Source organism: Amycolatopsis sp. TRM77291 (genome assembly GCF_054166285.1).
In genome coordinates, this window is the sequence record NZ_JBSZHF010000001.1 from 603,547 (window position 1) to 659,395 (window position 55,849).

56 protein-coding genes (2 of these 56 running past the window's edge) are annotated in these 55,849 nt (G+C 69.0%); 20 read left to right on the forward strand and 36 right to left on the reverse strand.

The genetic code is table 11. The features are described from left to right. Positions 1-749 carry the 3' portion of a GNAT family N-acetyltransferase gene (locus ACXIZN_RS02835; protein WP_457952402.1) on the forward strand. 205 nt of this gene lie to the left of the window's left edge, so the window shows 749 of its 954 coding nt (coding positions 206-954); its start codon lies beyond the left edge, outside the window; the stop codon is at positions 747-749. A 287-nt stretch (positions 750-1,036) separates the two neighbouring features. On the opposite strand, the gene ACXIZN_RS02840 is transcribed toward ACXIZN_RS02835, so the two are convergent. Beyond that, on the reverse strand, positions 1,037-1,540 hold the full coding sequence (locus ACXIZN_RS02840) for a carboxymuconolactone decarboxylase family protein (protein ID WP_457952403.1): 504 nt from the start codon (positions 1,538-1,540) through the stop codon (positions 1,037-1,039). A gap of 14 nt (positions 1,541-1,554) precedes the next feature. Between ACXIZN_RS02840 and ACXIZN_RS02845 the strand changes: the two genes are divergently transcribed. Next, on the forward strand, positions 1,555-2,073 hold the full coding sequence (locus tag ACXIZN_RS02845; RefSeq protein ID WP_457952405.1) for a MarR family winged helix-turn-helix transcriptional regulator: 519 nt from the start codon (positions 1,555-1,557) through the stop codon (positions 2,071-2,073). Here the strand turns inward: ACXIZN_RS02845 and ACXIZN_RS02850 are convergent. From ACXIZN_RS02850 to ACXIZN_RS02860, 3 genes are read right to left on the reverse strand one after another with little or no spacing between them, the layout of a single operon-like run. After that, positions 2,070-2,489 carry a cupin domain-containing protein gene (locus ACXIZN_RS02850; protein ID WP_457952407.1) on the reverse strand — a complete coding sequence of 140 codons (420 nt, stop codon included), beginning with the start codon at positions 2,487-2,489 and terminating at the stop codon, positions 2,070-2,072. The genes ACXIZN_RS02845 and ACXIZN_RS02850 overlap by 4 nt on opposite strands. 41 nt (positions 2,490-2,530) lie before the next feature. Further along, positions 2,531-4,027, reverse strand: a complete 1,497-nt coding sequence (locus ACXIZN_RS02855; RefSeq protein WP_457952409.1) for an AMP-binding protein — start codon at positions 4,025-4,027, stop codon at positions 2,531-2,533. Beyond that, entirely contained in the window at positions 4,024-4,632 is a 609-nt protein-coding gene (locus ACXIZN_RS02860) for a TetR family transcriptional regulator C-terminal domain-containing protein (protein ID WP_457952410.1), read from the reverse strand. The genes ACXIZN_RS02855 and ACXIZN_RS02860 overlap by 4 nt, the downstream gene beginning before the upstream one ends. Before the next feature lie 65 nt (positions 4,633-4,697). Here ACXIZN_RS02860 and ACXIZN_RS02865 point away from each other — a divergent pair, with 65 nt between their 5' ends. Further along, positions 4,698-5,189, forward strand: coding sequence for a DUF1453 domain-containing protein (locus ACXIZN_RS02865; protein ID WP_457952411.1), 492 nt, complete (start codon positions 4,698-4,700; stop codon positions 5,187-5,189). On the opposite strand, the gene ACXIZN_RS02870 is transcribed toward ACXIZN_RS02865, so the two are convergent. Then, positions 5,186-6,364, reverse strand: a complete 1,179-nt coding sequence (locus tag ACXIZN_RS02870) for an aminotransferase class V-fold PLP-dependent enzyme (protein ID WP_457952413.1) — start codon at positions 6,362-6,364, stop codon at positions 5,186-5,188. The genes ACXIZN_RS02865 and ACXIZN_RS02870 overlap by 4 nt on opposite strands. A gap of 46 nt (positions 6,365-6,410) precedes the next feature. Here ACXIZN_RS02870 and ACXIZN_RS02875 point away from each other — a divergent pair, with 46 nt between their 5' ends. Beyond that, positions 6,411-7,040: a GntR family transcriptional regulator gene (locus ACXIZN_RS02875; protein ID WP_457952415.1), complete on the forward strand. Its 630-nt coding sequence runs from the start codon at positions 6,411-6,413 to the stop codon at positions 7,038-7,040. A gap of 4 nt (positions 7,041-7,044) precedes the next feature. Then, complete coding sequence (locus tag ACXIZN_RS02880) at positions 7,045-7,806, forward strand: metallophosphoesterase (RefSeq protein ID WP_457952416.1); 762 nt, start codon at positions 7,045-7,047, stop codon at positions 7,804-7,806. A gap of 99 nt (positions 7,807-7,905) precedes the next feature. Here ACXIZN_RS02880 and ACXIZN_RS02885 read toward each other — a convergent pair whose 3' ends face one another. The 6 genes from ACXIZN_RS02885 to ACXIZN_RS02910 all read right to left on the reverse strand — a co-directional run bounded on the left by ACXIZN_RS02885 (position 7,906) and on the right by ACXIZN_RS02910 (position 14,799). Next, the gene (locus ACXIZN_RS02885; protein ID WP_457952417.1) at positions 7,906-9,528 is read right to left on the reverse strand and encodes a CocE/NonD family hydrolase; all 1,623 of its coding nucleotides are present in this window, start codon (positions 9,526-9,528) and stop codon (positions 7,906-7,908) included. Between the two features lie 146 nt (positions 9,529-9,674). Continuing rightward, a complete protein-coding gene (gene aspA, locus ACXIZN_RS02890; RefSeq protein ID WP_457952419.1) occupies positions 9,675-11,063 on the reverse strand; it encodes an aspartate ammonia-lyase in 1,389 nt (462 codons plus the stop codon). A gap of 10 nt (positions 11,064-11,073) precedes the next feature. After that, positions 11,074-12,027, reverse strand: a complete 954-nt coding sequence (locus ACXIZN_RS02895) for an asparaginase (RefSeq protein ID WP_457952421.1) — start codon at positions 12,025-12,027, stop codon at positions 11,074-11,076. Further along, positions 12,024-13,466: an amino acid permease gene (locus ACXIZN_RS02900; RefSeq protein WP_457952423.1), complete on the reverse strand. Its 1,443-nt coding sequence runs from the start codon at positions 13,464-13,466 to the stop codon at positions 12,024-12,026. Before ACXIZN_RS02900 ends, ACXIZN_RS02895 begins: the two co-directional genes overlap by 4 nt. 4 nt (positions 13,467-13,470) lie before the next feature. Further along, positions 13,471-14,142, reverse strand: coding sequence for a FadR/GntR family transcriptional regulator (locus tag ACXIZN_RS02905; protein ID WP_457960443.1), 672 nt, complete (start codon positions 14,140-14,142; stop codon positions 13,471-13,473). A 255-nt stretch (positions 14,143-14,397) separates the two neighbouring features. Next, positions 14,398-14,799: a nitroreductase/quinone reductase family protein gene (locus ACXIZN_RS02910; RefSeq protein ID WP_457952425.1), complete on the reverse strand. Its 402-nt coding sequence runs from the start codon at positions 14,797-14,799 to the stop codon at positions 14,398-14,400. 131 nt (positions 14,800-14,930) lie between these two features. Between ACXIZN_RS02910 and ACXIZN_RS02915 the strand changes: the two genes are divergently transcribed. From ACXIZN_RS02915 to ACXIZN_RS02930, 4 genes are all read left to right on the forward strand, one after another. After that, positions 14,931-16,016 (forward strand): plasmid pRiA4b ORF-3 family protein, encoded by a 1,086-nt coding sequence (locus ACXIZN_RS02915; protein ID WP_457952426.1) that lies wholly within the window; start codon positions 14,931-14,933, stop codon positions 16,014-16,016. Between the two features lie 201 nt (positions 16,017-16,217). Then, entirely contained in the window at positions 16,218-19,802 is a 3,585-nt protein-coding gene (gene dnaE / locus ACXIZN_RS02920) for a DNA polymerase III subunit alpha (RefSeq protein WP_457952428.1), read from the forward strand. Then, positions 19,802-21,274 (forward strand): MFS transporter, encoded by a 1,473-nt coding sequence (locus tag ACXIZN_RS02925; protein ID WP_457952431.1) that lies wholly within the window; start codon positions 19,802-19,804, stop codon positions 21,272-21,274. Before dnaE ends, ACXIZN_RS02925 begins: the two co-directional genes overlap by 1 nt. 455 nt (positions 21,275-21,729) lie before the next feature. Continuing rightward, positions 21,730-22,974 (forward strand): low temperature requirement protein A, encoded by a 1,245-nt coding sequence (locus ACXIZN_RS02930; protein WP_457952433.1) that lies wholly within the window; start codon positions 21,730-21,732, stop codon positions 22,972-22,974. 893 nt (positions 22,975-23,867) lie between these two features. Here ACXIZN_RS02930 and ACXIZN_RS02935 read toward each other — a convergent pair. The 7 genes from ACXIZN_RS02935 to ACXIZN_RS02965 form a co-directional block, all read right to left on the reverse strand. Then, a complete protein-coding gene (locus ACXIZN_RS02935; RefSeq protein WP_457952435.1) occupies positions 23,868-24,614 on the reverse strand; it encodes an SIR2 family NAD-dependent protein deacylase in 747 nt (248 codons plus the stop codon). Positions 24,615-24,629: 15 nt separating this feature from the next. Next, positions 24,630-25,820: a L,D-transpeptidase gene (locus ACXIZN_RS02940; RefSeq protein ID WP_126737781.1), complete on the reverse strand. Its 1,191-nt coding sequence runs from the start codon at positions 25,818-25,820 to the stop codon at positions 24,630-24,632. A gap of 90 nt (positions 25,821-25,910) precedes the next feature. Continuing rightward, a complete protein-coding gene (locus tag ACXIZN_RS02945; RefSeq protein ID WP_457952437.1) occupies positions 25,911-26,777 on the reverse strand; it encodes a patatin-like phospholipase family protein in 867 nt (288 codons plus the stop codon). A 10-nt stretch (positions 26,778-26,787) separates the two neighbouring features. Beyond that, on the reverse strand, positions 26,788-27,450 hold the full coding sequence (locus tag ACXIZN_RS02950) for a DedA family protein (RefSeq protein ID WP_457952438.1): 663 nt from the start codon (positions 27,448-27,450) through the stop codon (positions 26,788-26,790). A 61-nt stretch (positions 27,451-27,511) separates the two neighbouring features. Next, positions 27,512-28,513, reverse strand: a complete 1,002-nt coding sequence (gene lipA / locus ACXIZN_RS02955; RefSeq protein WP_126737778.1) for a lipoyl synthase — start codon at positions 28,511-28,513, stop codon at positions 27,512-27,514. A 37-nt stretch (positions 28,514-28,550) separates the two neighbouring features. Next, positions 28,551-29,507: an oxidoreductase gene (locus tag ACXIZN_RS02960; RefSeq protein ID WP_457952445.1), complete on the reverse strand. Its 957-nt coding sequence runs from the start codon at positions 29,505-29,507 to the stop codon at positions 28,551-28,553. Between the two features lie 42 nt (positions 29,508-29,549). Then, positions 29,550-30,080 carry a hypothetical protein gene (locus ACXIZN_RS02965; RefSeq protein ID WP_257485308.1) on the reverse strand — a complete coding sequence of 177 codons (531 nt, stop codon included), beginning with the start codon at positions 30,078-30,080 and terminating at the stop codon, positions 29,550-29,552. Positions 30,081-30,212: 132 nt separating this feature from the next. Here ACXIZN_RS02965 and ACXIZN_RS02970 point away from each other — a divergent pair, with 132 nt between their 5' ends. Then, positions 30,213-30,830: a TetR/AcrR family transcriptional regulator gene (locus ACXIZN_RS02970; RefSeq protein ID WP_181773782.1), complete on the forward strand. Its 618-nt coding sequence runs from the start codon at positions 30,213-30,215 to the stop codon at positions 30,828-30,830. Between the two features lie 25 nt (positions 30,831-30,855). Next, positions 30,856-31,791 (forward strand): LLM class F420-dependent oxidoreductase, encoded by a 936-nt coding sequence (locus ACXIZN_RS02975; protein WP_240594115.1) that lies wholly within the window; start codon positions 30,856-30,858, stop codon positions 31,789-31,791. Positions 31,792-31,855: 64 nt separating this feature from the next. On the opposite strand, the gene lipB is transcribed toward ACXIZN_RS02975, so the two are convergent. The 7 genes from lipB to lpdA all read right to left on the reverse strand — a co-directional run bounded on the left by lipB (position 31,856) and on the right by lpdA (position 39,155). Beyond that, positions 31,856-32,599 (reverse strand): lipoyl(octanoyl) transferase LipB, encoded by a 744-nt coding sequence (lipB, locus tag ACXIZN_RS02980; RefSeq protein ID WP_126737774.1) that lies wholly within the window; start codon positions 32,597-32,599, stop codon positions 31,856-31,858. Positions 32,600-32,609: 10 nt separating this feature from the next. Then, positions 32,610-33,224, reverse strand: coding sequence for a phosphatase PAP2 family protein (locus ACXIZN_RS02985; RefSeq protein ID WP_457952447.1), 615 nt, complete (start codon positions 33,222-33,224; stop codon positions 32,610-32,612). Continuing rightward, entirely contained in the window at positions 33,221-34,105 is an 885-nt protein-coding gene (locus tag ACXIZN_RS02990; protein ID WP_457952448.1) for a TIGR01777 family oxidoreductase, read from the reverse strand. The genes ACXIZN_RS02985 and ACXIZN_RS02990 overlap by 4 nt, the downstream gene beginning before the upstream one ends. Before the next feature lie 14 nt (positions 34,106-34,119). Further along, positions 34,120-34,617 (reverse strand): ArsR/SmtB family transcription factor, encoded by a 498-nt coding sequence (locus tag ACXIZN_RS02995; protein WP_192741074.1) that lies wholly within the window; start codon positions 34,615-34,617, stop codon positions 34,120-34,122. Between the two features lie 22 nt (positions 34,618-34,639). Next, positions 34,640-35,722 (reverse strand): serine hydrolase, encoded by a 1,083-nt coding sequence (locus ACXIZN_RS03000; RefSeq protein WP_457952450.1) that lies wholly within the window; start codon positions 35,720-35,722, stop codon positions 34,640-34,642. A gap of 245 nt (positions 35,723-35,967) precedes the next feature. Further along, positions 35,968-37,725 carry a 2-oxoglutarate dehydrogenase, E2 component, dihydrolipoamide succinyltransferase gene (sucB, locus tag ACXIZN_RS03005; RefSeq protein WP_457952452.1) on the reverse strand — a complete coding sequence of 586 codons (1,758 nt, stop codon included), beginning with the start codon at positions 37,723-37,725 and terminating at the stop codon, positions 35,968-35,970. Positions 37,726-37,781: 56 nt separating this feature from the next. Beyond that, the gene (gene lpdA, locus ACXIZN_RS03010) at positions 37,782-39,155 is read right to left on the reverse strand and encodes a dihydrolipoyl dehydrogenase (RefSeq protein WP_457952454.1); all 1,374 of its coding nucleotides are present in this window, start codon (positions 39,153-39,155) and stop codon (positions 37,782-37,784) included. A gap of 214 nt (positions 39,156-39,369) precedes the next feature. Between lpdA and ACXIZN_RS03015 the strand changes: the two genes are divergently transcribed. Then, positions 39,370-39,714 carry an oxidoreductase gene (locus tag ACXIZN_RS03015; RefSeq protein ID WP_125787941.1) on the forward strand — a complete coding sequence of 115 codons (345 nt, stop codon included), beginning with the start codon at positions 39,370-39,372 and terminating at the stop codon, positions 39,712-39,714. Positions 39,715-39,721: 7 nt separating this feature from the next. Here ACXIZN_RS03015 and ACXIZN_RS03020 read toward each other — a convergent pair whose 3' ends face one another. From ACXIZN_RS03020 to ACXIZN_RS03030, 3 genes are all read right to left on the reverse strand, one after another. Beyond that, complete coding sequence (locus ACXIZN_RS03020) at positions 39,722-40,174, reverse strand: GNAT family N-acetyltransferase (RefSeq protein WP_457952455.1); 453 nt, start codon at positions 40,172-40,174, stop codon at positions 39,722-39,724. A 33-nt stretch (positions 40,175-40,207) separates the two neighbouring features. Beyond that, entirely contained in the window at positions 40,208-41,191 is a 984-nt protein-coding gene (locus ACXIZN_RS03025) for an SMI1/KNR4 family protein (protein WP_457952456.1), read from the reverse strand. Positions 41,192-41,271: 80 nt separating this feature from the next. Beyond that, a complete protein-coding gene (locus ACXIZN_RS03030; RefSeq protein WP_457952458.1) occupies positions 41,272-42,774 on the reverse strand; it encodes a leucyl aminopeptidase in 1,503 nt (500 codons plus the stop codon). Positions 42,775-42,907: 133 nt separating this feature from the next. On the opposite strand from ACXIZN_RS03030, the gene ACXIZN_RS03035 reads away from it, so the two are divergent. Next, on the forward strand, positions 42,908-43,777 hold the full coding sequence (locus ACXIZN_RS03035) for a hypothetical protein (protein ID WP_457952459.1): 870 nt from the start codon (positions 42,908-42,910) through the stop codon (positions 43,775-43,777). Continuing rightward, positions 43,770-44,396 (forward strand): DUF402 domain-containing protein, encoded by a 627-nt coding sequence (locus ACXIZN_RS03040; RefSeq protein WP_192741082.1) that lies wholly within the window; start codon positions 43,770-43,772, stop codon positions 44,394-44,396. Before ACXIZN_RS03035 ends, ACXIZN_RS03040 begins: the two co-directional genes overlap by 8 nt. On the opposite strand, the gene ACXIZN_RS03045 is transcribed toward ACXIZN_RS03040, so the two are convergent. Together ACXIZN_RS03045 and cobT are read right to left on the reverse strand one after the other, a co-directional pair. Continuing rightward, the gene (locus ACXIZN_RS03045; RefSeq protein ID WP_457952461.1) at positions 44,393-44,713 is read right to left on the reverse strand and encodes a hypothetical protein; all 321 of its coding nucleotides are present in this window, start codon (positions 44,711-44,713) and stop codon (positions 44,393-44,395) included. The genes ACXIZN_RS03040 and ACXIZN_RS03045 overlap by 4 nt on opposite strands. Positions 44,714-45,045: 332 nt before the next feature. Next, complete coding sequence (gene cobT, locus ACXIZN_RS03050; protein ID WP_457952463.1) at positions 45,046-46,122, reverse strand: nicotinate-nucleotide--dimethylbenzimidazole phosphoribosyltransferase; 1,077 nt, start codon at positions 46,120-46,122, stop codon at positions 45,046-45,048. A gap of 93 nt (positions 46,123-46,215) precedes the next feature. Here cobT and ACXIZN_RS03055 point away from each other — a divergent pair, with 93 nt between their 5' ends. After that, positions 46,216-46,884 carry an IspD/TarI family cytidylyltransferase gene (locus ACXIZN_RS03055; RefSeq protein ID WP_457960445.1) on the forward strand — a complete coding sequence of 223 codons (669 nt, stop codon included), beginning with the start codon at positions 46,216-46,218 and terminating at the stop codon, positions 46,882-46,884. On the opposite strand, the gene ACXIZN_RS03060 is transcribed toward ACXIZN_RS03055, so the two are convergent. After that, a complete protein-coding gene (locus ACXIZN_RS03060) occupies positions 46,881-47,285 on the reverse strand; it encodes a hypothetical protein (protein WP_457952465.1) in 405 nt (134 codons plus the stop codon). The two genes, ACXIZN_RS03055 and ACXIZN_RS03060, sit on opposite strands and share 4 nt — an antisense overlap. Positions 47,286-47,455: 170 nt before the next feature. Here ACXIZN_RS03060 and ACXIZN_RS03065 point away from each other — a divergent pair, with 170 nt between their 5' ends. From ACXIZN_RS03065 to ACXIZN_RS03075, 3 genes are read left to right on the forward strand one after another with little or no spacing between them, the layout of a single operon-like run. Beyond that, positions 47,456-48,205 (forward strand): GntR family transcriptional regulator, encoded by a 750-nt coding sequence (locus ACXIZN_RS03065; RefSeq protein ID WP_457952467.1) that lies wholly within the window; start codon positions 47,456-47,458, stop codon positions 48,203-48,205. Next, positions 48,202-49,053, forward strand: a complete 852-nt coding sequence (locus ACXIZN_RS03070; RefSeq protein WP_192741088.1) for a phosphoribosylaminoimidazolesuccinocarboxamide synthase — start codon at positions 48,202-48,204, stop codon at positions 49,051-49,053. Before ACXIZN_RS03065 ends, ACXIZN_RS03070 begins: the two co-directional genes overlap by 4 nt. Beyond that, positions 49,046-49,273 (forward strand): hypothetical protein, encoded by a 228-nt coding sequence (locus ACXIZN_RS03075; RefSeq protein WP_034321469.1) that lies wholly within the window; start codon positions 49,046-49,048, stop codon positions 49,271-49,273. Before ACXIZN_RS03070 ends, ACXIZN_RS03075 begins: the two co-directional genes overlap by 8 nt. Before the next feature lie 140 nt (positions 49,274-49,413). Here the strand turns inward: ACXIZN_RS03075 and ACXIZN_RS03080 are convergent, their stop codons facing one another. Both ACXIZN_RS03080 and ACXIZN_RS03085 read right to left on the reverse strand, forming a co-directional pair. Further along, positions 49,414-50,403, reverse strand: coding sequence for an aldo/keto reductase family protein (locus ACXIZN_RS03080; protein ID WP_457952469.1), 990 nt, complete (start codon positions 50,401-50,403; stop codon positions 49,414-49,416). A 153-nt stretch (positions 50,404-50,556) separates the two neighbouring features. Then, a complete protein-coding gene (locus ACXIZN_RS03085) occupies positions 50,557-51,213 on the reverse strand; it encodes a DUF3043 domain-containing protein (protein WP_126733787.1) in 657 nt (218 codons plus the stop codon). Positions 51,214-51,356: 143 nt separating this feature from the next. Between ACXIZN_RS03085 and ACXIZN_RS03090 the strand changes: the two genes are divergently transcribed. Then, positions 51,357-51,734, forward strand: coding sequence for a HesB/IscA family protein (locus ACXIZN_RS03090; protein WP_016336060.1), 378 nt, complete (start codon positions 51,357-51,359; stop codon positions 51,732-51,734). A gap of 115 nt (positions 51,735-51,849) precedes the next feature. Here the strand turns inward: ACXIZN_RS03090 and ACXIZN_RS03095 are convergent, their stop codons facing one another. Continuing rightward, positions 51,850-52,038: a hypothetical protein gene (locus tag ACXIZN_RS03095; protein WP_125684462.1), complete on the reverse strand. Its 189-nt coding sequence runs from the start codon at positions 52,036-52,038 to the stop codon at positions 51,850-51,852. Positions 52,039-52,179: 141 nt separating this feature from the next. Between ACXIZN_RS03095 and ACXIZN_RS03100 the strand changes: the two genes are divergently transcribed. Further along, positions 52,180-53,169: a carbohydrate kinase family protein gene (locus tag ACXIZN_RS03100; protein ID WP_457952472.1), complete on the forward strand. Its 990-nt coding sequence runs from the start codon at positions 52,180-52,182 to the stop codon at positions 53,167-53,169. Between the two features lie 58 nt (positions 53,170-53,227). On the opposite strand, the gene ACXIZN_RS03105 is transcribed toward ACXIZN_RS03100, so the two are convergent. Next, positions 53,228-53,881 carry an alpha/beta fold hydrolase gene (locus ACXIZN_RS03105; RefSeq protein WP_457952474.1) on the reverse strand — a complete coding sequence of 218 codons (654 nt, stop codon included), beginning with the start codon at positions 53,879-53,881 and terminating at the stop codon, positions 53,228-53,230. A 56-nt stretch (positions 53,882-53,937) separates the two neighbouring features. Beyond that, on the reverse strand, positions 53,938-55,849 hold the 3' portion of the coding sequence (gene asnB, locus ACXIZN_RS03110) for an asparagine synthase (glutamine-hydrolyzing) (protein WP_457952476.1). 23 nt of this gene lie beyond the right edge of the window; only the last 1,912 of its 1,935 coding nucleotides appear in the window; its start codon lies off the right edge, out of view; it ends in the stop codon at positions 53,938-53,940.

Here is a 55,849-nt window from a genome sequence, read left to right on the forward strand (position 1 = left end):
TCCGGTTCAAGCCGTCCGCGGACGAGGTCCATCGGGTCTTCCTCGACGGTGGAGTCCATCCCGGGTATCGCCGTCGGGGGATCGGCGCCACGCTCGTCGACGCGGGTGTGGCGGCGGCGAAGGTGGTGCACGCGCTGCATCACCCGTCCGCGAAGCTCGTGGTCGACGTCAACCGGCCTGAGCGCATCGCGGGCCTGGCCGAGCTCGTTAGCTCCCGAGGTTTCGTGCCGGTGCGCTACTTCCAGCGCATGGAGCACTCGCTTGGCGTTGCTGCTGGTCCGGTGCTCCCTGAAGGTTTCCGAATCGAGCCGTGGTCGGAGCGGAACGACGAGGACTTCCGGGCGGTCCGAAACGAGGCGTACCGGGACTACTGGGGCGCCGTGCCGATGCCCGCCGAGCTCTGGCGGAACAAGATCACCAACCAGACCTTTCGGCCCGAGGTCAGCTTCCTGCTGCGTGCGGCGGGCTCCGCGGTGGGGATGTTGGTGACCATGTGCTGGGACGCCGACACGGAGGCCACCGGCGTCCGCGACGCGCACTTCATGGCGATCGGGACGCTTCGCGGGTACCGGCGGCGGGGGGTCGCGATCGCGCTGATGAGGCACGCGCTGCGGGCCGCCACCGAGCAGGGGTACGACCGCGCGAGTTCGAACGTGGACTCGGCGGATCCTTCGGGCGCGTTCGGGGTTTTCGAGAAAGCGGGCTTCGCGCCGGCCATGCGCTACGTGCGCTGGGCGCTCGAGGTCTGACACCTCACGCATTTAGTCGACTGAATGCGGCCGAGACACGTGAAGGCCCTCTTCCCTCGACCGAGCCGAGGGAAGAGGGCCTTCACGCACCCCCAACACCTGTGGAACGTTTTCGGTTTCGGCGGTCTGGTCTGCCCCCTCGGCAGGCCAGACCGCCGGTGTGCGCCGCGCCGCGGGTGGCGAACTTTCGGCTACACAAGAGAAGAGGCGGTCGGGACTGCCCAGATACATCAAGATCGGCGGCCATTGGAGTGATCCGTGCCGCGAGGGGCGATCACGCAGAGCGACTAGGCGCGGATGAGCCTGTTCGCCAGGGTCGACATCGTGTAGGCCCCGATGCCCATGACGACTTCGAGGGCGTTCCGTTCGGTGTATCCGTGCCCGAAGAAGATCCGCAGTGTCTCGTCGTCGACGCCGCCGGCGGTTTCGAGTACCGCGAGCGTGAACTGCCGGACGGCTTCCAGCCGCTCGTCGGGAACGGGCTGCTGCGAGCGAAGCGCCGCGATGACGTCGTCGTCCGCGTGGAGACCCTTCAGCTTGCCGGTGTGGATCTCGACGCACACCCCGCAGCCGTTGCGGGTCGCCACGGTCATCACGACGGTCTCCCGCGCGAGGGGTTCGAGCGTCGTCCGCTCGAAGCTCGCGCTCAGCTTCAGGAACCCGTCGAGCAGTTCGGGTGACGACGCCTGCCGGGCGACGGCGGCAGGGAGGTGGCCGAACTTCCGGATGGTCGCCTCCATCGCACGACGCGAGGCTTCGGGCGCGGTTTCGACGGTGTGGTCGGTGAACAAGGGCTCCCCTTAAGATGGTCAACGTGGTTGACGAAAAGGTAAACCAAGTTGTCGATACTGACAAGCGCGATTCCGATCCGCCCGGCTTCGAGCTGCCGCTCCTGCTGTTCGCGGGCTTCCGCTCGATCATCGACCGGATGCACGCCGAACTGGCCGCACAGGGGCATCCCGACGTCCGCCCGGCGTACGGCTTCGCCATGCAGGCGATCGGCCGCGAGGGCGCGACGGCGAGCGAGATCGGGCGGCGGCTCGGCGTCAGCAAGCAGGCGGCGGGCAAGACCGTCGACAAGCTGGAGCAGCTCGGCTACGTCGCGCGCGTCGACGACCCGGCCGACGCGCGGCGCAAGGTCGTGCGGCTCACCGGCCGGGGGTTCGACTCGCTCGGCCGGACGGCGGCGATCTTCGACGAGCTGCGCAAGGAGTGGGCCGCCACGCTGGGCGTCGAAAGGGTCCGCGCGCTCGAAACGGACCTCCGCACGATGGCGCCCGCGGACGGCTTCCGGCTGGACGTCGCGGGCTGGTTCGGCGCCTAGAACGGACAGCCGGGGTTCGGCGCGTCCTGCGAAAGCGGGCTCCCGTGCGGCAGCACGTAGAGCACCTCCAGCACCACCGGCGTCGTCCCGAGGTTCCGTCCGATGTGGACGGTGTCACTCGGCTCGGTGAAGACGGCGCCCTTGCGGTACAAGCCGTCGAGCCCGCAATCGGCCGAGTTGTGCGTGAGCGTGCCGGTCTTGACGTACGCGTGCAGTGTGCCGTCGTGGTAGTGCCAGCCGGTGTAGCCGCCGGGCTGGATGACGACCTCGCGCAGCACGTAATCGGTGTCCCCGACCGTCTTCTGGTGGAAGACCGTCCCGGTCACGCCGGATCCGGGCGTCGCCTCGGCCGTCGCGGGTACGGCCAGGGCGAGAGCGAGGGTGGTGAGCAGTGTGGTCACGGACCGCAGGCGCATGAGCGAACCGTACCGCGATGGGCACTGCCCGAAAGGGCCGTTCATTCCGCCCGAAGCGTCCGCCGCAGCATCTTGCCGCTCTCGGTCCGCGGCAGCCGCTCGCGGAAATCGAACCGGCGCGGCGTCTTGAACCCGGCGAGCTCGGCTCGGCAGTGCTCCTCGAGCCGCTTCGCCAGCGCGGCGTCCCCGGCGATCCCCTCGGCCGGTTGGACGACCGCGACGACCCGTTGTCCCCACTCGGGATCCGGTTCCCCGATCACCGCGACGTCGGCGACGTCGGGATGGCCCAGCAGCCGCGCCTCGATCTCGGCCGGGTAGATGTTCACGCCGCCGGAAAGGATGAGATCCGTCCGCCGGTCGCACAGGAACACCCGCCCCGCGGCGTCGAGATGGCCGACGTCCCCGACGGTGACGAATTCGCCGGAACGCGCGGCGGCGGTCTTGCCCGGATCGTCGTGATAGTCGAATTTCGTATGCGCGGAACTGAAGTAGAGCGTCCCGGTCTCGCCGGCGGCGACTTCCGCGCCGTCGTCGTCGAGCACCTTGACCCGCACGCCGTCCAGCGGCGTGCCGACGGTACCCGGCTCGGCGAGCCAATCGCGCGCGTGCACGGCCGTGATCAGGCCCTCGGACGCGCCGTAGTACTCGTGGACCACCGGTCCGAGCCAGGTGAGCATCCGCTCCTTGACCTCCTTCGGGCAGGGCGCGGCGCCGTGGACGACCGAGGTCAGGCTCGACAGGTCGTACCGCGCGCGGACGTCCTCGGGCAGCCGCAGCATGCGGTGGAACATCGTCGGTACCAGATGCGTGCTCGTCACCCGGTGCTTTTCGGTGAGCCGCAGCGTTTCCTCGGCGTCGAACCGTTCCATCAGCACGAGCGTGTGCCCGAGATGCAGGATCGCGGTCGAGAACATGCCCGGCGCCGCGTGGTAGAGCGGGCAGGCGACGAGGTGCACGCCGTGCCCCGGCCGGACGTCCAGGCGTTCGAGGACGTTCGCGTGGATCGGGTGCAGCGCGGGCGGCCGCCCGGACAGTGCGCGCCGGACGCCTTTGGGGCGCCCCGTGGTCCCGGAGGTGTAGAGCATCGTCTGGCCCGCGGTCCGGTGCTCCGGCGCTGTGGCGGGCTGATCCGCGCCCCAGGCCGAATAGTCCGCCCATCCGGGTGTCTCTCCGCGCGAAAACCTGTGCAGGCCCGCCAGTTCCGCGGTGCACGTGGTGGCGATGTCCGCGTCCGCGACGGCGACCTTGGCGCCGCTGTTGGCCGCGATGTAGGCGATCTCGCCCGGTGAGGACCGGTGGTTGACCGGGGTGAAGTACATCCCCGCCTGCAAGGTCGCCAGCAGGAGCTCGTAGTAGGCGAGTCCATTGTGGATGATCGCGACGACGCCGTCGCCTTCGCCGAGGCCGAGGGCGCGCAAGGCGTGGGTCAGCTGATTCGCGCGCGCCGACAGCTCGCCGAAGGTGGTCTCGCGCCCGTCGACGTCGATCACCGCGACGCGGCCGGGATCGTGGGCGGCGATCTCGTAGAACGTGCTCATTCCGGGCACCGCAGGCTTTCCAGATGCCGCCTGAGCACCGTACGCATCAGCTCCGGCGACGTCCGTCCCGTCGACAACGCGAGCCCGTCCAGCAGCGCGGCCAGCCGCTCGGTCTCCACGGCCAGGTCGAGACCGTCGAGGAGGCCGCCCGCTTCGTTCGCGCCGTCGAGCACCCGCCGGACGAGGGCGCGGACCCCCTCGTACATGCGGACGGCCTCCTCGGCGAGGTCCGGGCGGTTCTTCGCGGCGGCCGAGAACGCCAGCCAGACGTCGGTTTCGGCCCTGGTCTGCTCGGTGAGCGGGAGCAGTTCGCCGAGCAGTTCTTCGGTGATCTCCCGCCGCCGCGAGCGCGGGGTCGCAGGGTCGAGAAGATCGGGGAGATGCCCCAGCAGCCTCGCCTCGAGCCGGTCGCGGAGCGACCGCATGGCGAACACGATCAGCTCGTCGTGGCCGCGGAAGTAGTGCCGCACCGAACCGATCGCGAGACCGGCCTCCTCGGCCACGCTCCGGAGCGACGCCTGTGCGAGACCGTCGCGCTGGATCACCCGGAAGACGGCTTCGGCTATCTCCAGGCGCCGGGCGCCTGGATCGACGATCTTGGGCATGTTGCCTTTATAGCACGACCTTGCTATTTTATTTGGCACAGCCGTGCTACAAAGGGGGAGAATCGATGAGGACCTGGTTGCTGATCGCACTGGTCGTCGCGGTGGTGGTCGTGATCGTCGTGCGCAGGCTGCGCGGGGAGCCGCTGGTCGCCCGGGAGGTGTTCGGGGCACCCGTGGTGCTGCTCGCGATCGGGGTCTACGGCCTGTCCAAGCTGGAAAACCTCACCTTCACGGACGGCGCCTGGCTCGTGCTGGGGTCCGCCGTCGGATGTGGCCTCGGCGCGGTGCGCGCCGCCACCACGAAACTGTTCGAGCGCGACGGCGTGCTGTGGCTGCGCTACACCGGCTGGACGTTCGGGGTCTGGGTACTGTCGCTCGTGGTGAACTTCGGCATCGGCTTCCTGGCCACGATGGCCGGGGCGCATCCCGACGCGCGGCCGGTGACGTTGTCGATCGGCGTCAGCCTGCTGGGGGAGGCGTTGGTGCTCGGCAGGCGCGCGAAAACGACGGGGCTGCCGTACGCCCCGCCGTCCGAGTCGCTGCTTTCGCGCCGCTAGGCGAGTTTCCCGACTTCGCCGACGAGGAGGGCGATGTCGTCTTCGGTGTTGAAGTAGTGCACCGAAGACCGGACCAGCGGCGGCAAGCCGCGGGCGACGAAGTCGAATTGGGCGGACGTCGCTTCCGTGACGCTGACGTTGATCTTCGCCGCCGCCATGCGCCGCTTCACTTCCTGCGACGGTGTTTTCGCCACACTGAACGTGACGATCCCGCACTGCCGCGCGCCCTGGTCGTGGACGTGGACGCCGGGGATCTCGCGCAGCGCGTCGCGCAGTTTCGCCGCGAGCGCGGCGACCCGGGCTTCGATGGCGGGCATACCCCATTCGAGGGCGTAGTCGATCGCCGCGCCGAGACCGTGCAGGGCGGCGTGATCGCGCTCCCAGACCTCGAACATCTTCGCCGTCGGATCGACTTCGTAGGTTTCGGGCGCGGTCCACGCCGCCGAGTGAAGGTCGAGCATCGCGGGCTCGAGGCGCTCGCGCAGCCGCGGGTGCGCGTAGAGGAACCCGGTGCCCCGCGGCCCGCGCAGGTACTTGCGGCCGGTGACGCTGAGGGCGTCGCAATTGAGGCGCGCGACGTCGAGGTCGATCTGGCCGGCGCTCTGGCACGCGTCCAGCAGGAACGGGATCCCGGCCTCGCGCGCGACCGCGCCGATCTCTTCGGCGGGGTTCACCAGCCCGCCCTGGGTCGGCACGTGGGAGACGGCGATCAGCTTGACGTCGCCGTCGACACGGCGCTTGAGGTCCTCGACGTCCAGCTGCCCGGACTCGTCGTTCTCGACCACTTCGACGACGGCACCGGTGCGCTTCGCGATCTGCAGGAACGAGATGACGTTGCTCGCGTACTCGGATTTCGCCGTCAGGATCCGGTCTCCCGCGGCGAACGGCAGCGCGTAGAAGACCGCCTGCCAGGAGCGGGTCGCGTTGTCGGTCAGGGCGATGTCTTCGGGATCCGCGCCGACGAGGCGCGCGGCCGAGGCGTAGACGCCGTTCATCCGCTCCACCGTCGCCGCGGCCTGCTCGTATCCGCCGATCAGGGCTTCTTCCCGCAGGTAGCCGACGACGGTGTCGGTCACCCGTGCGGGCGGCAGCGACGAGCCGGCGTTGTTCAGGTGGACCACCTCCGCGCAGCCCGGTGTCTCGGCACGGGCGCGGTCCACATCGAAGTCCGTCATGCCTAACTGAATACAGTATGGCTGAATTGCATGCAATACTGCGCCGATGACGAGGAACCTGCTCCGGCGCGACCTCGCGGAGGAGATCACCGCCCGCGTGCTCGACGGCCGGATCGCCGCGGACAGCCGCATCAACGAGGTGCACCTCGCCCGCGAACTGGGCGTCAGCCGGACCCCGTTGCGCGAGGCGCTGATCGGGCTGGCCGACCGCGGCCTGCTCGTCTCGGCGCCGAACCGGGGTTTCCTCGTGCCGCCGTTCGATCCGGACGAGGCCCGGCAGCTGTACCCGCTGGTCGCGGAGCTCGAGTCGCTCGCGTTGCGCTGGAGCTCGCCGCAGGACCTCGCCGGGCTCACCGGCGGACTGGACCGGATCGCCGCCGAGATGACCGCGGAACTCGCGCGGCAGGGCGATTTGTCTACTTTGGACGACCGTTGGCACGCGCTGCTCGTCTCGCGCTGCACGAATCCGCATCTCCTGCGCCTGCTTGAGCAAACGAAGCCACTGCTGAAACGCTACGACGCGCGTTATTTCGGTGGCGTCGAACGCGCCAGGGAGAGTATCGGCGAACACCACCGGATCGCCGAGGCGATCCGCGTCTCCGATCTCGCGACGGCGGCGGAGCTGCTCGTGCGGAACTGGGTGAAAACGTTGGCATATCTGGAAGACATGGGGTGACACGATGTTCGTGACGGCACATCTGAGCGACAACCATCTCGACGGCGGGGAGCGCGCCGACGAACGCACCGCACGGGTCATGCGGTACCTGGAAAGCCTGGCGACCCCGGTCGACGCGATCCTCGTGACCGGCGACATCACCGATCATGGCACCCTGGAGGAATACGGGCGCGCGGCCGAGCTCTTCAAGACCGACGTCCCGCTCTTCGTCTGCCCCGGCAACCACGACAAGCGCGGCCCGTTCCGCGAAGGGCTGCTCGGCCAGGCGCCGGACGACGCCCCGGTCAACGCGGTGCACACCGTCGGCGACGTCACGTTCGTCATGGCCGATTCGACCATCCCCGGCAAACCCGACGGGCAGTTCGACGACGAGACCATGGCCTGGCTGGACGCCGTGCTCGGCGACGGGGACGGCCCGGCCTTCATCGCCTTCCATCATCCGCCGGTCGCGCTCGGGCTGCCGTTGGTGGACGCGATGCGCCAGTTCGGTGAGGAAAAGCTGGCCGAGGTGCTGGCGCGCCACCCGCGCGTGGTCGCCCTGCTCTGCGGGCACGTCCACGCAGCGGCGTCGACGACGTTCGCGGGGGTGCCGCTGCGGTCGGCGCCGTCGGTCGGGTCGAGCATCCTGTTCCCGTGGGAGGAGAACGGGCTGAGGTCCTGGGGCGAGGGCGGCCCGGTCGACTACGACCTGCCGCCGTCGCTGCTTTTCCACGTGCTGCACGACGACGGCAGGCTGACCACGCACCAGCGGGTCGTGCCGGCCTGACGAGGAGTCAGGTGAGGTGGCCGTGTCGCGAAAGCCACTTTCGGGACACCAGACGTCCCGAAAGTGGCTTTCGCGACACGCCGGAGCCACCGCCCCTCCTCAGCCCGCGAACACCGGCAGCGTGATCCGGGACGGCCGCGCGGGGTCGTGGAAGATCTCGAACCGCGCGCGTTTCCCGTCCACCGCGCTGTGCACCGGCTCGCCGGTGCCGTGGTTGCGGGCGAAGCGCGGGAACGCGCCGCCCGCGACCTGCACCCGCAGGCGGTGCCCGCGCCGGAACCGGTACGCCGTCGGGTCGAGCGAGACCTCGGCGGCGACCACACCGTCCACATCGGACTCCGGCGCGCCGGGCCGCAGGCGGAGGATGCCGTCGGTGACGTTGCGGGAGACACCGCGACGGTCCACATCGCACAGCCGTACGAAGACGTCGCCGTGCCCGAGGCCCGTCCGCACATGCACCAGCGCGGAGACCTCGCCGATGACGTCGAGATCGCGCTCCAGCAAGTCACCGGTGAAGAGCAGCACGTCCGGCCGCTGTTCGACGACCTTGTTGTCCTGTTGTTTCTGCACGCCCGACAGCAGCGGGCCGCCGACGGTCGGCGTCGGATTGGCCGGGTCGAAGGTGAACGTGCCCGGTTCCGACTCGACGGGTCCCGCGGTGGAAAGCCCGCCGGGACGCAGGAAGTACGGGGTGGCGGCGGACTCCGGCGGCCAGCTTTCGAAGTCCAGCCAGCGTCCGGAGCCCTGGAGGTACAGGCGCACGGGCGACTGCCTCAGCGGCGCGCGATCACCGAGGAGGTGGGCGGAGAGGAAGCCGATCTGGTCGGTGATCAGGGTCTTCATGCTCGCGGGCTCGCCGTGCGCCCACGGCCCGATGGTGATCCGCGGTGCGCGCCCGGCCGCTGCGAGCTCCTTGAAATCGCGCAGCTGGGCGGAGATGAACAGGTCGTACCAGCCGGTGACCATGGACACGGGGGTCTCCAGCGCGGCGACCCCGGCACTGTGATCCGACGGCGCCCAGAAGTCGTCGCCGGGTTCGGCGTGCGAGGAGACGTCCTGCAGGAACCGCACCTGCTTGCCGATGGCCGCGACGTCGGCGCCGGAAACCGGCAGATATGCCATGGCGCGGCGGGTCTTCTTCGTCTGCCAGGGATTCGGCAGGCCGGCGAACCGGCCCTCCTGGCGGCCGATCAGCGCCGACCACGAGACCATGTTGTCGACCGCGAGGATCCCGCCGGGATAGAACGTCGAGACGAATTCCGACGCGGTGACACCGAGGCACAGCGCTTCGAGCGGCTCGTCGAGGTACGGGGCGACGGCCCACTGCGTGTGGCCGAGGTAGCTCGCGCCCGCCATCGCGACCCGGCCGTCACACCATGGCTGCTCGCGCAGCCAGGCGACGGTGGCGAGGCCGTCCTCCTTCTCCAGGTGGAACGGCCGGAACTCACCGCCAGAGCCGAAGGTTCCGCGGGTGCTCTGGAGGACCGTCTGCAACCCGTGCCGCGCGAACGTCTCGCCGAAGATCTTGCCCATCACACCCTTGCGGCCGTACGGCGTGCGGATCAGCACCACCGGCCGCGGCTCGTCGCCCGGGACGGCGTAGCGATCCGCCAGCAGCCGGACGCCGTCGGGCATCGGCACTGGGATCGCCTTGGTCACCCTGGGGGCAGGCCCTTCGGCGGGCGGGAGGCCGAGGTACCGGTCGAGGAGTCGGTCGAGCACACTGGCCGCCTTTCGTGCGGAGGATCACCTTCCGCTTACGACGGTACCCGTACGTCACGAAAGTGGCTTTCAGGACGGGAATTGTCCGGAAAGCCACTTTCGTGACACTGGCGCGGGGCGGACCGCCCGGTACCGCCCCGCGGGTCTCAGGAAAGCCGGGCGAGTGTCTCCGGCTTCAGCAGTTTCGCCAGTTCTTCGGCGGGCAGAAGCCCCTTCTCGACGACGAGTTCCGCCACTCCGCGCCCGGTCTCGAGCGCCTCCTTGGCGATCTCGGTCGCCGCCGCGTACCCGATCCTCGGGTTCAGCGCGGTCACCAGGCCGATCGAATTCTCGACGTAGCCCCGCATCACGTCCGCGTTCGCGGTGATCCCGGAGACGCACCGCTCCGCCAGCACGAGGCAAGCCGACCGCAGATGCGTGATGCTCTCGGAAAGCGAATGCAGGATCAGCGGCTCGAACGCGTTGAGCTGCAACTGTCCGGCTTCGGCCGCCATCGTGACGGCGACGTCGTTGCCGATGACCTCGAACGCGACCTGGTTGACCACCTCGGGGATCACCGGGTTGATCTTGCCGGGCATGATCGACGACCCCGCCTGCACCGGCGGCAGGTTGATCTCGTTGAGCCCGGCCCGCGGCCCTGACGAAAGCAGCCGCAGATCGTTGCAGCTCTTGGAGAGTTTCACCGCGATCCGCTTGAGCACACCGGAAAGGTGCACGAACGCGCCGCAGTCCTGTGTCGCCTCCACCAGGTCCGCCGCCGACACGACGGGCAGCCCGGTGATCTCGCGCAGACGCGCGACGGCGGCTTCGGCGTATCCGGGCGCGGCGTTGAGCCCGGTGCCGATCGCGGTCGCGCCGAGGTTGATCTCGTGCAGCAGCGTCACCGCTTCGGTGAGCCGAAGCCGGTCTTCGCCGAGCATGACCGCGTAGGTGCCGAATTCCTGCCCCAGTGTCATCGGGACGGCGTCCTGCAACTGCGTGCGGCCCATCTTCAGCAGATCGTGGAACTCGACGGCCTTGGCCGCGAACGCCCGCTCCAGCACGACCATCGCCTCGGCCAGTTCGCGGACGGCGATGATCGTCGCGACGTTGACCGCGGTCGGGTACGCGTCGTTGGTCGACTGCCCGAGATTCACGTGCTCGTTCGGGTGCACGCGGGCGTAGTCGCCCTTCTCGTGCCCGAGCAGTTCGAGCGCGCGGTTCGCGATCACCTCGTTGGCGTTCATGTTCGTCGAGGTGCCCGCGCCGCCCTGGATGACGTCGACGACGAACTGGTCGTGCAGCGCGCCTTCGCGGATCTCGCGGCACGCCCGGCGGATCGCGTCGGCGACGTCCGGTTCCAGCAACCCCAGATCGGCGTTGGCGCCGGCCGCGGCCTCCTTGACCGAGGCGAGTGCCTCGATCAGATGCGGATACGTGGAGATCGCGGTGCCGGTGATGGGGAAGTTCTCCCTGGCGCGCGCGGTGTGCACACCCCAATAGGCGTCGGCCGGGACTTCCTTGTCCCCCAGCAGATCGTGTTCCACGCGGTGCATCGAAGGCTCCTCAGGCGGCGAGGTCGGGTTCGGCCAGCGCGCCGGTCACGCGCAGGCCGGGGGTGGGTTCCAGCACGTCCGGATCGACACCGCACAGCGCGAGCGTGGCGGCGAGCACCGGCCGCCGCGCGCGGTCGCCACCGTCGGCGATCTTGATCGCGATCGCCGTCCCGTCCGGGAGGGCGGCGACCTGGACGGCTTCGAAACCGTCCTTGGCGATCAGGCCGGGCACCGCGCGCATGAGCGCGGTGACGTCGCGACGGGTGCCGGCGACCAGTTCCGGATGCTTCCGGATCCCTTCGGCGACAAGGCCTTCCGGTGTTCCCGGCGCCGACGCGGCGATCTTGCCGACCGCGCGGGCGAGCCCGCGCAGCGAGACCGCGAACAGGGGAGCGCCACAACCGTCGACGGCCACCTTCGGGATCCGCTGCCCGGTCAGGTCTTCGACGCATTCCGCGATCGCGAGCTGCAGCGGATGGCCGGGATCCAGATAGTCCTTTGTGGACCATCCGTGCAGACGGCAGGTCGCGAGCATGGCGGCGTGCTTGCCGGAACAGTTGTGCGCCAGCCGCGAAGCCGTCCGTCCCGAAGCGACCCACGCGTCGCGTTCGACCGGGTCGAACGGCAGGTCCTCCGGCGTCCGAAGGTCTTCCGTGGTGAGCCCGGCACCGTCGAGCGTCCTGCGCACCTCGGCGAGATGGATCTCCTCGCCGGAATGGCTGGCCGCGCCGACGGCGAACCCGGCGGGGCTCAGGTCGACGCCGAGCCGTGCCATCGCCGTGGCCTGCAAGGGTTTCGCCGCCGAACGCGGGTAGAACGCCGCCTCGACGTCGCCCGCGGCGAACAGCACGCGGCCGTCGGGGGCGAGCACCACGGCCGAGCCGTGGTGCACCCCCTCGACCATTCCTTCGCGGAGGAGGTGCACCAGCGGTTCGTGCGCGGGGACGCGGATCTCCGGGATCACAGCTTCGTCTTCTCGAAGACGTCCATGTTGATCCGCTTGCGGACCCCGAACCAGCCCGCCACCAGCGCGAGCCCGATGACCGGGAGGCAGTACAGGGTGATCCGGCCGACCTCGTCGAAGCCCATCAGCACCACGACGGCGACGAGGAAGATCAGCGTCGCGATCTCGGTGTAGGGGGAGAACGGCAGGCGGTACGACGGACGCTCGACCTCGCCGAGCTTGGCCTTGCGCACGAACAGCAGATGCGAAAGCACGATGATCGCCCAGGTGCCGAGGATGCCGATGGCGGCGAAGTTCAGCACGATCTCGAAGGCCTGGCTCGGCACGACGGCGTTCAGCCCGACCCCGACCACGCAGACCGCGGAGGTGAGCAGGATCCCGCCGTAGGGCACGTGGTTCTTGTTCATCACGCCGGTGAACTTCGGCGCGGAACCGGCCAGCGACATCGACCGCAGGATGCGGCCGGTGGAGTAGAGGCCCGAGTTGAGGCTGGACAGGGCCGCCGTCAGCACCACCAGGTTCATCACGTTGCCCGCCTGCGGCACCCCGATATGCGAAAGCACGGTGACGAACGGGCTTTCCTGCTTCGAGTAGGCGTCCCACGGCATCAGCATCGCCAGCAGGATCACCGAGCCGACGTAGAAGATCCCGATCCGCCACATGATCGAGTTGATCGCCTTGGGCATGATCTTGCGCGGGTTCTCCGTCTCGCCCGCGGCGACGCCGACCAGCTCGACCGAGGCGTAGGCGAACACGACACCCTGGACGATCAGCACCATCGGCAGCACCCCGGCCGGGAAGATCCCGCCGTTGTCGGAGATGAGCGAGAAGCCCGGCGTGGTGCCGTCGATCGGCTGCTGTGTGACCAGCAGGAAGATCCCGATCCCCATGAAGGTCACCAGCGCGGCGACCTTGATGATCGCGAACCAGAACTCCATCTCGCCGAACAGTTTCACCGAGACCATGTTCAGCGCCAGCACCACCGCGAGCGCGATGAGCGCCAGCACCCATTGCGGGATCGGGGTGAAGAACGACCAGAAATGGGCGTACAGCGCGATCGCGGTGATATCCGCGATACCGGTCGTCGACCAGTTCAGGAAGTGCATCCAGCCCGCGACGAAGGCGCCCTTCTCGCCCATGAATTCCCGGGCGTAGGAGACGAAGGCGCCGGAGGAGGGGCGGTACAGGATGAGCTCACCGAGCGAGCGCACCACGAAGAACGCGAAGAGGCCGCAGACCGCGTACACGATCGCGAGGGCCGGGCCCGCCTGCGCGAGCCTGCCGCCCGCGCCGAGGAACAGGCCGGTCCCGATGGCTCCGCCGATCGCGATCATGTTGACGTGGCGGGGTTTCAGCGCCTTGTCGTAGCCGGCGTCACCGGCGTCGGCGGGCACCGGCGCGGATTTGCTGTCGTCCGCGCTGAGGGTCTGTTCGGTCACGATGTCAGTCGTCCTTGTTCTGCTGCGTCGTGTGGCCCGGCCGCACGATGGTGGTGAGCGCGTCCTCGACGTGTTGGAGATGGGAGGTCATCGCCGTTACGGCGTCGGCTTCGGAACCGGCGGCGATGGCGGTGACGATCTCACGGTGCTCGGTGTTCGAGCGGGTCCGACGGTCCCCCAATTGGTTGAGAAAGGACGACTGGCGGGCCAGCGCGTCCCGGATCTCTTCGATGACCTTGCCGAACACCGGGTTGCCCGAAGCCTGGGCGATGGTGATGTGGAACAGCGAGTCGAGCGCGACCCACGCGGTGTTGTCGGTTTCGACGTCCATCCGCTCGACGAGATGACCGAGGAGGTCCAGGTCGTCGGTGCTGCGGCGCAGGGCCGCGTAACCCGCGACGGGGATCTCGACGTGCCGCCGGACCTCGAACAGGTCGCGGGCCGAGTAGGTCCCGAAGGTGGGGTTCTCGACCGGCCCGGTGGCGGTCACGAAGGTCCCTTTGCCCGTTTTGGACACGGTGAGCCCGAGTGCCTGCAGCCCCCGCAACGCTTCGCGGACGACCGAACGGCTGACCTCGAACTCCTTGCCGAGCGCGGATTCCGACGGCAGTTTCTGGCCGACGGGGTATTCGCCGCGCTCGATGGCGCCGCGGAGGTGGGCCAGAACGGCCTCCATCGCGCTGACGCGTCGTGGACCACCGTGTCCGGCTGTCTGGCTGTCAGACAGGTTCATGGGACGAGATCGTGCGGTCGGTCGCGACGCTTTGTCAAGAGAACGGCCGAGCGCTCCGATCCACCCTGCGAGGTCGGTGCCGATGGGGTAACCGCTCGGGAATGGGAACCCGTACTGCGGGCTTTCGTGGCGGTGAAGCTCTTTCGTGGCAGTGATTTCCGGCGCGCGGGTGGCCAGTGTCACACCGCGACCTGCCACTCACCCGCGGCTGAGCGCGATCACCGGGAACGGCCGCGTGGTCTTCGACTGGTGCTCGGCCAGCCGCGGGAACGCCTTCGCCTGCTTCGCGAACAGACGGTCCCTCGCTGCTCCGGTGACTTCGATCGCCTGGGCGGTGAAGACCTCTCCGTCCGCCTCGACGTCGACGGACGGCTCCGCGATCAGGTTGCGGTACCAGTCCGGATGCCGGGGCGCGCCCCCGTTGGCGGCGAAGACGACGTAGCGGTCGTCGTCGGCCAGGAACAGCATCGGCGTCACGTGCCGTCGCCCGGTGCGGGCACCGGTGGTGGTGAGCAGCAAGGTCGGGAGACCGTCGCCGTGGCGGCCGTTCGCGCGGAACTCCGCGATCACGCGCTCGTTCATGGCCTGCAGGTCGATCATCAACTCTCCGGGCGTTCGGTTGATCTTGGCGGCTGGCCAGTCTGCACATCCACGCCCAGGTCGGCAAGCATTTTCCGATCAGCGCTGCTCACGGCGCCGAAACTGTCGGTGCCTCCGCCGATACTCATTCCGTGTCCCCCGTCAGCCGCGGCCGCAAGCCGGCCAAACGACCGAAGCACCAGCGCTCCCGCCGGACGCGTCCGCCCTTGGACGTGTCCAGGGTGGAGCGCTGGCCGAAGCTGCTCCACGGGCCGGTCGAGCTTTCGGGCTGCGTCGTCCAAGGCCAGGTGGATCGGGACCTGGTCGTCCTGGCCGCCGAGCTGACCGACGGCGAACGTTCGGTGGGTGTCGAGGTTGTGGTCGACGGTCGCGAGGTCGACGTGATCGAGCTCCATCCCGGCCCCGAGGACGCCCTCGCGGTGCTTCGCGGCGGCTTCGAGGTGACCGAGGCACCGCTGAGCCCTGAGGAGTTCCGAAGCCAGGTCGAAGCGGCGTTGATCGTCAGGGCGGACAGCGCCGCCTGGATTCGGGAGAGGATCCCCGACCTCTTGAAGCTGGGAAGAGATCCCAGGCCCGATCTGCCGGAGCGTGCGGCCCAGCTGCGCCGGTGGCTCGGTCTTCCCGGCTACCATCCGCTGCCGCGCATACCGCCGGCCGATCCGCTGCCACTCGTCCTGCCACCGCCCGCGCCGGTCACCGGGCTCTGGCTGGCGGTCGCCCTGGCCGAGCCGGACGACGCGATCTGGCGACGGCTCGAAGTCCGCTCCGACGTCACCCTCGCCGGCCTGCACCGCATCATCGCGGCCGCGTTCGACCGCGACGAACGGGAGTATCACCGGTTCGAGACCGCGTACGGAGGCTTCAGCGTCGACGCGCAGAGCTGCGAAGGCGACCGCTTCGACGACGAAGTGACACTCGGCCAGGTCGTCAGCTCGCCAGGCCACCGATTCGTCTACGAGGCGGAGAGCTGGCGGCACTGGATCCGCGTCGAGCGGCGGGTCTCCCTCCCCGAAGCCCCGAGCTGTCTCGACGGTGAACGCGCCGCGCCTCCGCCGGAATGCGAAGACGAGCGGAGTTACGAGATGTTGCTGGAGGCACTGCGCGATCCGGACGACGAAGAGAACGAGGGCCTGATCGAGGAGCTCGGCGGCCTCGGGTTCGATCCGGAGTGGTTCGACAGGGAGGTGGTCGACGAGCGGCTCGCCCGGCTGAGCTGATCCGGCGCCCCGTTCGGGGGTAACCGAGGTCATCGCGAACCGCGCCGCGTCGGTGCTTGGCGGCGGCCGGACGGAGGGGGAGACTGACCCTCGCCGGGGTGCCATCCCGCCCGGGCGCCGTCGAGCCCCGGCGCATAAGGTGGGAGGACCGGCCCGCGTCAAGCAGCCAGGGATCCGTCTGCCTAGGGGAGGTTTTCGCTGGTGTCGAACGATTCCTTCGTCCACCTGCATGTGCACACCGAGTACTCGATGCTCGACGGTGCGGCGAAGATCGCCCCCTTGTTCAAGGAGGCGGCGCGCCTTGGCATGCCCGCGGTCGGGATGACCGACCACGGCAACATGTACGGCGCGGACGAGTTCTACCAGCAGGCGGTCAAACACGAGCTCAAGCCGATCATCGGCATCGAGGCCTACGTCGCGCCGGAGAGCCGGTTCCACAAGAAGCCGGTCTTCTGGGGTCAGTCGAACCAGCGCGGCGCCGACGAGTTCGGTGAGGGCGGTGACGTCTCCGGTGGTGGTGCCTACACCCACATGACGATGCTCGCCGAGAACTCCACCGGCCTGCGCAACCTGTTCAAGCTGTCGTCGCTCGCGAGCATGCAGGGCTACTACCGCAAGCCCCGGATGGACCGCGAACTGATCGCGGAGAACCACCACGGCATCATCGCGACCACCGGCTGCCCCTCGGGCGAGGTGCAGACGCGGCTGCGGCTGGGGCAGCGCACCGAAGCGATCCAGGCCGCTTCGGACTACAAGGACATCTTCGGCGCCGACAACTTCTTCCTCGAGCTGATGGACCACGGGCTGCCGATCGAGCGCTCGGTCCGTGAAGGCCTGCTCGAGATCGGCAAGCTGCTCGACCTCAAGCCGCTGGCCACCAACGACTCGCACTACGTCACCAAGGACCAGGCCGACACCCACTCCGCGCTGCTGTGCGTGCAGGCGGGCAAGACGCTGAACGACCCGAACCGGTTCAAGTTCGACGGCGACGGCTACTACCTGAAGTCGGCCGCCGACATGCGGGAGTACTGGGACAAGGAGGTCCCCGGCGCCGCCGACTCGACGCTGCTGATCGCCGAGCGCGTCGAGTCCTACAAGGACGTGTACACGCACAAGGACCGGCTGCCCTTCTTCGAGGTCCCCGAGGGCTACGACCAAGGCACCTGGCTGCGGGAAGAGGTCGCGCGCGGTCTCAAGTGGCGGTACCCGGACGGCGTCCCGGACCCGTACTACAACGAGCGCATCGAGATCGAGCTCGACGTCATCATCGGGAAGGGCTTCCCCGCCTACTTCCTCATCGTCGCCGACCTCATCAACTACGCCCGTAAGGTCGGCATCCGCGTCGGCCCCGGCCGTGGTTCCGCCGCCGGCTCGCTGGTCGCGTACGTCCTCGGTATCACCAATCTGGACCCGATCCCGCAGAAGCTGCTGTTCGAGCGGTTCCTGAACCCCGAGCGCGTCTCGATGCCCGATATCGACATCGACTTCGACGACCGCCGTCGCGGCGAGATGATCCGCTACGCCACCGAGAAGTACGGCGTCGACAAGGTCGCGCAGGTCATCACCTTCGGCACCATTAAGACCAAGGCGGCCATCAAGGACTCCGCCCGCGTCCACTTCGGCCAGCCGGGGTACGCGATCGCGGACCGGATCTCGAAGGCGCTCCCGCCGCCGATCATGGCGAAGGACATCCCGCTCTCGGGCATCGTCGACTCGAAGCACGAGCGCTACGGCGAAGCGGCCGAGGTCCGCGCGCTCGTCGAGACCGACGAGGAGTGCAAGACGATCTTCGAGACCGCGCGTGGTCTCGAAGGCCTGATCCGCAACGCCGGCGTCCACGCCTGCGCGGTCATCATGTCCTGCGACCCGCTGACCGACGCCATCCCGCTGTGGCAGCGCGACGACGGTTCGATCATCACCGGCTGGGACTACCCGTCGTGCGAGGCCATCGGCCTGCTGAAGATGGACTTCCTGGGCCTGCGGAACCTCACCGTCATCGGTGACGCGATCGACAACATCAAGACCAACCGCGGGATCGACATCGACCTCGACACCCTCGGCGTCGACGACAAGGCGACCTACGAACTGCTCTCCCGCGGTGACACGCTCGGCGTGTTCCAGCTGGACGGCGGCCCGATGCGTGACCTGCTGCGCCGCATGCAGCCGACCCAGTTCGACGACATCGTGGCGGTGGGCGCGCTGTACCGCCCCGGCCCGATGGGCATGAACGCGCACAACGACTACGCCGACCGCAAGAACGGGCGGCAGAAGGTCAAGCCGATCCACCCCGAGCTCGACGAGCCCCTGAAGGAGATCCTGGCCGACACCTACGGCCTGATCGTCTATCAGGAGCAGATCATGCACATCGGCCAGAAGGTGGCCGGGTACTCGATGGGCCGCGCGGACGTGCTCCGTCGCGCGATGGGCAAGAAGAAGCAGGAAGTCCTCGAGAAGGAGTTCGAGGGCTTCGAGGCCGGGATGAAGTCGAGCGACCTCCTTCCCGGCGGTTTCTCGTCGGAGGCGATCAAGGCGCTCTGGGACACGATCCTCCCGTTCGCCGGCTACGCGTTCAACAAGAGTCACGCGGCCGCGTACGGCCTGATCTCCTACTGGACCGCGTACCTCAAGGCGAACTTCACACCGGAGTACATGGCCGCGCTGCTCACCTCGGTCGGTGACAACAAGGACAAGTCCGCGGTCTACCTCTCGGAATGCCGCCGCCTCGGGATCAAGGTGCTCCCGCCGGACGTCAACGAGTCGGCGCTGAGGTTCGCGGCCGTCGGGGAGGACATCCGCTTCGGCATGGGTGCCGTCCGCAACGTCGGCGCGAACGTCGTCGAGTCGATCATCAAGACCCGCGAGGAGAAGGGGAAGTACTCCTCCTTCACCGATTTCCTCGACAAGTCGGAGCTGGTGGCCTGCAACAAGCGGGTCATCGAATCGCTGATCAAGGCGGGCGGGTTCGACTCGCTCGGCAACACGCGGCTCTCGATGATCCAGGTGCACGAGGACGCGGTCGAGGCCGTGGTCCCGCTCAAGCGCCAGGAGGCGATGGGCCAGTTCGACCTCTTCGGTTTCGGCGGGGACGACGACGCCGAAGCCGCAGTGTCCTCTTCGCCGCTCGCGCATCTGAAGTTCGGCGAAGAGGAGTACCCGCGCAAGCAGCTCCTGGCCTACGAACGGGAGATGCTCGGCCTCTACGTCTCGGCGCATCCGCTGGACGGCGCCGAGCGCATCCTGCGCAAACACGCGCCGCGGCCGATCGCCGCGATCCTCGCCGACCCGCCGAAGGAAGGCGAGCTGGTCGTCTCCGGGCTGATCACCTCGCTGGAACGCCGGGTCAACAAGAAGGGCGAGCCCTGGGCGATCTGCACCATCGAGGACATGGACGCCTCGCTCGAGGTGCTGTATTTCCCGAAGTCCTACGCCATGTTCTCCGCCGACCTCATCGAGGACAACGCGGTACTGGTGAAGGGCCGGGTGAACTGGCGCGAGGACAAGATGTCCATCTTCGGTGGCGGGCTCGTGCCGCTCGACCTGTCCGAGGTGGGCAACGGCGACGACGATCTGCCGCTGGTGCTGCTGGCCGCGGCGGAGAAGATCGACCAGTCGGTGGTCAGCGAACTGAAGCAGACCCTGCTGGCGCACAAGGGCGAGACCCCGGTGCACCTCAAGCTGGTCGGCAAGAACCAGACGGTCTTCGCGCTCTACGACTATCCGGTCAAGGTGACGTCGATGCTGATCGGTGAGCTCAAGGGCATCCCCGGGATCGCCGCCAGCACCTGATGGACACCTCCGAACCCGACCCCCGGCGCTGGAAGGCGCTCGCCGTCACCCTCGCCGCCGGGTTCATGGGACTGCTCGACGTCAGCATCGTCAACACGGCGCTGCCCTCGATCCAGAAGGACCTCGGCGCGTCGAGCGGCGGGATCCAATGGGTGGTTTCGGGTTACGCGCTGGCTTTCGGGCTGGTGCTGGTGACCGGCGGCAGGCTCGGTGACGCGCTCGGCCGCCGCCGCATGTTCCTGTTCGCGCTCGCCGGGTTCGTGCTGACCAGCGCGTTCGCCGGCGCGGCGCCGGACGAGACGACGCTGATCATCGCGCGGCTCCTGCAGGGATTCGCCTCGGGCATGATGACGCCGCAGAACAGCGGCATGATCCAGGACCTGTTCCGCGGCGCGGAACGAGGCCGCGCGTTCGGCATGTTCGGTGCCACCGTCGGGATCTCGACCGCCGTCGGGCCGGTGCTCGGCGGCGTGATCCTCGCCGTCTTCGGGGATCCGGAAGGCTGGCGCTGGGTCTTCTACGTGAACGTGCCCATCGGGATCCTGGCGTTCGCGCTGGCCCTGAGATGGCTGCCGAAGGCGGAAGCCCCGGCGAGAAGCCTGCGGGGCGAGATCGACTTCGTCGGCATCATGCTGCTGGGTGTCGCCGTCCTCGGTGTCCTGCTCCCGTTGATCGAATCCGAACAGGGCGGGCTCAGCAGCCTGTGGTGGCTGTTCCTCGTCGCGGTGGTCTTCGGTTTCGCCTTCGTGCGCTGGGAACGCTCGATGGTGCGGCGCGGCCGTCCGCCGCTGCTGGACACCCGGCTGTTCACCGGAACCCCGGGCTACGCGACGGGCGCGGCCGTCGGCGCGCTGTACTTCAGCGGGTTCACCGGGATGTGGCTGGTCTTCGCCATCTTCTTCCAGCAGGGCCTCGGCTACACGCCACTGCAATCCGGGCTCGCCGTCACCTCCTTCGCCCTCGGCTCGGCCGTGTCGGCGGCGATCGCGGGACGGCTGGTGCCGAAGTGGGGCCGCAAGCTCACGGTCACCGGGCTGGTCATGGTGATCGCCGGGATGGTCACGGTCGCCGTCCTCGCCGGTCAGGATCCCGGCGCCGCGGCGGGCTGGTGGTTCGCGTTGCCGCTGCTCGTCGCGGGTGTCGGTGGCGGCATGGTCATCTCGCCCAACACCACGTTGACGCTGGAATGCGTCCCGACGTCGATGGCCGGTGTGGCCGGAGGAGCGTTGCAGACCGGACAGCGGATCGGCACCGCGATCGGCACGGTCGTGCTGGCCTCGGTCTTCCACGCGGTACTCGGTGCGAACGGCGGCTATCCGTGGGCGCTGACCGCCGCGATGCTGTGCGCCGCCGTGTTGACGAGCTCGGCACTTCTACTCGCCGTGATCGAACTCCGCGCACGCCGGAAGCGGCGCGTGCTCACTGAGCGGGAGGAAGCCGAGCGGGCTGCCGCCGACAGTCAACGCGGTTGAGTCTCCCGGGCGGCCGATGACTACGTTCGGCAAGACCGAATGCTCCATCCGAGTGACTGAGGTCGTCATCCCCTGGTGCTACTCAGAGCAACCGGGTACACCTAACGGAGCCTTCACCGCTGTGCGTTGGCTACCGACAGTGGTATTTCTGTCGATCGATCGGGGATGGATCGATCGGCGGGAGCGATCGTGGTGAGTCCGGAGTTCCCAGGAATGGACACCTGCGGTCACGAGCCGGTGGACAGTCGTCGGCGTCCGCGGGGGACCGTTCGGCGGCGGCCGGCTCAACACCGCTGGCGAGCCGAGTACCGGTGAGGCATTCGCGCGGGTGGGTTCGCGCGGGGTCGCCTGGGGAGGTGCACCCGGCCCGGACCCACCCGCCGCGCGTTTCTCCGAGTGTGTGAACCGCCTTCGGCTGCGAAGATCTCCGCAGATCGACATGGCGAGGAGCACTGATGGCGGAGAGTTCTGTACGGCGGAGTCGGCTGCGGATCTGGTACCGGCCGATGACGATGCGCGATTCCGGCGAAGGCCACCGGGTCGCGACCCCGTTGGAGCTGTTGTTCGACCTGTGTTTCGTGGTCGCCGTCGCGCAGGCCGCCGCCGGCCTGCACCACGCGATCGCCGAGAACCACATCGGGCACGGCGTGCTCAGCTTCGGGATGGTGTTCTTCGCGATCTGGTGGGGCTGGCTGAACTTCAGCTGGTTCGCGTCGTCGTTCGACACCGACGACGTCCCGTACCGGCTGGTGACGCTGGTGCAGATCGCGGGCGGGCTGACCGTCGCCGCCGGTGTCTCGTCGGCGTTCGAAGGCGACTTCGCGATCGTGGTCGCCGGTTACGTCCTGATGCGGCTCGCGATGGTCGTGCAGTGGCTGCGCGCCGCGCGGACCGATCCGGAATGCCGCCCCGCCGCACTGCGGTACGCCATCGGCATCACGATCGTCCAGATCCTGTGGGTCGTCCGCCTCGGTCTCCCGGAGTCGCTGGCGCTGCCGTCGTTCTTCCTGCTCCTGGTCGCGGAACTCGCGGTCCCGGTGATCGCCGAACGTAAGCGCTGGACAGGCTGGCACCCGCACCACATCGCCGAGCGCTACGGCCTGTTCACGATCATCGTGCTGGGTGAATCCATCCTGGGCGCGACCACCGCGGTCAAGGAGGGGCTGGACGAGGGCAAGCACACCGGCAGCCTGATCTCTCTGGCCGCCGCGGGTCTCGTGCTGGTGTTCTCCTTGTGGTGGCTGTACTTCGACCAGCCGGGTCACGTCCGGCTGGAGAAGGCGAAGAGCCTGTTCACCGTGGCGAGCTGGGGCTACGGGCACTACCTGATCTTCGCTTCGGCGGCCGCGCTCGGCGCCGGCCTCGAAGTCGCGGTCGACTACGACACCCACACCGGGCACGTCGCGTCCCTGCCCGCCGCCATGGCGACGACCGTGCCCGTCGCGATCTATCTGCTCAGCGTCTGGCTAATGCACATCGGGCCCACCAACGAATGCCGCCCGATCGCGATCGGCTTCCCGGTGACCGCGGTGCTCGTGCTCGCCGCGTCGTTCACGCCGGCGCCCATCCACATCACCGCGGGGCTCGCCGCCGCTCTGGTCGTCCTGACGGTGGTCGCCACCCATGGCGAGCCGGTTCCAGGGGAGGGGCCGATCGATGCAGGTCAGAGCCCCGGCGCGAAAAAAGGGACCCCCCTGTAAACGCCGGTTTCGGGCCGTGTAATGTTCTCTTCGTCGCCAGGGAAACCGAGCGGCCGCCGGGAACACGAACCAAGCTCCCACCGGATGGTGGTAGAGTGGGTGGTCCCGAACCGGAGAGGTAACTCTACCCCCCGCTGAAACGGCAGTTTCGAGCAGGTGCTAGAGTGTGCTCCGGACAAAAGCCAAGAAATGACTGCTTCGGATAAGGCCGCGTGCGGTGCGATCTGGGGTGTGTTGCTTGAGAACTCAACAGTGTGCTAGTGAACTAAGCCAGTAGAGCTTATGTATTTGAACCTCGTTTGAGGTTCCTTTGAGAGCAAGAAAATTTGCCTCGATTGAATTCGAAGACATTGTTGGAGAGTTTGATNGCCTGACAGCGCCGATGGTACTGCAACCGAAGGGTTGTGGGAGAGTAGGACACCGCCGGACTAACCTTAAAAAAAGGGTCCAGGCCCCGGTCGAGAACCACGAGTTCTCCCGGGGCCTGGACCCTTTTCTCATACCTGCACCCCGCCACACCCGCGACCACCCGGAACTCACGTGATTGAGCTCGACTCTCGCGTGATCAGAGACGTAACTCGCGTGCTTGAACCCGCAACTCACGTGACCACACGGACGACACGTGTGATCAGACGGACGACACACGTGTGTGCCGGGACGACACGCGTGACTGGCCGGCCGACACGGCACCCGCCCGGCTGGGACACACGTGTCGTCCCTCTGATCACACGTGCCGTCCCCGCAAACACACGCGCCGGCCACCTGAACACACGAGTCACGAACCTGAACACCCCGAATGGCGGGCCCAAGCACGCGAGTTACGGGCCCAAGCACGCGAGTTACGGGTTCAAGCACGTGAGTTACGGGCCCAAACACGTGAGTTACGGGTTCGGTCACGTGGGTGGCGGGATCAGGGCGGGGAGGGTGTCGCTGAGGGAGCCGCGGACGACGGCCGTGGCCATGGAGTCGTAGGGCGTTTCGGAGCCGTTGCAGATCACCACCGCGGATCCGGAGCGGGAAGCGACGCTCACCAGGGAGGCGGCCGGCTGGACGCGTAGCGAGGACCCGGCCACCAGCAGGAGGTCGCTGTCGGAGACGGCGGCGCGGGCGGCTCGGAGCAGGTTCTGGTCCAGGTGCTGGCCGAACGACACCGTGGCCGACTTGAGGATTCCGCCGCACACCAGACAGGGCGGGTCGGTCTCGCCCGCTCGGACGCGCTCCAGCGTCGAGCGCATGTCCCGGTGGTCGTCACAGGACAGGCAGACGGACTCGAACATGGTCCCGTGGAGTTCCAGCACCCGCTCCGGCGGCGAGCCCGCCTTCTGATGGAGCCGGTCGATGTTCTGGGTGATGATCCGCGTCGGCGACAGGCGCTCGAGCGCGTAGTGCGCGGCATTCGGTGTCGCGTCCCAGCCGGGGTGCACCAGCCGCGCCTGCCAGGTCCGTTCCCGGACCTCACGGCTGCCTTGGTACGCCTTGAGGTTCGACATCTTCTCCGCGCCCGGATCGCGGGTCCAGAGGCCCTGCGGGCCGCGGAAGTCGGGGATCCCCGAATCCGTGGAGATCCCGGCGCCGGTCAGTGCGACGACCCGGCCGGCGCCGGCCACGAGTGAGCGGGCGGTGCTCAGGGTGCTGGTCACCGGCCCATCATGCCTCTACTTGAGCGCGCTGCCCGCCTGCCAGTCGGTCCACGACTTCGACCAGTCACCGTAGAGGTCCCACACCGGCAGCTGCGGGCCACCGGAGTTGGTCACCTCGACGACGTCGCCGAGCCCCATGTTCTGGTAGAACCACTGGGCGTTGGCGGCGTTGAGGTTGATACAGCCGTGCGACACGTTGGAGCTGCCCTGCGCGCCGACACTGTTCGGGTTCTCGTGGACGAACTCGCCGTCGTTGGAGATGCGCAGCGACCACTTCTCGTTCGCCTTGTAATACCCCGGCTGGCCCTGGCAGACGCCGTAGGTGCACGAGTCCATCACGTAATTCTCGTGTTTGTCCGAAATGACGTGGGCGCCCAAATGCGTGGGTGTGGCGTCCTTGCCCATGGAAATGGGCATCGACTTCGCCAGCTGGCCATTGTGGAAGATCTGCATCTGTTCGGTATTGCCGTCGGCCTTCGCGACCCATGAATCGTGCACTTTGTACGTTTCGGTGCGATCGGTCGCGCCGTACACGCCATTGCCGAAATCGACGCCGTAGATCATCGCCGACACCTTGAGCGTCGTCCCCGGCTGCCAGTACACCTTGGGGCGGTAGTGGACGTTCTTGTCGTCGATCCAGTACCAGGAGCCCTCCTGCTTCGGCGTGGACTCCACGGACAGCTTCTTCTCGACCTCGGCCTTGTTCTTCACCGGCTGGCCGAAGGCGAACACGATCGGCTGCCCGACGCCGACGCCGGCGGACGCAACCGCCGCGGGGGCCGGGATGAGGTTCGGGTTCGCCTGCTGCTTCGGACTCAGCGTGGAGACCCTGCTCTGCTGCTCGACGGGCTTCCCGTCGGTGCCCTGGGCATGCGCCACGATCTTGTACGTGCTGCCGTAGCCGAGCGGCTCGGTGGTCCTCCAGCTGAGCCCGTCGCTCGCCAGCTCGCCCTTCACCTGGTTGCCCTTGTCGGCGTTGCTGACGGTGACGTCGATCAGTTTGCCGTGCTCGGCCTTGACCACCACCGGCGTCGCCGGATTGACGTTCGTCCCGCCTGCCGGATCGATGGTCACCGAAACCGGGCTCGTGTCCGGTTCGGCGCTGGTGCCGGGTGAATCGGTGCCGCCCGAGGGCGAACAGGCCGAAATCAGCACCACCGCGGCGAGTATTCCGGCCGTCGAAAGTAATGTCTTCTTGGGAAACATGTGAGTCTCTTTTTACGTCGCTATCAGCGGAAAGTTCTCTTTCAAAACTACGCGACGAAGAAGACGTGATCGATGCCGGATGGTTGCCTGTCAATCCACGACGAGACCGGGGGCACCATAAAGACCGGGGCCGTCGACACGCAATTCGCCCAAATAGGTCTTCGCGGCGTCATAGGCTTCGGCGGTCAGCGTGGTGGTGTGGCGGAAGTCCAGCGGGCTGACCCGCACCGGCTTCGGCCCGGGCACGTACACCACGGGCACTTCGGCCGCGGCGATCGGCGCTTCCAGGACCGCCTGGTTCCGCATGCTGATCATCGCGGTGAACATCAGCACCTCGGCGAAGGTCTGCGGAGCGCCGGGCATCTTGCCGGGGAAGGCGCAGTCGAGGACGACGAGCGATTTCGCGCCCATGGCGAGCGCCTGGCGCATCGGCACGTTGGCGACCAGGCCGCCGTCGTAGAGCATCCGCTCCCCGAACGGCACCGGCGGATAGATCCCCGGGATCGCACAGCTGGCCAGCAGGGGCGCCAGAACGGGCCCGGAGCGGATGAGCAGAGGTTCGGCGGTGTCGACGTCGGTCGCGACGACACCCAGCGGCAGCGCGAGATCCTCGAACCGGGCGCCCTCGCCGATGTGCTCGTCGACGATCGCGGCGAGACCGTTGTTGGGAAACAGGTTGGTCTTGCTGTGCCGCAGCGTCCGCACCTGGCTGAACACGCCGCCGGGGAACGCCTCGTGCCGGGTCATCCGGGACCAGATCCGGTCCAGCCGGTCGCCCGATTCACCCCCGAGGGCGAGCACGGCGGCGTTCAGCGAACCCACCGAGGTGCCGACGACGAGGTCCGGGGTGATCCCGGCTTCGGTCAGGGCGCGCAGCATCCCGACCTGCATGGCCCCGAGACTGCCGCCGCCACCGAGTACGAAACCGATCGGCTGGGGCAGGTTCAGGGCGGCCATACCCGGGAATTTAGTCGTCCGCGCCGATCTTCGCCGGAGCGGCTTCCTCGGCTGTGACGGCGAGCGCCTTCTTCTTCTTGTAGCGCAGCAGGAAGTACACGGCGACCCCGATGAGCACGCCGACGATGATCAGGCCACCGGTGTTGAGCGCGCCTTCGACCTTCTTGGCGGCTTCACCGAGAGCGGCGCCGATACCGATGTGGATGGCCGACCAGCAGGCCGCGCCCGCCGCGGCGGCGGGCAGGAACTTGCGGAAGGGCAGGCCCGACGTGCCCGACGCCGCCGGCGTCAGCGTGCGGATCACCGGGAGGAACCGCGCGAAGAACACCGCCCACGCGCCTCGCCGTTCGAGCACGCCCGTCGCCTTGTCCCAGGCGTCGAGGCCGTACTTGCGGATCAGCTTCGTCTCACGCAGACGGGGGCCGAAGCGTTTGCCGATCGCGTAGCCGAGTGAGTCGCCGAGTGCGGCGCAGACCGTCACGACGGCCCACAGGGTCAGGAAACGCGAGATCGACGTCGCCGTCGTGGCCGCGACCAGCAGCCCCGATTCACCGGGGGCGATGAAGCCGAGCCCGATGGTGCATTCGGCGAACACCAGTCCGCCGGTCGCCGCGACCAGTCCCGGTTCCGGGAGACCCTGCAGCCAGTTCAGAAGATCAGTTACCAACGCCACCAGGTCACTTTACTGATTCGTGACCTGGTGGGTGGCGATGTCGCGAGGAGGGTGACCGGAGTCACCTCGCCAGCAGCGAGCTGGCCTCCTGCGCGGCGGGACCTTCGGCGGCCAGGTGGGCCAAGTTCTCCGACAGCGGCTCGCCGCGGTGGGCCTTCGTCTGCGCGAACAGCCGCCCGGCGCGGTACGAGGAACGGACGAGCGGCCCGGCCATGACCCCGGCGAAGCCCATGGCTTCGGCGGCGTTCGAGTGCTCGACGAACTCCTCGGGCTTGACCCAGCGGTCCACGGGGTGGTGCCTGGGCGAGGGGCGCAGGTACTGGGTGATCGTCAGGATTTCGCACCCGGCGTCGACCAGGTCTTTCATCGCGGGCGCGACCTCTTCGGGGGTCTCGCCCATGCCGAGGATCAGGTTCGACTTCGTCACCAGACCGGCCTCGCGAGCGCGGGTGATGACCTCCAGCGACCGCGCGTACCGGAAGCCCGGCCGGATCCGCTTGAAGATCCGCGGCACCGTCTCGACGTTGTGCGCCAGCACCTCGGGCCGCGAACCGAAGACTTCGGCCAGCTGGTCGGGATCCGCGTTGAAGTCCGGGATCAGCAACTCGACACCCGTGCCCGGGTTCAACGCGTGGATCTGCCGCACGGTCTCCGCGTACAGCCACGCGCCACCGTCTTCGAGATCGTCACGCGCGACACCGGTCACCGTCGAATAGCGCAAGCCCATCGCCTGCACCGACTCCGCCACCTTGCGCGGCTCGGTCCGGTCCAGCGCCGCCGGCTTGCCGGTGTCGATCTGGCAGAAGTCACAGCGCCGGGTGCACTGGTCACCGCCGATCAGGAAGGTAGCTTCACGGTCTTCCCAGCACTCGTAGATGTTGGGACAGCCGGCTTCTTCGCAGACGGTGTGGAGGCCTTCGCGGCGCACCAGGCCTTTGAGCTCGGTGAACTCCGGACCCATCCGCGCGCGCGTCTTGATCCACGACGGCTTCTTTTCGATGGGAGTCTGGGAATTCCGGACCTCGAGCCGCAACAACTTGCGGCCATCTGGGGCAGCACTCACATTGCCACCCTACGCCCGCCGGAGCAGTGGTCGCCGCTCACGCGGGGTCGGGGGTGACGCCCGTCAACTTGGTGGTCACGTCCCACAACGCGGCGCCGAGCGACTCGCTCTTCGCGGCGGCCAACGGCCGCACCTTGACCGGCGCGCCGCGAAGCCCGCCGAGCCCGCGCGGGCCGATGTAATCGCCGCCTTCGACCTCGGGGGAGGTCGCCGCGAACAGTTGCGGGAGCGTGCCCTGGCGGGCGTTCTGCGCGATGAAGATCTCGCCGATCCGGTTGCCGCCGGCGACGAGCGCGCGCACCACGGGATTGCGATAGGAACGGGCCATGCCCGAACCGAGCCCGGTCCAGGTGTAGCCCGGATGCGCCGCCACGCTGACGACGACGTCGCCCGCGGCGCGCAACCTGCGGTCCAGTTCGAGCGCGAACACCTGATTGGCGAGTTTCGACTGGCCGTAGGCCGAGCCGGGGTTGTACATCCGGCGCTCGAAGTTCGGGTCCGCGATGTCGATGCGCGCGCCTGTCGCCGCGACACTCGACAGGGTGACGACGCGCGCCCCGGAACCCTTGCGCAGGGAGGGTATCAGCAGCCAGGTCAGCACCGCGTGCCCGAGATGGTTCGTGCCGAACTGGGTCTCGAAACCGTCCTTGGTGTGGCCGCGCGGGGTCGCCATCACGCCCGCGTTGTTGACCAGGACGTCGAGCTTGCCGTCCGTGAGTTCCTGGATCTTCTTCGCGGCTTCGCGGACCGAGTCCAGGTCGGCGAGATCCAGCCGGATGAGTTCGGGTGCTTCCCCGGTCGCGGCCGCGCGAACCTGTTCGAGCGCCTTGGCGCCGCGCTCCGGCGATCGGCAGCCGAGCAGCACGCGGGCCCCCTTGCCCGCGAGCACCTCAGACATGCGCAGCCCGAGCCCCGAGTTCGCCCCGGTGACGAACACGGTCCGGCCGGTCTGATCCGGGATGTCGGCCTCGGTCCAGCGCGCGTGAGCAGCCATGTCGGTACCTAACTACATCGTCGGCGGGGCCGCTACGCCGGATCAGGCGCTCGGCGCGAGCAAACGGAGCAAGTGACCCATGGGGCTGCGGCGGCGGGCGGGCTTCGCGTGCCGTCCGTGCCGGAGCAGGGCGGCGAACGCGCTGCCGACCTTGGTGATCTCGTCGGCGGGCTCGTCGCCGTCGGCCAGCCCCGCCGTCAGCGCGAGCATGCGCAGTTCGGCCTCGTGGCCCGGGATCAGCGCGGGGCACCGGTCGAGAGCCGCGTCGAGAACGGCGCGGAGGGTCTCGTGTTCGGCGGTGGCGCTGTTCCAGGCGCGGGTGACGGCTTCGACCCGGTCGAGCGCGAGGTCCTGGTCGGCGTAGTCCGGATCGGTCATCTCGGCGCGGAGACGACCGGCGAGCACCTGGTTCCACTTGTACCGGAGCGCGACCAGAAGCTCTTCCTCGGTCGCGAAGTACTTGGTGGCGCCAGGGATTTCTTCGAGTGAGATCGCGTCGGACGGGTGGTGACCCGCCTGGCGCAGTGCGGCTTCGAGGATGTCGCGCCGCTGGTAGAAGTCATTCCAGCTCATGATGTGGGCTCCCCTCCGTGACCCGGTTCATACCGCAGGTTTGCGGCATACTCCCGGTACGGACCTGACAGCAGTCAACATACCACGGGTATGGAGTGGGACCGGCGGCGTAAAGTTGTGAAGGTGGCGACATTGAGGTCAAGGCGGCTGGACTATTCCGAGTCCACCCGGTCGGCGCTCGTCGAGAGTGCCGTGGAGCTGTTCACCAAACGCGGGTACGCCGGCACGTCTCTCGACGAGATCGCCAAACGGGCCAGGGTGACGAAGGGCGCGTTGTACCACCATTTCAGCGGAAAGCAGGCGCTGTTCGAGGCCGCTTTCGACACGGTCGAGAGCCAGGTCTTCGACCGGCTCGAAAAGATCATGAACGGCCCCGATTCGCCGTGGGAGCGGGCGCTCGCCGGGCTGCGCGGTTTCCTGCAGAGCTGCCTCGACCCGGCGTACCAGCGCATCGCGATCCACGAGGCGCCGGTGGTGATGGGCTGGGAGCGCTGGCGCGAGGCGGAGGAGCGGTGCAGCTTCGGCCTGGTCCGCACCGGGATCCAGTCGCTCATCGAGGTCGGCGAGGTCGACGACGTCCCGGTGGACGTCACCGCGCGGCTGCTGTTCGGCGCGTTGTCCAGCGCCGCCATCGAGATCGCTTCGTCTCCGGAGCCGAAGAAGGTCAGCGCCCAGGTCGAGGAGGTCCTGGTGCGGCTGCTCGTCGGATTCCGCCGTGTCCCGTCCGCCGAGCACGGGAAAGCGAGCTGACCTCGCCGTAGCTAGGGTGGCTTTCGTGGACCTCAGGATCTTTACCGAGCCCCAGCAGGGGGCCAGTTACGAAGACCTGCTCCGGGTGGCGAAGGCCACCGAGGACGCCGGTTACGACGCCTTCTTCCGCAGCGACCACTACCTGAAGATGGGTTCGGCGACCGGGCTGCCCGGGCCGACCGACGCGTGGATCACCCTCGCGGGGCTCGCCCGCGAGACCCGCCGCGTGCGGCTGGGCACCCTCGTCACCGCCGCCACCTTCCGCCATCCGTCGGTGCTCGCGATCTCGGTCGCGCAGGTGGACCAGATGTCGGGCGGCCGCGTCGAACTCGGCCTCGGTTCCGGCTGGTACGACGATGAGCACACCGCGTACGGCCTCGACCTGCCGCCGATCAAGGAGCGGTTCGACCGCTACGCCGAGCAGCTCGCCGTCGTCACCGGGCTGTGGGAGACGCCGGAGGGGGAGACGTTCTCCTTCGACGGCGAGCACTACAAGCTCGTCGACTCGCCGGGCCTGCCGAAGCCGGCGCAGCGGCCCCGGCCGCCGGTGATCATCGGCGGTGGCGGCAAGAAGCGCACCCCGGCGCTCGCCGCCCGCTACGCGGACGAGTTCAACCTGCCGTTCGTGGGACCGGACGTCGCCGCGGCGCAGTTCGGCCGCGTCGACGACGCCGCCCGCGAAATCGGCCGCGACCCCAAGGAGATCATCCGCTCGGCCGCGCTCGTCGTCGCCGTGGGCCGTGACGACGCCGAGGTCGCGAAGCGCGCTTCGGTGCTCGGGCGGGAGGTGTCCGAGCTGCGGGAGAACGGCCTCGCGGGGACGCCGTCGGAGGTCGTCGAGAAGGTCGGGCTGTGGCGGGAGAAGACCGGGATCACCCGGCTCTACCTGCAGCTGCTGGACCTCTCGGACCTGGACCAGATCGAGCTGATCGCCTCCGAGGTCGCTCCTCAGCTGGACTGAGCCGGAATGCCGTGAAGGCCTCCTTCCCTACTCTCACGGTAGGGAAGGAGGCCTTCACGGACTTTCAGTTCTGCAGGGCGAAGGTGACGCCGGGGGCCGCGGGGGCCTCGGGGCGGGGCAGCCAGCGTTCGTCGCTCACCGGCAGATCGCCTTCCAGCGCCGCGAGGACGGCGTCGCGCGCCATCGGCAGCACCGACGCCACGGTGACCTCGCGGTCGAGCTCGTAGGAAAGCGACGTCACGCCCGCGTCTCGGATGCCGCACGGGACGATCTTGTCGAAGGCGCCCAGGTCCGCGTTGCAGTTCAGCTCGAAACCGTGCATGGTCACGCCGCGCTGGACGCGGATGCCGATCGCGGCGATCTTCCGCTCCGGGCCGCGGTCGTCGGCGGGGATCCAGACGCCGCTGCGGCCCTCGACCCGGCCGGTGTGCACGCCGAGCTGGTCGCAGACGGTGATCAGGGCCTCTTCGAGCCGCCGCACGTAGTGCACGACGTCGATCGGGTCGGCGAGTTTGACGATCGGGTACCCGACCAGCTGGCCCGGCCCGTGCCAGGTGATCTTGCCGCCGCGGTCGACGTCGATCACCGGGGTGCCGTCGGTCGGCCGGTCCTCGGCTTCGGTGCGCTTGCCCGCGGTGTACACCGACGGGTGCTCCAGCAGCAGCATGGTGTCCGGGCCGTCACCGTCGGCACGTGCCGTCACGTGCTCTCGCTGGAGTTCCCAGGCTTCGGTGTAGTCGATCGTCCCGATCTCGCGGACGTCGACGGGCTCGGCGGAGGCGCGGCATGACGTGGTCGAAGAGCTCACGTCAGCGACACTACGCCGGGTCTTTCGGCAGGGGGAGCAGGCCCAGCCCGGCCGCCGCGATCAGGCCGACGCCGCCCACCGCGAGCACGGAGCCCGCGGTATCGGTCAGCCAGTGGACGCCCAGCACGATGCGGCAGAGGGCACCCGCCACCGTCGCCGCGGCGGCGATCGTGATCGCCAGGCGCGTCAGCCGCGGGCGGGTCCACGCGCACAGCAGTACCGCGACGAACCCGGTGCACGCGACGGCGACCACATGCCCGCTCGGATAGCTCAGATCGGGGAATTCACGCGGCCGCTCCCGGTAGAAGGCCGGTTTCGCGATCAGGCTGGTCATGCGGCACAGCAGCAGGACGACGGCGAGTTTGACGCACAGCACGGTCAGGTCCCGGCGGCGCCAGGCGATGACCGCCAGCACCGCGCCCAGCGCGAACGGCAGGACCGGGCCGAGGACGTTCGTGACCAGGCCCGCCACCTGACCGGCGGGCCTGGTGTGCTGGCCGCGGAACGCGTCGGCGAGCGCGACGTCCACCGGCGGCGGCCGCTCGTCGACGGACAGCCCGAGGACGACGAAGCCGATCAACAGGAGGAACCCGGCGAGGGTGTACAGACCGCGCCGCACGGTCATGTCGCGGCGGCCAGCGCGTCCTCGAGGGTCGGATGGCGGAACGCGTATCCCGCCTCCTCCAGCGCACGCGGCATGGCACGTTGCCCGAACAGCGCCATCTCCTCCGCCGCTTGCCCGAGGGCGATCTTCATGGCGAAACCGGGCACCTGCCAGATCGCCGGCCGGTGCACGGCGCGGCCCAGCGCCTTCGTGAAAGCGGCGTTCGTGGCGGGCTGCGGTCCGGAGAGGTTGACCGCGCCGGACAGCGTTTCGTTCTCCAGCGCGAAAACGATCGCGCCGACCTCGTCGTCGAGCGAGATCCACGGCATGTATTGCTTGCCGTCACCGAGTTTCCCGCCGAGCCCCAGGCGGAACAGCGGGCGCAGGACGTCCAGTAGCCCGCCTTCGCGCGCGAGCACCAGCCCGGTGCGGATGCGTACGACCCGGGCGCCGGCGGTGGCCGCGGTCTCGGTGGCGCCTTCCCAAGCGGTGCAGAGCTCGGCGAGGAAACCGCGGCCCGCCGGGCTCGTTTCGTCCACAAGGGACGGACCGGCGTCACCGTAGTAGCCGACGGCGGAGGCGTTGACCAGCACGGGGATCCCGTGTTCGGCGACGGCTTCCGCGAGGACCTCCGTCGGTTCGACCCGGCTGTCGAGGAGGACCTGTTTGCGGGCCGCGCTCCATCGGCCGGGCAGCAGTGGCGCTCCCGCGAGGTTCACGACGGCGTCGATCCCGTCGAGCGCGCCGTCCGCGATCTCGCCGGCGGGTGGATCCCAGCGGCGTTCGTCGGCCGCCCGCTCCTCCCGGCGGACGAGCCGGACCACTTCGTGCCCGGAACGGCGTAACCGTGTCGTGAGGGAGGTGCCGATCAGCCCGCTCGCGCCCGCGATCAGAACTCGCATGATCCGATCGTGTCCTATCCGCGATCCGGCCGCACGCTCAGGTTCTTCAGTTGCCCGGCGACGTCGGACGCGGCGGTGAGCAGCACGAGCACCGGGATCGTCGCGGCGGGCCGGAGCCGGTAACTGCCGCGTTTGTCCTGCTCGACGATCCCGGCGCCGGTCAGCGCCTTGAGGTGGTGGTACAGCTGGCCCGGCGAGCCGAGTTCGGCGGCTTCCTGCAGGGCGGGCGCGGTCTGCGCGCCCTTCTCGGCCAGCGTCCGCACGAGTGCCACCCGTGCCGTGCTGGACAGGGCCGCGAGCACTTCGACCCGCGGCCCGTCCTCGAATGCCAGCATCGGGCCGGGCGTGACGTTGATCGCCCAGCTCAGTTCGAACGGTTCGGTCAGCTCGCCGTGGTAGCCGACCAGGCCGCCGGGGCCCGCCGCCGGTTCGGTCTGCCGGCTGTGTCCTCCTTCGAGCGCGGCTACCCGTGCTTCGAGGGCGGCGATCCGTTCGGCGAACTCGGCGTTCATACCGGCTATCTATACCGCCGCCTCAGTGAAGCGCTCGTTCCAGGGCGCCGAACCGGGCCGTGTCGGACAGCGCCGCGAGTACGAGGTCGATGAGCGGCAAGGCGTTCTGCATGTCCTGGTCGCTCACACCGGTGAGCAGGACCGCCGCCGTGCCCGAACGTCCGCCCGGCCAGCGGACGGAAAGTCCGAGCGTCAGTGTGCGCGGCAGGCTTCCGCCCTTGAAGAGCACTTCACTCGCTCCTGGCGGTACGCGGTCCGCGAGCGGCTTCGCGAGGATCTCGCGCGCGGGGGCGTAGAGGCCCTTCGCGATACTGCGGTGAAGCGAGAACAGATCCGAAGCCGAGCCCTGGCCGTGCCCCTTGATCCACGGCCATTGGGCGTCGGAGGTGCCCGGCATACTCGGCCAGCGCTTGAAGGCTTCGGCGCGGAACCCCGGATCGCGGACGAACCGGCGCGCGACCGCGTCGCCCATCGCCCGCCGGACTGCGACCGGACTACCGGGGCGAGGCGCGTACTCCGGCATCATCAGCATCAGGACCTCGCCGCCGAGCGATCGGGTGTCCGGCCGGAACCAGCCGCCCCGCGCGGCCGCCCGCTGGAGGGCGGGGTCGCCGAGGCGGGTGCGGAGATAGTCCGTGGCGGCGTTGTCGCTGAAGAGGATCATCGCTTCGGCGAGCCTCGCCAGTGGGACACGCTGTTCGGGGTCCTTGGCGATGCCGTAGTCGTCGCAGGGGACGCCCAGCCAGTTGAGCGCCTGGAAATGCGCGCGGCCGTCGGCGACGAAGGGATGATGGGCGTCCCAGTCGCCCACCCGGATCTGTTCCTCCGGGTCGAGCCTGCCGTCGGCCACCGCGACGGCGTACGCGCTGAGATGCACGACCTTGATCGACGACGCCAGAACGCGTCGCACGTCGGCGTTGCGGGCGGCGCGACGGCCCGCGCCGTCGTCGATCAGGACGGAGACGTCGCTCCGGTGGGCGGCGATCCAGTCGAGCCAGCCCTGTCCGGTCGTCGTGTCCGGCTGGGCCGCGGTCGCGGTTCCCGGCAGCAGCAACGCGGCCGATCCCGCGGCGGCGCCCGCCAGCAGATGGCGTCTGGTCAGCATGGGTGACGTCCTCCCTCTTGTTTTCCGTAATTCCGGAATACTAGAGTATGAGGCGCCTGTCAAACCCCGCGTTTCGTCCTCTGGATGCGGTAGTTGGCATGACCAACTACCGCGTCCAGAGGAGTCCTCTGGATGCGGTAGTTGGCATGACCAACTACCGCGTCCAGAGGACGAAACGCGGGGAGAAAGAGGAAGGCCCCCGCCCCGCCGAAGCGGGACGAGGGCCTTCACGGACTACCGGAGGATCAGAGGCCGAGCTCGTCCTCGAAGTTGCCCTCTTCCAGACGCTGCTTGATCGTCGTGACGAAGCGGCCCGCGTCGGCCCCGTCCACCAGGCGGTGGTCGTAGGTCAGCGGCAGGAACGCCATCGACCGGACGGCGATCGTGTCGTTGCCGTCGGCGTCCGCGATCACGACCGGGCGCTTCACGACCGCGCCGGTACCGAGCATGCCGGACTGCGGCTGCACGATGATCGGCGTGTCGAACAGGGCGCCGTTGGAGCCGATGTTCGTGATCGTGAAGGTGCCGCCCGACAGCTCGTCCGGCTTGATCTGGCCCGAACGCGCGCGGCCGGCCAGGTCGGCGATGCGGTGCGCGAGACCGGCGAGGCTGAGCTCACCCGCGTCGTGGATGACCACCGACAGCAGACCCTTTTCGGTGTCCACCGCGATCCCCAGGTGCACCGCACCGTGGTAGGTGATCTCCTTCGTGTCCTCGTTGTAGGACGCGTTGACGTTCGGGTGCTGCTTGAGCGCCTCGACGGTGGCCTTCGCGAAGAACGGCAGGAACGTCAGGTTGACGCCCTCGCGCTCCTTGAAGGCCGCCTTCGCCCGCTGACGGAGCCTGGCGATCTTCGTGACGTCCACCTCGTGGACCTGCGTGAGCTGCGCGGAAACCTGCAGCGACTCGCGGGTCTTCGTGGCGGTGATCTGGCGGATCCGGCTGGCCTTCTGCACGGTGCCGCGCAGCGCCGCGAGCTCCGGCGAAACCGCCGCCTTGCGCGGAGCCGACGGGGCGGCGGCGGGGGCCGGGGCGGCGGCAGCGGGCTGCGCGGCGGGAGCCGGGGCGGCCTTCTGCTTGGCCTCGGCGGCCGCGAGCACGTCCTGCTTGCGGATACGGCCACCGACACCGCTGCCGGACAGCGACGACAGGTCGATGCCGTGCTCCGAAGCGAGCTTGCGGACCAGCGGCGTCACGTACGGCGCGTTGTCCGAGCCGTTCTCGCTGCTCGCCGCCGGCTTCGGGGCCTCGGCCTTGGGAGCCGGGGCGGCCTGCGGAGCCGGGGCGGGCTTCGGCGCGGGAGCCGCTTCGGCCTTGGGCTCGGGCTTCGGTTCCGGCTTCGGCTCGGGCTTGGGTTCCGGCTTGGGCTCGGCCTTCGGGGCCGGCGCGGAACCGGCGGCACCGATCACCGCGAGCACACCGCCGACCTCGACGGTCTCGTCCTCGCCGGCGCGGATCTCCAGCACGGTGCCGGCGACCGGGGACGGGACCTCGGTGTCGACCTTGTCCGTGGAGATCTCGAGCAGCGGCTCGTCGACCTCGACGCTCTCGCCGACCTGCTTGAGCCACCGGGTGACGGTGCCCTCGGTGACGCTCTCGCCCAGCTCGGGCAGCTTCACCTCGGTGCCTTCGCCGCCCGAAGCCGGCGCGGTGTCCGGCTGGGACGGAGCGGAGGCCTCTTCCTTCGCGGGCTCCGGCTCCGGCTCGGGCTGCGCCTCTTCGGCGGCCGGCTCGGCGGAACCGGAGGACTCCGGCACCCCGCCGGTCCCGTCGTCGATGACGGCGAGCTCGCCGCCGACCTCGACGGTCTCGTCCTCCTGAGCGCTGATCTTCACGACCTTGCCGGCGACCGGGGACGGGACCTCGGTGTCGACCTTGTCCGTGGAGATCTCGAGCAACGGCTCGTCGACCTCGACGGTGTCGCCCTCCTGCTTCAACCACCGGGTGACGGTGCCCTCGGTGACGCTCTCACCGAGCTCCGGCAACGTGACGGAGTAGGCCATCGTTCGCTGACTCCCTTGATATGTCTTGCTTGGTCTGGTTCTTCGACGGTGAGACGTCAGCTGTGGACGTGCAGCGGCTTGCCCGCGAGGGCGAGGAACGCTTCACCGAGGGCCTCGGTCTGCGTGGGGTGCGCGTGGATGAGGGGAGCCACGTCCTCGGGGAACGCCTCCCAGCTGTAGATCAGCTGCGCTTCGCCGATCAGCTCGCCGACGCGGTCGCCCACCATGTGCACGCCCACGACCGGCCCTTCCGGAGCCTTGATCAGCTTGACCCCACCGGAGGTCTTGAGGATCTGGCTCTTTCCGTTGCCGCCGAGGTCGTAGGTGAAGGTGGTGACGCCGGAGCCGTACTTCTCCTTCGCCTGCGACTCGGTGAGGCCGACCGAAGCGACCTCGGGGTGCGAGTAGGTGACGCGCGGGATGCCGCTCTCGTCGATCACGCGCGGCTCCTGGCCGGCGATCTCCTCCGCGACGAAGATGCCCTGCTGGAACCCGCGGTGCGCGAGCTGCAGGCCGGGGACGATGTCACCGACGGCGTAGACGTTCGGCAGGTTGGTGCGCAGGCGGTCGTCGGTGAGGACGAAGCCGCGCTCCATCTTGACGCCGGCCTCCTCGTAGCCGTGCCCGGCCGAGTTCGGGCCGCGGCCGACCGCGACCAGCAGCAGGTCGGCTTCGAGCGTCTCGCCGGATTCCAGCGACACGCTGACGCCGTTGTCGTCCTGCTTGGCGCCGGTGAACCGGACGCCGGTCTTGAAGGCGATCTTGCGACGGCGGAAAGCGCGCTCGAGCTGCTTGGACGCGTACTCGTCCTCGTTCGGGACCAGGCGGGGCAGCGCCTCCACGATGGTGACGTCGACGCCGAAGGACGCCCAGACGGACGCGAATTCGACACCGATGACACCACCGCCGAGGACGATGACCTTCTTCGGGATGTAGTCCAGCGAAAGGGCCTGCTCACTCGCGATGATGCGGCCGCCCAGCTCCAGGCCGGGCAGCGTCTTCGAGTACGAGCCGGTGGCCAGGATGACGTTCTTGCCGGTGTAGCGGGTGCCGTCGACCTCGACGGTCGTGCCGCCGACGAACGTCCCGGTGCCCTCGACGAGGTTCACCTTGTGCGCCTTGGCCAGGCCCTGCAGGCCCTTGTACAGGCGCGAGATGATCCCGTCCTTGTACTTGTTGACGCCGGCGATGTCGATGCCTTCCAACACGGCCTTGACACCGAAGGTCTCGGCGTCGCGGGTCTCGTCGGCGACCTCCGCCGCGTGCAGGAGGGCCTTGGTCGGGATGCAGCCTCGGTGGAGGCACGTCCCGCCAAGCTTGTCCTTTTCGATCAGGGTGACGGAAAGGCCCAGCTCGGCCGCGCGGAACGCGGCGGCGTAGCCGCCCGATCCGCCACCCAGGATCACAAGGTCGGCGGAGGTGTCGGTCACTTCAGTAACTCCTCGGCAAGCGGTAGGGGTGGTGCTCTGGCGCCGCTTCGCGCGGTATACGCGCGCGCGGACACTTGCCATCTTGTCACTACGTGTGGAGAGGCTGCGACCTAGGCCGCGTCCTGTGACCCACGGGACACGGCCCGCCAGGGTCGCCACGGTGAGCACACACGCGAGTCGGGATAATGGGCACCGGACGCTACTGGGAAGTGAGGTGGTCGGAGTGGGTCTGTTCGACTCGCTGCGCCGGCGCTCTAAAGGCGGGCAAAAGCCCGGTACGCTGCGAAAAGCCTCTTCGAACGACTTCAAGCATCTCGAGGAGTGGGCCTCTTCACGGACCGGCGTCGAGGCTTATGTCGAGCCCAAGACCAACGTCACGGAGACCACCGTCGTCCTGATCGCCCACGACGGCGAATGGACCCGGCGCCGGATCGAGAGCCTGGACGCGGCTCAGCAGTTCGGCCGCAAACGGTCGATCCCCGTGTACGAGGTGGCGCGCGTCGGCTACCCGAAGCGGATGCGGGAGTACACCGAGCGGAAGAAGCGCGGCGAAGCCTGAGGCGGGATCAGAGGTCGATCTCGCCGACGTGTTGTCCGTCGTGGACGGTGCCGGTGTCGCGGAAGCCGAGCCGCAGGTAGAACGCCTTCGGGCCGTGCTCGCCCGGGACCCAGAGGGTCGTCGCCCGCCGGCCGCCACGGCGCCGAGCCTCGTCGAGGACGGCCTCGACGGCGAATCGGCCGTAGCCCTTGCCTTGCCGCCCTGCCGCGACGTTGAGCCGCCAGAGCCCGCAGCGGAAGTAGTCGATCGGGCAGTCCGGATCGAACGCGCCCATCACGAATCCGACCGGTTCGCCGTCGTCGAGGATCAGCCGCGGCCAGGCGACTTCGGGCCGCGTGTAGGCCTCGGCGAGTGACCGGGCCACGGGGGCCACGTAGGAATCCTGGTGCGGTTCGACGGCGATCGAGCAGGCGACGCCGACGTTGTCCCGGGTGATCTTCGTGAGCGTGAGTGCGGTCATGGTCGCGAAGCTAGCGACGCGCTCCGGCGGAATTCACGCGGATTGCGCCAAAAGGAGCAAGTGCCGCTCCAGCAGCGCCCGGAACGTCGGATGCACCGTCGTGCCCAGCGCCGGGTCGATCTCGACCGTCCGCCACTCGTCGCCGGCGGCCGTCAGCAGCACGACGGCCGGGTCCGCGATCACGACGACGCCGCCTTCCGCGCGGAGTTCCGCGGTCCCGAGCAGCCGCGGGAAGACGACGTCGGCGGGCAGGCCGTCGCAGGTCTGCAGGAACTCGCGGTAGTCGTCGGGCAGCCGGAGGCCGAGCCGCGCCTCGGCGGCGCCGATGGTGCGAAGCGACGCGGCCGGGGGAGCGGTGCCGCCGCCGCGCAGCCGCAGGATGCCCGCGATCATCTCGCGCCAGGAGCCGGTGTCCGGCGGGTAGCGCTCGTACAGCGCCGCGACCAGCGCCCCGGCGCACACTTCGGTCCAGCCGCCGAGCCCTAGCGGGTCCGCGCCGCCGGCGAGCCGCGGCGCGAGACGCCGGGTCGCGGCGAGCACGGCGAAGTCCGGGCGGCCCTGGCGCGACGCGATCTCCGCCCAGGCGTCCAGATCGCCTCGCGCGACGGCTTCGCGCAACCGGTCCGGGCGCGACGGGCCGAGATGCGAGACGGCCTCGCCGATCGGGGAGCCGCCGAGCAGACCGTCGAGATCGGACACCCGCCGGGCGAGGTACTCGTCGTGCGCGCGTTCCTCCGCGTCGAGATCGAGCGGGATCATCCCCGCGGCCCAGTCCGGGTGCGCTCCTCGCGCTTCGAAGAGCATCGCCCACGCGCGGGCCTGCACGGCGCTGGGGACCAGCGCCGTGACGGGACGTTCGGTGAGCGCGTGCCAATGCGTGACCAGCCGGTCGGCGTCCGCCATCGCCCCGGACGCGGCGAACAGCAGCGCCGCGTGCGCGATCCGGTCGTCGAGCGCCGCGTCGTCGCCGCTGAGCACGTCCCTGATCGCGCCTTCGAGATACGCGTCCCTGTCCACGGCACCGACCTTGCCACAAAGCGCGTGAAGGCCCCCTTCCCTCGGCTCAGCCGAGGGAAGGGGGCCCCCCGCGAAAAGGATCAGCCGTTCGCGGCGATGTCCGCGAGGACCGCGGCGATGGTGCGGACCGGGACGCCGGTGCCGCCCTTGCCGGTGTAACCCCACGGCCCGGAGGTGTTGAACGACGGACCCGCGATGTCGATGTGCGCCCAGGGCAGGCCCTCGGTGACGAACTCGCGCAGGAAGATGCCCGCGGCGAGCATGCCGCCCCAGCGGTGCCCGGTGACGTTGGCCAGGTCGGCGAGGCGCGAGTCGAGGTCGGCGCGCAGCTCCTCGGGCAGCGGCATGGCCCAGCCGCCCTCACCGGTGGCCTGCGCGATCGAGGCGACGCGGTCGCGGAACTCGTCCGAGCCCATGACACCGGCGGTGCGGTTGCCCAGCGCGACGACCTGCGCGCCGGTCAGGGTCGAGGTCTCGATCAGGTAGTCGGGGTTCTCCTCGCCCGCGCGCACGATGGCGTCGGCCAGCACGAGACGGCCTTCGGCGTCGGTGTTGAGCACCTCGACGGTCTTACCGCCGTACATGCTGAGCACGTCGCCCGGACGGTAAGAAGTGGCCGAGGGCAGGTTCTCCGCCAGCGGGATGTGCGCGACGACCTCGAGCGGGTACTTCAGCTTCGCGGCCAGCACCACGGACGCGAGCACGGCGGCCGCGCCCGACATGTCCGAGGTCATGTGGTCCATGTTCGCGGCGGGCTTGATCGAGATGCCGCCCGAGTCGAAGGTGATGCCCTTGCCGATCAGCGCGACCTTCTTCGAGGCCTTCGCGGGCTTGTAGGCGATGCGCAGCAGGCGCGGCTGACGCGACGAACCGCCGCCGACGCCGAGGATGCCGCCGAAGCCCTTGCGCTTCAAGGCCTTCTCGTCGAGGACCTCGAAGTCGAGGTCGTTCGCCTCGGCCAGCGTCTTCGCGCGGTCGGCGAAGGAGGCGGGGAACAGGTCGTTCGGCGGGGTGTTGATCAGGTCGCGGGCGATGATGACCGACTCGGCGATCAGGCCGGCGGCCTTCAGCGTCGCCTTGTGGTCCTTGGCGGTGCCCTCTTCAGGGCTCACGAAGTCGACCTTGGCGACCGGGCCGTCGCCCTTCTCGGAGCGGTACTCGGTGAAGGAGTACGCGCCGAGCACGGTGCCTTCGACGGCGGCCTGGAGGTCGATCGCGGACAGCGTGACGAACGCACGGTCGGTCCCGCTCAGCGCCCGCGCGGCGGCACCGGCGCCCCGGCGGACCTGCTCGGCGGTGACGCCGTCCGCGCCCGCCTTGCCGAGGCCGACGGCCAGCACGACACCGGCGGACAGCTTGCCCAGCGTCGGTACCTTGACGACCTCGTCGGCCTTGCCGGACGCGCCGAGGGTGCCGAGGACGTCGGCGAGCTTGCCGTCGAAGGCGGAATCGGCGACGGAGGAGCCGGCGGCGAGGGCCAGGCCGTCCTCGCCCTGCAGGGTTCCGATGACGACGACGTCGGCGCGCGTCTTGGCAAGCGCCGCTTCGGCGTTCTCGGTCAGGGCAAGCTTCGGCACGGTCACTTCTGGCTCCTCGCGCGTTCGCGGTGGTACCGGGCGGCCGCCCGGTTGGATCGTGAGCCATGCTAATGACAGCGGGACCTGGGGTAACAGCGGGGCCGATCGGGTAACCGGATGACACTGGAAGGGAGACGGCGTGCGGCTGGCGGGCGGTCTGCTCATCGCGCTGGCGGCGGGCACCTCCGGAGCGGATTACTGGGTACTCGTCGCGGCCGTGGTCGCGGCCGTGCTCGCGGTCGCGGCGGAGGCGCTGCTGCCGCCGGTGGGCGACACCCGGCTCGACCGGATCGTGGGCTCCGTTTCACGCCTGAGCCTGGTCCTGGTCTTCGCGACGACGTTCGGCCAATATCTCTTTCCGTCCGCGCCGGGAGCCGCCGCCGCGGTGTTCGCCGTCGTGGTGACCGTCGCCGACCTGGCGGGTGTCCGCCTCGGCGACTACGCCGCCCGCTGGGTCACCGGCCTGCTGCTGGCCGCGGCCGCGTCGCTGATCGCCATCTGCGTCGGGATCCCGCCGCTGGCGCAGTTCATCGCGCCGGACCCGCCGTCCGTGCCAGGACTGGGCCTCGCCGTGCTGGTGCTGCTGCCGTTCCTGCTGCCCCGCCGTCCCGGCGCGGGCCGCGCGGCCGCGGTGGGCGCCGTGGCCGTCGCGATCACCGCAGTCGCGCTCTACCAGCTGGGGCCGATCCGGCTGGGACTTTCGGTGACATCGTTCCGCGAGCTCCTCGCCGCGGCCGACGCGGTGTCGTTGCTGCCGGTGCTGACCGTCGTGGCCGCCGTGGCGACCGTCCCCGTCGCGGTGGACGCCTTCACCGACGGCCGCGAGCGGCTTTCCCCGGAACGTCCGAAGGCGACACTCGCTTGTGGACTGATCGTGGCCGTCGCCGCGGCCTTCGCTGGGCCGGTCGTGGCCCTCGGGCTCGCGGGAGTGGGAACGCTCGCCGAACTGGTTCTGCGGGTCCGCGCCCGTCGGTACCGTTCGAAGAGTGACCGTTCAAGGCGTGCATGATCCTCTCTGGACCCCTGGCGACACGGTCGTCGAACGCTTCCTCCGACCGGACGGCTCGATCGGCCAGCACCACCCGCTGCGCGTCATCTCCGACGACGGCACCGTGCTGCTCGGCTGGCTGCCCGCGGACACCCCGATCGTCGGCAGCAGGCTCGCCGACGGGCGGCTCTTCCGCGAGGCGCCGCTCGAGGAGCGGTTCCGGGTGCCGAGGGTGCGGGTGGCCGACTTCTGGCGCGACACCTCGACGCTGCGCCGCATCGCCGACGACGAATGGTCGTCGGTCTGGTGGTTCTTCGACGCCGGCGGCCGTTTCCTGAACTGGTACGTCAACCTCGAGGTCCCGCTGGGGCGCACGCCGTCGGGACCGGACCGCATCGACGGCATCCTCGACGTCGCCGTCGAGCCCGGCGGGCGCTGGCAGTGGAAGGACGAGGACGAGGCGGAGGAGGCCGTCCTCGCCGGCCGCATCACCGCCGGTCAGCTGGAGCGGCTGCGCGCCGAGGGCGAGCGGATCGGGGCACTCGCGGACGCCGGGCGGTTCCCCTTCGACGGGACGTGGACCGATTTCCGGCCCGACCCGGACTGGCCCGCGCCCGGCCTCCCCGAGGGGTTGCTCTAGCCGACCTGGAGGAGCAGGAGCAGCACCAGCACCACGTTGACCACCGTGAGGATGACCACCGACTTGGTGGACAGCTCGCGCGGGAACACCTTGCCGTGGATGCTCTTCCACCAGAAGATGCCGAAACCGCCGGCGACCAGTCCGAGGAACGCGCCGAAGCCGCTGTCGAGCAGGGCCCAGCCGTCCATCATCAGCACGCCGGTGCCGAAGGTGAGCAGCACGGCCGTCACGAAGGTCTTGACGTCGGCCCCCGCGCCGGGGGTGGCGGGCTTGGCCGGCTGGGCCGGGTGGGCGGGCTGCATCTGGTTGTACGTCACGCCGCCATCCTAGGGGCGAGACCCTCCCGTGTTCGTCGTGACGGACGGATCGAGGGAGGTAAAGANTTCGGGACGCCACACGTCCCGAAAGTGGCTTTCGCGACGTGTGCGCCAGCCTCGGACGTGCAGAGTAGCGAAGGTCTCCTTCCCTACTCTCACGGTAGGGAAGGAGACCTTCACGGACTTGCTCGAGCCCGCCGCTCACGACCCGCCCTTACCGCCGGCAGCGGGCTCCCGTGAGGCTGAACCGTCCCCAGTGTCATGAAAGGGTCGTTCAGGACAAGAAACGTCCTGAACGACCCTTTCATGACATCCAGGAGGGGGCGTCAGCGTCAGGAAGGCGGAGCCTCGATCAGCGGCCCGCTCACCCCGGCCTGCTCGTGCGTGGCCATCTCCGCCAGCACCCTCGTCGCCATGAACACCAGCGGCAGGGCCGAGACCGCGCCCGTCCCCTCGCCGAGGCGCACGTCCAGGTCCAGGATCGGCTCCAGGTCGAGGTGCTCCAGCGCCAGCGCGTGCGCGGGTTCGCCGCCACGCTGGCCCGCCGCCCACCACTGGCGCGCGCCGGGGACGAGTTCCTCGGCGACCAGCGCGGCCGCGGAGGCGACCAGCCCGTCCAGGATCACCGGCGTCTTCCGGAGCGAGGCCTGCGCGAGGAAACCCGCCATCGCGGCGATGTCGGCGCCCGCGGCGGTGCGCAGCAGGGCGACCGGGTCGGCCAGCACGGTCCGCGCGCGCCGCAGCGCGTCACGGACCGCCGCGGCCTTGCGCATCCAGGCGTTGTCGTCGATCCCCGAACCGCGGCCGACGACGGCCACCGGCTCGCTGCCGGTCAGCGCCGCGACCAGTACCGAGGCGGGGGTGCTGTTGCCGATCCCGAGGTCGCCCGCGATGAGCAGGTCGGCCCCGCCGTCGACCTCGGCGTCGGCGATCGCCCGGCCCGCGCGGACGGCGGCACGCGCCTCCTCGTCGGTCAGCGCGTCCTCGACGTCGATCGAGCCGGAGCCGCGCCGCACCTTGAACTCGCCGATCGACCGGGTCGCGGGGGCGTCGCTGTCGACGGCCATGTCGACGACCCGGACGCTCGCGCCCGCCGAAGCCGCCAGGACGTTGATGGCCGCGCCGCCGGTCAGCATGCTGCCGACGAGTTGCGCGGTGACCTCACTCGGATAGGCCGAGACGCCCTTCGCGGCGATGCCGTGGTCTCCGGCGAACACCACGACACGGGGCCGCGTGAACGGCCGCGGCGGCGACTGGCCCTGGCAGGCCGCGACCCATACGCCCAGTTCTTCGAGCCTGCCCAGCGAACCGGCCGGTTTGATCAATTTCGAGTGCAGGGCGATCGCCGCCGAGCGCGCGTGTTCGTCAGGCTGCTCGACTTCGGCGAATTCGAGGATTTCGTCGTCCAACGCCCTGCCCCTTCGGATCGCTTCGGTGGCCGGGCCCAACCTACCCACCCGCCTGTGCAAGAGTTGCCTGTGGCTCAGACGAAGGCCGCCGGGGTGGTGCTCGCGAGCGGCGCGGGCACCCGGATCGGCGCCAAACTGAACAAGGTCTACCTGCCGGTGGCGGGCGAACGGGTCGTCGCGTGGTCGCTCGGCGCCTTCGCCCGCGTGCCCGGAATCGACGTGCTCGTGCTGGTCATCCGGCCGCAGGACACCGAACTCGCGCAGGAGGTGCTCGCCGCGCATCCGGGCGAGGTCGAACTCGTCCACGGCGGCGCGACGCGTCAAGGCTCGGAGCTGAACGCCTTGCGCCACTTGGCTTCCCGTATCGAGAGCGGCGAGATCGACGCGGTACTGCTGCACGACGCGGCCCGTCCGCTCGTCACGCCGGAACTGATCGCGGACGTCCTCGCCGCCACGCGGCGCCACGGGGGAGCGGTGCCCGGCGTCGCGGCCGACGACATCGTGCGGGTCGACGGCGGCACCGTTTCCGGCGCGCTGCCCGGGGCGATCAGGGTGCAGACACCGCAGGGTTTCCGCGCCGCCCCGTTGCTCGAAGCCTACGAAACGGCCGAGCGTGAGGGTTTCGTCGGCACGGACACGTCTTCGTGCATGGAAAGGTTCTCCGCGCTGCCGGTGCGGTGGGTTCCGGGCAGCGCGGAGAACCTCAAGATCACCTACCCGCACGACCTCGTTGTCGCCGAGCAGGTGATCGGCCGAGGTTAGGGATCTCCCTGGTCGGCCTTGGTCGGGATGGCGGGCAGGATGGTGACCGGCCTTCGTGCCTCCATCGGGATCACGCAGTCCGGATGTGGTTGCAGCAGCTGGATCGGCGCGGCGGCGTCGCCCGGCGGCGGGATGGTGAGCACGGCGCGCAGGGTCCAGTCGGCCGTGGAGTGGTACTGCCACGAGACGAGCGCCGGGCGGAAGACGTCCGTGTCGGCGACCGTGGTGACGCGGAAGGCGCTCGCCCGTTCCTCCCCGCGGAGGATGAGGACGTCGGCGCAGGTGTCCCATTGGAAGACCGCCGCACAGACCTCCGGTTCCTCCCGGGGGCCGAAGATGTAGACGACCCACCTGCGTCTTCGAAGCTCTTCGAGCAGTTCGTCGATGCTCAGATGGTTCATCGAGCCCCCCAACGGGTTTCGGGAACTTCTCGGAGAGTAACAGGTGTACTAGAGCACCGTCCAGAATGTGTACTAGTACGTAATAATGGGGTGTGAGCAGGATCCTTGGTGATCGCCCATTGGTGTGCTAGAACGCTTGTGCGCACCGCGCGACCTTGTGAGGAGTCACCTTGCCCGCCGTCGATCGACCCGAACCGCCGTATCTCCAGATCGCGGGCAACATTCGCGACGACATCGTTTCGGGCAGGCTCAAGGAAGGCGACGCGGTCCCGTCCGCGCGTGAGATAGCCAGGAACTGGAACGTCGCGATGGCGACGGCCATGAAGGTGCTCTCGACGCTCCGCGCCGAAGGTCTGGTCCGCGCGGTACGCGGCGTCGGCACAGTGGTACAGACCAGGACACTGCACCGGTCCGCGCACGATCGGACGATCTCGATCGCGCGAACCGGCAAGGTCTATCCGCCGGGCCACTACGCGAAAATCCGTGAAGCGGGCCTGCTGCCGGCGCCGGACAGGGTGGCGGGCGCGCTCGGAATCGATGAAGGCGCTCCGGTGATCCGGCGGCGCAGGACCACGTACGCGAGCGAAGGCCGGCCGGTGTCGACGTCGGTCTCGTGGTTCGACGGCGCTGTCGCGTCGAAGGCTCCGTTGCTCTTCGAGCCGGTGCGGATCGTCGAAGGAACGGTCAAATATGTGGCGGACCGGACAGGCCGGGTTCTGACCTCGACTCATTCTCAGCACGCCGCGGGGCTGGCGGGTGCCGAGGACGCGGCGGAACTCGGCGTGGCCGAAGGTTCGGCGATTCTGTTGAGCCGCAACAGGTTCATATCCGCCGAGGGTGACGTACTCGAGTACGGCGAATCGGCGGCGTTGCCGGGCCACTGGATTTTCTACGAATACAACATCGAGGACGGGGCATGAAGCACATTCACGCGGGTAAGGTCCGGGACCTTTACGAAATCGACGGCGACATTCTGCTCGTCGCGTCGGATCGCGTTTCGGTCTACGACGTCTCGCTGCCGACCCCGATCCCGGACAAGGGCGCGCTGCTGAACCAGCTTTCCGCCTGGTGGTTCGAAAAGATGGCCGACGTGGTGCCGAACCACGTCCTCTCCACGACGGACGTCCCCGCCGAATTCGCCGGCCGCGCCATGCGGTGCAAGCCGCTGAAGATGATCCAGGTCGAGTGCATCGCGCGCGGCTATCTCACCGGTCTCGGAATGCGTGAATACCGGCGCGACGGCAAGGTTTCCGGCGTCGAACTGCCCGCCGGTCTCGTCGAGGCGGACAAGCTGCCCGAGCCGATCTTCACGCCGACCACGAAGATCTCCGACACCGGCCACGACGAGTTCATGACCTTCGCCGACGTCGTGAACGAGATCGGCAAGGAGACCGCGGACCGCCTCCGCGATCTGACGCTGGAGGTCTATACCAAGGGCGCGGAGCACGCGGCGAAGAACGGCATCATCATCGCCGACACCAAGATCGAGTTCGGGTTCGACGCCGACGGTGTGCTGACGCTCGGGGACGAGGTGCTCACCTCGGACTCGTCGCGGTTCTGGCCCGCCGACGAGTACGAGCCCGGCCGCACGCAGCACGCGTTCGACAAGCAGTTCGTCCGCGACTGGTCCACGACCACCGGCTGGGACAAGACGCCGCCCGGACCGGCCATCCCGGACGAGATCGTCGAGGCGACCCGCAAGCGCTACACCGAGGTCTACGAAAGGATCACCGGGAAGACCTGGATTCCCGGTGGTGGTCATGCCTGAACAGCAGGTCTACGACCCGTACCGGCTGATCGACGACGTCGAGGGCCTGCTGATCCAGCGGGGGCACCGGCCGGAGCGGCTCGACGGCCGGACCGGCGACCGGGTCGCCGGCGCGAGCAGGTTGCTGCGGGGCCTGGGCATCGATCCCTTGCGCGCCCCTGGTGACGCCCTCGACCTCGACGGCCAGATCGCGTACCACTCGCGCGTGCACGGCGACTGACATGTGTCGCAGTTAGTCGGCTAAATGCGGGAAAAGCGTCCGCATTTAGCCGACTAACTGCGTTGCGGGGATCAGTCGCAGTTAGTCGGCTAAATGCGGGAAAAGCGTCCGCATTTAGCCGACTAACTGCGTTGCGGGGATCAGGGCGAGCGGGTCAGCGTCGGGTCGGTCTCGGTGACGCCGTCGAGGGCCTCGTCGATCGCGGAGAGCAGGTCCGCGTCCAGCTTCACGCCGGCCGCCTTCACGTTCTCGTGCACCTGCTCCGGCCGCGAAGCACCGATGATCGCCGAGGCGACGTTCGGGTTCTGCAGCACCCACGCCACGGACAGCTGGGCCATCGTCAGGCCCGCCTTGTCGGCGATCGGCTGAAGCCGCTGGACGCGCTCGAGGACGTCGTCGTTGAGGAAGCGGGCGACCATGTTGGCGCCGCCCTTCTCGTCCGTCGCGCGGGAGCCCTCCGGCAGCGGCTGACCGGGCTTGTACTTGCCGGTGAGCACGCCCTGCGCGATCGGCGACCAGACGATCTGGCTGAGCCCTTCACGTTCGGACGCCGGGATGACCTGCGCCTCGATGACCCGCCACAGCGCGTTGTACTGCGGCTGGTTCGAGATGAGGGGCACCTTCAGCTCGCGTGCGATCGCCGCGCCCTGGGTGATCTGCTCGGCGGTCCACTCCGAAACGCCGACGTAGAGCACCTTGCCCTGACGGACGAGGTCGGCGAAGGCGAGGAACGTCTCTTCGAGCGGGACGGTCCGGTCGAAGCGGTGCGCCTGGTAGAGGTCGACGTAGTCGGTGCCGAGCCGCTTCAGGGAAGCGTGCGCCGACTCCATGATGTGCTTACGGCCGAGGCCCTGGTCGTTCGGTCCCTTGGGGCCGGTCGGCCAGTAGACCTTGGTGAAGATCTCCAGGCTTTCGCGGCGCAGGCCCTTCAGGCCGCGGCCGAGGACCGATTCGGCGGCCGTGTTCGCGTAGACGTCGGCGGTGTCGAACGTGGTGATGCCCACGTCGAGTGCCGCCTTGATGCAGGCCTGGGCCTGGTCCTCTTCCACCTGGGACCCGTGGGTGAGCCAGTTGCCGTACGAGATCTCACTGACATTGAGGCCGCTGCGGCCGAGTCGTCGAAACTCCATGGACACGACTCTACCCCAGGCCGTTAGCCACGCTAACGACCCGGGTTTCCCCTGCTCAGTGCCGGTCGGTGAACCCGCGGCCGCGATCGACGTCGGCGGGGCGGATTCGCGCTCCGGCGCTTCCCCGGATGCGTCTCAGCTCCGCCGCCGGGCTCAGACCTTGTCGCCGGGCTTCACGCGCGGCTTCGGGACCCGCAGCTTGCGGATCTGGCTCGCGCGGATGAAGGAGTACCAGCCGACGGAAGTGCCCTTGATCGTCTCGTTCGGGAACTTCAGGCGGACCATCTTCGCGATCCGGCGCCCGCTGAGGAAGCCCTCGACGATCATGCCGAGCAGCATCACGGTGCACAGCAGCGTCGCGTACCGCTGGACCTCGGGGTACGGCAGGATCAGCGCGACGAACACCAGGATCGCCAGCGGCATGAACAGGCCGAGCAGGTTGCGCCGTGAATCGACCAGGTCACGGATGTAGGCCTTGACCGGGCCGCGGTCACGGGGGAGCAGGTACTTGTCCTCGCCCGCCATCATCCGCTCACGGCGTTCCTTGGCGGCGTTGCGCTGCTTGAGCTTGTACTCCGGGTCGGCCTTCGCGGACTTCCGGAGCTCCTTGTTGCGCTTCATCGCCTCCCGCATGGTGGTCGGCGGGGGCGCCACCGGGCCGCGGCGCTTGGCCTCGGCCTCACGCCGCTTGGGCGTGGCCTTGCCCTTTCCGGGCGTGTACGACTTGGCCTGGACCTCGACGGCCTCGTCGCCGGGGGTCTCGGTGTCCGTCGTGGCGGAGTCTGTGGTGCTACGGCGCAGGAACCTCACCCCACCAGGGTAGTCGCGGGCGTCACGGTCCCACGCACCAGGCCGAGCGATATGTCACCATGGTGGGGAACAGATCGGGACTCCGACGTGTTGGACCATGTGCAAGACGAGTACCCGCAGCGAGTTCGACCAGAGGGAGAACCATGACGACCGCTGAGCAGGCAGCCGCAGCTCAGGCCGAAACCGCCGAGGAGACCCACGGCGTGACGTTGACCGACGCCGCCGCCAGCAAGGCGAAGGCCCTGCTCGAGCAGGAGGGCCGCGACGACATGCACCTGCGCATCGCCGTCCAGCCCGGTGGGTGCGCGGGCCTGCGCTACCAGCTGTTCTTCGACGAGCGCACGCTCGACGGTGACCTGTTCCGTGACTTCGACGGCCTCCGCGTCGCCGTCGACCGGATGAGCGCGCCGTACGTGTCCAGCGCCGTGATCGACTTCGTCGACTCGATCGAGAAGCAGGGCTTCACGATCGACAACCCCAACGCGACCGGAAGCTGCGCCTGCGGCGACAGCTTCCACTGATCCGCGTCGAGGCATGAAGAAGGGCCGCGAACCTCACCCAGGTCGCGGCCCTTCTTCATGCCCGGGGCCGCGAACCTCACCCAGGTCGCGGCCCTTCTTCATGCCCGGAACGGGATCAGACGTAGGCGTCCAGATCGGCCACCTGGGCGAGGCACCGCTCGTCCACGGTCCAGGGCGGAGCGATCTGCCGGGGCAGGGGCAGATTCTCGGCCTGGAGGGACGACGGGATGCCGGCACAGTCGGCGATGAGTTCGCCGATCGATTCCGGTTCGAGGTGATACGTGGAAGTGGTCACGAACGACAAGCTAATGACTCGTGTTCGAGTAGGACACCACTACCAACCGGTAGTGTCGATGGCCGTGCCCGAAGCAACCCGTATGGGGCATGACCTGCGGGTAACTTAGCCGTCCTCGCCTCGGCGGGGCCGACCGACCAAGGAGAACCGGTGGCAGACAACGCCAGGATCGCGGTATCCGGCAGTATCGCAACCGACCACCTCATGCACTTCCCAGGCAGGTTCGCCGAGCAGCTCATCGCCGAGCAGCTGCACCGGGTGTCCCTGAGCTTCCTGGCCGATGACCTCGTCGTCCGGCGGGGCGGGATCGGCGCGAACATCGCCTTCGGGCTCGGTGTGCTGGGCAAGCGCCCGATCCTGGTCGGCGCGGTGGGTTCGGACTTCGCCGACTACCGGTCCTGGCTCGAGCGGCACGGCGTCGACACCGCCGGAGTGCTGGTCTCCGAGGTCGCGCACACGGCCCGCTTCGTCTGCACCACCGACGAGGACCTCTGCCAGATCGCCACCTTCTACGCCGGCGCGATGGCGGAGTCCCGCAACATCGAGCTGGAGCCGGTCGCCGCGCACGCCGGTGAGCTGTCGCTCGTGCTGATCAGCCCGGACGACCCCGAAGGCATGGTCCGGCACGCCGAGGAGTGCCGCCAGCGCGGCTACACCTTCGCCGTCGACCCCTCGCAGCAACTGGCCCGGATGGACGGCGCGCAGGTGCGCGCCTTCATCGAGGGCGCGAAGTACTTGTTCAGCAACGACTACGAATGGGAACTGCTGCTGCAGAAGACCGGCTGGTCCGAGGCCGACGTCCTCGACCGCGTCGGCATGCGGATCACCACGCTCGGGGAGAAGGGCGTCGAGATCGTCGGCAAGGGCGGCCTCGCGCTGCAGATCGGCGCCGTCCCGGAACGCGGCAAGGTCGACCCGACCGGCGTCGGCGACGGCTTCCGTGCCGGGTTCATCGCCGGTATCGACGGCGGGCTCGGCCTGGAGCGGTCGGCGCAGCTGGGCTCGCTGATCGCCGTGCTGGTGCTGGAGACCGTGGGCACGCAGGAGTGGTCCTTCGACCGCGCCGACGTCCTGGGCAGGCTCAAGGAGGCCTTCGGGCCGGAGTCCGCCGAGGAGATCGCGGCGATCCTGCCCGCTTGAGGCTGAGTCATAGCGCGTGAAGGCCCCCTTCCCTCTGCTGAGCCGAGGGAGGGGGCCTTCACGCGCGGTGGGTCAGGATGGCGGCGAGTTCGGCGGGCCGGGACAGCTGCGGGCAGTGCCCGGCGTCGATCTCGATCGCGGTGACCCCGAGCCGCTCCCGGGCGGCACGCCGCATCCACTCCGGCCGGAACGTGCGGTCCCGCGTGGGCACGATCACCGTCGACGGGATCTCCGGCGCGGCACCGGCGGGCTGCGTCGTGAGCACCGCGGGGTTGAACGACCGCAGGCTGTCCAGCGCTTGCCGTTCGGTCTCGGGATCGCAGTCGTGGAAGAGGAATTCCGACGCCTTCGCGGGATCCGCGGCCGGGTCCACGCCGATCCAGTCGGGTTCGAGCACATCCCGCGCCTCGTCCCGCAGGCTCCGGCCGCCGTCGAAGTCGGGGATGTAGGCGGCGACCCACACCACGGCCCGCGCGTCGAGCGCTTCGGCGATCGCGGGGAGCAGCACCCCGGATCCGGAATGGGCGACGACGACCGGGCGTCCGCCGCCGTACTGCTCCCGCACGTGCTGCGCGTAGCCCTCGACCGGCAGATCCACCGGGGTCAGCAGGTCCACGGCGATCGCGCGGTGCCCGGCGGTGGTGAGCAACTTGGCAACGCGGTCCCAGCTCGCCGGGCTCTGCGTCGTGCCGTGCACGAGGACGAAGTCCATCGCTCCATGCTGGCCTCCACCGGGTGAACGGTGAAGGCCAGCATCACGAGTCGTGACTAGAGCTTCACCGGGTAGACGGGTTCCGGCACCTCGGGCTTGATGCGGTTCTCGACGAAGATGCCGTGCCACAGCATGAACACCAGCAGCGCCCACAGCTGGCGGCTGCGGTCGAGCTGCCCGGCCTTGTGCTCTTCGAGCAGCGCCAGGACGGCCTTCTTGTCGAGCAGCGCGTCGGTCTGCGAGTCCGAGATGATGCCCTTGGCCCAGTCGTACATCTCGTTGCGCAGCCACAGCCGGATCGGCACCGGGAAGCCCAGCTTGCGCCGGTTCAGCACGTGCCCGGGGATGATCTTCGCCAGCGCCTGGCGCAGCGCGTACTTCGTGGTGCCGTGCGCGAGCTTCTGGTCGAGCGGGATGGTCGAGGCGACCTTGAACACCTCGGCGTCGAGGAACGGCACGCGCAGTTCCAGCGAGTTCGCCATGGTCACCTTGTCGGCCTTGACCAGGATGTCGCCGCGCAGCCAGGTGTAGAGGTCGACGTGCTGCATCCGCGCGACCGGGTCCCAGTTCTCGGAGATCTTGTACCAGGGCGCGGTGACGTCCTTGAAACCGATCCCGTCCTCGTACGTGCGCAGCACCTTGCGGAGCTGGTCGTCGCGGAAGTTGCGCGCGTTGCCGTAGTAGCGGTCCTCCAGCGGCAGTGCCCCGCGCCGCAGCAGGTCCTTGCCGCGGGTGCCCTCCGGGATCTTCGTGGAGACCTTGCCGATGATCTTCCGCATCCCGCCCGGGATCTTCTCGAACGGCGCCAGGGAGATCGGCTCGTTGTAGATCGTGTAGCCGCAGAAGAGCTCGTCGGCGCCTTCGCCGGACAGCACCGCCTTGACGTGCTTGCGTGCTTCGCGGGCGATGAACCACAGGGGCACGAGCGCCGGGTCGGCCACCGGGTCGTCGAGGTACCAGACGATGAGCGGCAGCGCCTCCATCATCTCGTCCGCCGAAACCGTGCGGACCACGTGCTTCACGCCGATCGCGGCGGCCGATTCGGCGGCGACGTCGACCTCGGAGTAGCCCTCGCGCTCGAATCCGGTGGTGAACGCGATCAGGTTCGGGTTGTGCTCCTTGGCCAGCGTCGCGGTCGCGGTGGAATCGATACCGCCGGAGAGGAACGCGCCGACCGTGACGTCCGGGTCGGAGATCATGTGCTTGCCGACCGAGTCGCGCATCACATCGGCGATGCGTTCGTACAGTTCGTCGGCCTCGGCCTGGCTGTTGACCGGCTTCGCGTTGAACTGCGGGTGGAAGTACCGGGTGAACTCGACTTCACCACCGGGGACGACCCGGAACGACGTGCCGGACTCGACGCGGCGGACGCCGGTGTGCATCGACTCGGGCTCCGGCACGTACTGCAGCACCAGGTAGTGCTGCAGGGCCGTCTTGTCCAGCTCGTCCTCGACGCCGAGCACGCTCGAAAGCTCCAGCAGGCTCTTCTTCTCGCTGGAGAAGGCGACCTTGCCGGGGCCGGCGGAGTAGAACAGCGGCTTGATGCCGAACGGGTCGCGCGCGCCGAAGACGACCTTCTCCTGGGAGTCCCAGATCATGAAGGCGAACATCCCGCGCAGCTTCTTCACCGCGTCGTCGCCGAGGTAGTGGTACGCCGCGACGATCGCCTCGCCGTCACCCTCTGTGGCGAATTTCGCACCGTGCTCGGCGGCCAGCTCGTCGCGCAGCTCTTTGTAGTTGTAGATCTCGCCGTTGAAGTTCAGCGTGTAGCGCTCGGGGGCCTCCGGCGGACCCCAGATCAGCGGCTGGTGGGCGTGGTCGACGTCGATGAAGGCCAGCCGGTTGAAGCCGTAGACCACCTCGGCGTCGGCCCAGGTGTCGTGCTCGTCGGGGCCGCGGTGCCGCTGGCAGCGCATGGCCGCGTCGACGGCGTCACGGGCGCTCGCAGCGTCGGCTTCGGTCGAACAG

Bases quoted from the DNA above. Each gene is read 5' to 3' on its own strand.
- ACXIZN_RS02945 (WP_457952437.1), bottom strand. From the start codon at position 26,777: ATGGCCGCCCTGAACCTGCCCCAGCCGATCGGTTTCGTACTCGGTGGC.
- ACXIZN_RS02845 (WP_457952405.1), top strand. From the start codon at position 1,555: ATGGTCAACGTGGTTGACGAAAAGGTAAACCAAGTTGTCGATACTGAC.
- ACXIZN_RS03060 (WP_457952465.1), bottom strand. From the start codon at position 47,285: ATGAACCATCTGAGCATCGACGAACTGCTCGAAGAGCTTCGAAGACGC.
- ACXIZN_RS02995 (WP_192741074.1), bottom strand. From the start codon at position 34,617: ATGAACGCCGAGTTCGCCGAACGGATCGCCGCCCTCGAAGCACGGGTA.
- ACXIZN_RS02880 (WP_457952416.1), top strand. From the start codon at position 7,045: ATGTTCGTGACGGCACATCTGAGCGACAACCATCTCGACGGCGGGGAG.
- ACXIZN_RS02965 (WP_257485308.1), bottom strand. From the start codon at position 30,080: ATGAGCTGGAATGACTTCTACCAGCGGCGCGACATCCTCGAAGCCGCA.
- ACXIZN_RS02960 (WP_457952445.1), bottom strand. From the start codon at position 29,507: ATGGCTGCTCACGCGCGCTGGACCGAGGCCGACATCCCGGATCAGACC.
- ACXIZN_RS03000 (WP_457952450.1), bottom strand. From the start codon at position 35,722: ATGCTGACCAGACGCCATCTGCTGGCGGGCGCCGCCGCGGGATCGGCC.
- ACXIZN_RS02865 (WP_457952411.1), top strand. From the start codon at position 4,698: ATGAGGACCTGGTTGCTGATCGCACTGGTCGTCGCGGTGGTGGTCGTG.
- ACXIZN_RS03090 (WP_016336060.1), top strand. From the start codon at position 51,357: ATGACGACCGCTGAGCAGGCAGCCGCAGCTCAGGCCGAAACCGCCGAG.
- ACXIZN_RS02855 (WP_457952409.1), bottom strand. From the start codon at position 4,027: ATGAGCACGTTCTACGAGATCGCCGCCCACGATCCCGGCCGCGTCGCG.
- ACXIZN_RS02990 (WP_457952448.1), bottom strand. From the start codon at position 34,105: ATGCGAGTTCTGATCGCGGGCGCGAGCGGGCTGATCGGCACCTCCCTC.
- sucB (WP_457952452.1), bottom strand. From the start codon at position 37,725: ATGGCCTACTCCGTCACGTTGCCGGAGCTCGGTGAGAGCGTCACCGAG.
- ACXIZN_RS02925 (WP_457952431.1), top strand. From the start codon at position 19,802: ATGGACACCTCCGAACCCGACCCCCGGCGCTGGAAGGCGCTCGCCGTC.
- aspA (WP_457952419.1), bottom strand. From the start codon at position 11,063: ATGCACCGCGTGGAACACGATCTGCTGGGGGACAAGGAAGTCCCGGCC.
- ACXIZN_RS02910 (WP_457952425.1), bottom strand. From the start codon at position 14,799: ATGATCGACCTGCAGGCCATGAACGAGCGCGTGATCGCGGAGTTCCGC.
- ACXIZN_RS02870 (WP_457952413.1), bottom strand. From the start codon at position 6,364: ATGACGGACTTCGATGTGGACCGCGCCCGTGCCGAGACACCGGGCTGC.
- ACXIZN_RS02985 (WP_457952447.1), bottom strand. From the start codon at position 33,224: ATGACCGTGCGGCGCGGTCTGTACACCCTCGCCGGGTTCCTCCTGTTG.
- ACXIZN_RS03020 (WP_457952455.1), bottom strand. From the start codon at position 40,174: ATGACCGCACTCACGCTCACGAAGATCACCCGGGACAACGTCGGCGTC.
- ACXIZN_RS02850 (WP_457952407.1), bottom strand. From the start codon at position 2,489: ATGCGCCTGCGGTCCGTGACCACACTGCTCACCACCCTCGCTCTCGCC.
- ACXIZN_RS03080 (WP_457952469.1), bottom strand. From the start codon at position 50,403: ATGGAGTTTCGACGACTCGGCCGCAGCGGCCTCAATGTCAGTGAGATC.
- ACXIZN_RS03105 (WP_457952474.1), bottom strand. From the start codon at position 53,881: ATGGACTTCGTCCTCGTGCACGGCACGACGCAGAGCCCGGCGAGCTGG.
- ACXIZN_RS02940 (WP_126737781.1), bottom strand. From the start codon at position 25,820: ATGTTTCCCAAGAAGACATTACTTTCGACGGCCGGAATACTCGCCGCG.
- ACXIZN_RS02875 (WP_457952415.1), top strand. From the start codon at position 6,411: ATGACGAGGAACCTGCTCCGGCGCGACCTCGCGGAGGAGATCACCGCC.
- ACXIZN_RS03075 (WP_034321469.1), top strand. From the start codon at position 49,046: ATGCCTGAACAGCAGGTCTACGACCCGTACCGGCTGATCGACGACGTC.
- ACXIZN_RS02860 (WP_457952410.1), bottom strand. From the start codon at position 4,632: ATGCCCAAGATCGTCGATCCAGGCGCCCGGCGCCTGGAGATAGCCGAA.
- ACXIZN_RS02905 (WP_457960443.1), bottom strand. From the start codon at position 14,142: ATGGAGGCCGTTCTGGCCCACCTCCGCGGCGCCATCGAGCGCGGCGAA.
- ACXIZN_RS02930 (WP_457952433.1), top strand. From the start codon at position 21,730: ATGGCGGAGAGTTCTGTACGGCGGAGTCGGCTGCGGATCTGGTACCGG.
- ACXIZN_RS03070 (WP_192741088.1), top strand. From the start codon at position 48,202: ATGAAGCACATTCACGCGGGTAAGGTCCGGGACCTTTACGAAATCGAC.